The following is a 54702-nucleotide window of genomic DNA, read 5'->3' on the forward strand; positions in this document are numbered from 1 at the left end:
CTGATCCACCCCGAAGGGCTTCACCGTTCGACTTGCATGTGTTAAGCACGCCGCCAGCGTTCGTCCTGAGCCAGGATCAAACTCTCCGTGAATGCATCCGGGATATCCCGGTCCACCACGCAAGAGCGGCACCCGAAGAGGAATAATCCCCAGGTGCACAGCGTCCTCGCTATGTGTGTTTTTCTTCAAAGGAACCTCATCACGCACCCACAAAGGGCACGCGACGGGGTATCAACATATCTGGCGTTGACTTTTGGCACGCTGTTGAGTTCTCAAGGAACGGAAGCTTCCTTCGAGACCGTTTCACCGGCCCCTCCGGGCTTTCCCTTCGTTGTGTTCCCACCGTACCCGATGCCTTCACCGATTCATAATCGGCTGTTCAGCCCCATCGAAATCGATTTTCGGCGCACCAAAAATCGGCCCGATGATCGGGAAGACGTAGGTAGTGGGTGGCCGCTCAGCGAGGGGAGCCGGTGTGAACCAGGCCTCCCGCCGTTTTGGCGACTCGGACTACGTTACGCACGAGCGGCGACCGAGTCAAGCTCGGTCGCCGCTCAAACGCATATTTCCAGCCGTGTCACCGTACCTCGACGGCTCCGAGGTTGCGCTTGCCCCGCCGCAGGACGAGCCAGCGGCCGTGGATCAGGTCGCCGGCGGACGGCGTCGCGTCCTCGCTCGTCACCTTGGCGTTGTTGAGGTAGGCCCCACCCTCCTTGATGGTGCGGCGGGCCGCCGACTTGCTCGGGACCAGGTCGACCAGCGCCAGCAGGTCGGCGACCGGCGCCAGTTCGGTCACCTCGGCACGCGGCAGCTCGCTGAGCGCGGCCGCCAGGGTGGCCTCGTCCAGCTCGGCGAGATCCCCCTGGCCGAAAAGTGCCTTCGACGCGGCGACCACGGCCGCGCACTGGTCGGCGCCGTGCACCAGGGTCGTCAGCTCCTCCGCCAGCGCGCGCTGGGCGGCGCGGGCCTGCGGGCGCTCGGCCGTGGAGCGCTCCAGCTCCTCGATCTCCTCGCGCGACCTGAAGCTGAAGATGCGGACGAAGGTCGAGATGTCCCGGTCGTCGGCATTCAGCCAGAACTGGTAGAAGGCGTACGGCGTGGTCATCTCCGGGTCGAGCCAGATCGCGCCGCCCTCGGTCTTGCCGAACTTGGTGCCGTCCGCCTTGGTGATCAGCGGGGTGGCCAGCGCGTGCACCGAGGCGCCCTCGACCCGGTGGATGAGGTCGATGCCCGCGGTGAGGTTGCCCCACTGGTCGCTGCCGCCGGTCTGCACCGTACAGCCGTGGCGCCGGTACAGCTCCAGGAAGTCCATGCCCTGCAGGATCTGGTAGCTGAACTCCGTGTAGCTGATGCCCTGGTCGGAGTTGAGCCGGCGGGACACCGCCTCCTTGGCGATCATCTTGTTCACCCGGAAGTGCTTGCCGATATCGCGCAGGAACTCGATGGCGGACAGGCCCGAGGTCCAGTCGAGGTTGTTGACCATGAGGGCCGCGTTCGGGCCCTCGAAGGAGAGGAAGGGCTCGATCTGGGCCCGTACCCGGTCCACCCACTCGGCGACGACGGCGGGGTCGTTCAGCGTGCGCTCCGCGGTGGGCTTGGGGTCGCCGATCAGGCCGGTGGCCCCGCCGACCAGGCCGAGCGGGCGGTGGCCCGCCAGCTGGAGCCGGCGGATGGTGAGGATCTGGACCAGGTTGCCGAGGTGCAGGCTGGGCGCGGTGGGGTCGAAGCCGCAATAGACCGTGACGGGGCCGTCCGCGAACGCCTTGCGCAGTGCGTCCTCGTCAGTGGATACGGCGATCAGCCCGCGCCACTGCAGCTCGTCGACGATGTCCGTCACGGTTCCGTGTCTCCTCGTATAAGGGTCCGGCTGGTCCGGGGTGCTCGCACGGCGTGCGTACGGCGGTGACGAGCCTACGCGGTCCCGGCTCCCGGCCGCGCTGCGATTTGTCCGCGCCAGGCGCGACACCGCGCTGCCGGGGTCATCCGCGCCTGCGCGGTGCGTGCGCGCGGTACGGGCTGACCGTGGGGTCGCCGTCGATCCAGTAGCGCCAGGGGTGCGCCGCGCCCTCGCCGCCGACGCCGGTGCGCGGTCCGCTGCGGATCGCGGCGGGGTCGGGCGGGGTGCCAGTGAGGATACGGAAGGGGCCCGCGCCGGCGGAGCAGGCGTCGGCGCCGTCGAGGGTGCGGTCGACGGACAGGGCGGTGGCGAGCCGGGCGGGGCCCTGGGCGAGGTCGGCGGCCTTGCGCGAGGTGGGGCGGTGGAGCCGGGCCAGGTCGGCGCCGGCGGTGATCTCACCGCCGCGCAGCAGCACCCCGCTGGGGGTGCCCTCGGGCCCGCAGACCAGGTTCAGGCAGTGCCACATGCCGTAGGTGAAGTAGACGTAGGCGTGTCCGGGCGGCCCGAACATCACCGCGTTGCGGTCGGTGCGGCCCCGGTAGGCGTGCGAGCCGGGGTCGTTGGGTCCGTCGTAGGCCTCGACCTCGGTGAGCCGCAGCTCGATCGGGCCGTCGTCGGTGGCGCGGACCAGGACCCTGCCGAGCAGGTCGGGGGCGATCTCCAGGACCGGCCGGTCGAAGAAGGCGCGGGCCAGCGGGGTCCGCTCGGGTGCGGTGATCACGGGGTCCGAGCGTACCGGAGGGCGGTGGAACCGGCCGGGCGCGCGCTGCGTACGTAGAGTTCGCCGAGATCGTGCAGACAAGGCGAGGGAGGATGTCCGGAATGGGCTTCAAGAAGCTGATGGCGAGTCTGGGTGCGGGTGGGGCGTCGGTGGAGACCGAGCTGTTCCAGTCGGACGTGACGCCGGGCGGTGTCGTCCAGGGGGAGGTGCGGATTCAGGGCGGTTCTGTCGAGCAGCGCATCCAGGGGCTGTCGGTGGGGTTGCAGGCCAAGGTGGAGGTGGAGCGGAAGGACGCGCAGGGCAACGACGTCGAGTACCACCAGGACATCGAGTTCCACACGCAGCAGATCGGCGGGGAGTTCGAGCTGCGGGCGGGCGCGGTGCACAACGTGCCGTTCGCACTGGAGGTGCCGTGGGAGACGCCGGTGACGATGTTCATGGGGCGGCACCTGACCGGGATGAACGTCGGGGTGACCACGGAGCTGCAGATCGCACGGGCGGTGGACAAGGGCGACCTCGACCCGGTGAACGTGCATCCGCTGCCGGCGCAGGAGGCACTGCTCGACGCGTTCGGGCGGCTCGGCTTCCGCTTCCACGGGGCGGACCTGGAGAAGGGGCACCTGCGCTCGACGCGGCAGCGGCTGCCGTTCTACCAGGAGATCGAGTTCCGCTCGCCGTCGCAGTATCCGGGGCTGAAGGAGGTCGAGCTGACGTTCGTCGCCGACGGCCGGGGAATGGACGTCGTGATGGAGATGGACAAGAAGCCGGGGCTGTTCGGCGGCGGGGACACGTACCGCTCGTTCGAGATGGACCTGCAGTCGTACCAGCAGACCGACTGGGCGGACTACCTCCACCGGTGGCTGGCCGAGGTCGGCGGCAAGCGGAACTGGTTCTAGCCTGCTGGGGACGGCGGCCGCCAGGACATAGGCTCGGTTCGCAGTTCCGGTTACGCGATCGAGAGGTGTCGAGGTGTCCGAGCAAGCGCGGCGACCGCTTCCCCATGACTTCCATCCGCCGGTGCCGGCGTTCACCGTGGTGAGCGACGACGTGACGGTGGGGGCCCCGCTGGGGGACGACCAGGTGTACGCGGCGGGCAACGTGTCGCCGCACCTGCGGTGGGAAGGCTTCCCCGCGGGGACGAAGAGCTTCGCGGTGACGTGCTACGACCCGGACGCGCCGACCGGCAGCGGTTTCTGGCACTGGGTGCTCTTCGACATCCCGGCGTCGGTGACGGAGTTGCCTGCGGGTGCGGGCTCCGGGGACTTCCCCGGGCTGCCGGCCGGTGCGGTGCACGCGCGCAACGACTACGGGAGCCGCGACTTCGGCGGCGCCGCGCCGCCGCCGGGTGACGGCCCGCACCGCTACGTCTTCACGGTCTACGCGGTGGACCAGGAGAAGCTGGACGCGGACGCGGACGCGTCGCCGGCCTTCGTGGGCTTCAACCTGCGGTTCCACACGCTGGGCCGGGCCCAGCTGATCGCCGAGTACGAGGTGCCTGCCGACAGCTGAGCGGGGCCGTCCGCCGGTCCGGCCGCGGCCGTGGTTAATGCGTTGCGCCCCGGCGCGGCCCGCCGCACAGTGGTGCCTGCCCGGCCCGCCGGACGCCTCCGGTCATGCGCCCGGACGGCGCGGCGGACGCCGGGCCGGACGGCACCGCGTTGGCGGGGGCGGCGGGGCGTTGCGCTGGGCGGTACCACGCGCCACCCGCCGCCTGCCGGATCCCGGTCTGGGGACCGGGGGTCCGCGCCGGCCGGCGCGCTCCGGATGCCGGACGTTCATCACGTCCGGCATCCGGGGCGCGAGCCCTCCCGCCACATCCGCGCTCCCGCTCTTCCCGCGCACCGGCTTTTCCGCCGCTCTTTCCCGGTTCCCCCTCCCCCGGTCATCCGCTGTCCGCCCGGGGGAAATTGCGTTGTCCGCGAGTGGACGCGGGGGCACAGTGGAGCCACTTCGCCAGGGGGGCGGAGCGGGCCCGGGAGGTGGGCGGGATGCGTGACACGCTGGTGCTGAATGCGAGCTTCGAGCCGCTGTCGACGGTGTCGCTGCGGCGTGCGGTGGTCCTGGTGATGCAGGACAAGGCCGTCGTGGAGCAGGCGCATCCCGGGCTGCGCATCCGTGCGGCCGAGGTGGACGTGCCGCTTCCGCAGGTGATCAGGCTGTGCCGGTACGTACGGGTGCCGTTCCGACAACGGGCCCCGTGGTCGCGGCGGGGCGTGCTGGTACGTGACCGGCACCGGTGCGCGTACTGCGGGCGCCGGGCCACGACGGTGGACCACGTGCAGCCGCGGTCCCGCGGCGGGGGTGACACCTGGCTGAACACGGTGGCCGCGTGCGCGGAGGACAACCAGCGCAAGGCGGACCGTACGCCGGAGCAGGCGGGTATGCGGCTGCTGGTCAGGCCGTTCGAGCCGACGCCGGCGGACGCGCTGCTGCTGGCGCTGGGTGTACGGGAGCGGGCCGGGCTGCCGGAGTGGCTGGCGCGGCCGGCCTGAGGCGCGGGCCGCGGGTGACGACGTGACGCGGCCGGACCCGGCGACGGGGTCCGGCCGTGGCTCATCTGACGATGAGCTGCACGATGGCGGCGATGCCGACGACGACGATCAGGGCGCGCAGCGCGGCGGGTGGCAGGCGGCGGCCGACGCGGGCGCCGATGAGCCCGCCGATGGTGGCGCCGACCGCGATGAGGGCGACGGCGGCCCAGTCCATGTGGGCGACGACGATGAAGAAGACCGCGGCGATGCCGTTGACCATGGCCGCCAGCACGTTCTTCAGGCCGTTGACGCGTTGCAGGGTCTCGTCGAGCAGCAGGCCCATCAGGGACAGGTAGAGCACGCCCTGGGCGGCGCCGAAGTAGCCGCCGTAGACGCTGGCCAGGAAGATCCCGCCGATAAGCAGCGGTCCGCCGTGGGTGGGAGCGGCGGTGCCGAGGCGTTCGCGGCGGGCCTGGACGGCGCGGGAGAGCCGGGGTTGCAGGACGACCAGCACCAGGGCGGCGGCGATCAGCACGGGCACGATGGCGTGGAAGGCCTGCGAGGGCAGGGTGACCAGGAGTACGGCTCCGGTGGCGCCGCCGAGCAGGCCGACACCGCCGAGCCGGATCAGCCGGTCGCGCTGGCCGGTGAGTTCGCGCCGGTAGCCGATGGCGCCGGTGATCGATCCGGGGACCAGGCCGAGGGCGTTGGAGACGTTGGCGGTGACCGGTGGCAGGCCGACGGCGAGCAGGACCGGGAAGGTCAGCAGGGTGCCCGAGCCGACGATCGTGTTGATGGTGCCTGCGCCGACTCCCGCGGCCAGGACCGCCAGTGCTTCTGCTGGGGACATAACCCTGTGATCATGTCACAGCGGGGCACCGGCGCCCCGGGGGGTCTCAGCCGCGGGCCGGCCCCGTTCGCTCAGTCCTTGTCGAAGGGCGCGGACTCGCGGCGGGGGGCGGGTGCGGTGGCGCCGGAGCCGCCTCCGTTGCCGTTGCCCGGACTGCCCGGCAGGTTGACTATGCCGCCGAGGCCCTTGAGGGCGTCGTTCAGCTCGCTGGGGATGATCCAGAGCTTGTTGGCGTCGCCCGCGGCGATCTTCGGCAGCATCTGCAGGTACTGGTACGCGAGCAGCTTCTGGTCGGGGTCGCCGGCGTGGATGGACTCGAAGACCGTGCGGATCGCCTGCGCCTCGCCCTCGGCGCGCAGCGCGGCGGCCTTCGCGTCGCCTTCCGCGCGCAGGATGGAGGACTGCTTCTCGCCCTCGGCGGTGAGGATCTGGGACTGCCTGATGCCCTCGGCGGTGAGGATCGCGGCGCGCTTGTCGCGGTCGGCGCGCATCTGCTTCTCCATCGAGTCCTGGATGGAGGTGGGCGGTTCGATGGCCTTCAGTTCGACGCGGTTGACGCGGATGCCCCACTTGCCGGTGGCCTCGTCCAGGACGCCGCGCAGGGCCGCGTTGATCTCCTCGCGGGAGGTCAGGGTGCGTTCGAGGTCCATGCCGCCGATGATGTTGCGCAGCGTGGTGACGGTGAGCTGCTCGATGGCCTGGATGTAGCTGGCGACCTCGTAGGTCGCGGCCCGCGCGTCGGTCACCTGGTAATAGATGACGGTGTCGATGTTGACCACCAGGTTGTCCTGGGTGATCACCGGCTGCGGCGGGAAGGGCACCACCTGCTCGCGCAGGTCGATGCGGTTGCGGATGGTGTCGATGAACGGCACCACGATGTTCAGGCCGGCGCTGAGGGTCCGTGTGTAGCGGCCGAAGCGCTCGACGATGGCGGCGCTGGCCTGCGGAATGACCTGGACCGTCTTGATCAGCGCGATGAAGACGAGCACCACCAGGATGATCAGGACGATGATGATGGGCTGCATGTCCACTCCCCGCGCCGGTTTGCCTGCGGAAATACGGTGTACTCCGACATGATCGATCTTGGCAGAGCGGCCGCCTGCCGGGGGCGGGGTTCGGCGAATTCCCGGCCCGGAAGGGGGCGTTCTGCCGTCACATCACGACGGCGGTCGCTCCGTCGATCTCCACGACGTCCACCTGCTGGCCGGGGTCGAAGACCCGGCCCTCCTCCAGCGAGCGCGCGGACCAGACCTCGCCGGCGAGTTTGATCCGGCCGTCGGCCCCGCTGTCGACCCGCTCCAGGACGACGGCCTGCCTGCCCTTGAGGGCGTCGACGCCGCTGCGCTGTCCCGCGTGCTGCCGGTTGCGGTAGGCGAGCGGGCGTACGAAGACCAGCAGCGCGACGGACACCGCCACGAAGGCGATGACCTGGGCGACCACCCCGCCGCCGAGACCCGACACGGCGGCGCCCGCCAGCGCGCCGACGGCGAACATGCCGAACTCTGGCATTGCCGTGATCACCAGCGGGATGCCAAGACCCACTGCGGCTATCAGCCACCACACCCATGCGTCCACAGGCCCAATCGTAGGGCTGTACGCGGCAGTTGCGGCAGTGGGCAGGGATGTAAAGACGGAAAGCGCCGGGCGGCGCCGTCCGCAGGGGGTCAGGACAGCGGCAGTCCGGCCGCCGTGTAGCGGTCGCCGCGGCGCTCGACCACCAGCGGAAGGCCGAAGCACAGGGACAGGTTGCGGGAGGTCAGCTCGCTGTCCAGCGGGCCCGCGGCGACGACCTTGCCCTGGCGGATCATCAGGACGTGGGTGAAGCCTGGGGCGATCTCCTCGACGTGGTGGGTGACCATGATCATGGAGGGCGCGATCGGGTCGCGGGCGAGCCGGCCGAGGCGGCGTACGAGGTCCTCGCGGCCGCCCAGGTCGAGGCCGGCGGCGGGTTCGTCGAGCAGCAGCAGTTCGGGGTCGGACATCATCGCGCGGGCGATCAGGGTGCGCTTGCGCTCGCCCTCGGAGAGGGTGCCGAACTTCCGGTCGAGGAAGTCGTTCATGCCGAGCCGGTCGAGGAAGGCGCGGGCGCGGTCCTCGTCGACCTGCTCGTAGCCCTCGTGCCAGGTGGCGGTCATGCCGTACGCGGCGGTGAGCACCGTCTCCAGGACGGTCTGCCGGCGCGGCATCTTCTCGGCCATCGCGGCGCCTGCCATGCCGATCCGCGGGCGCAGGTCGAAGACGTCGACGCCGCCGAGCTTCTCGCCGAGGACGGAGACGGTGCCGGTGGTGGGGAAGAGGTAGCTGGACGCGACGTTGAGCAGGGTGGTCTTGCCGGCGCCGTTCGGCCCGAGGATGACCCAGCGCTCGCCTTCTGCGACCGACCACGAGACGTGGTCCACCAGAGCCCGTCCGTCGCGGACCACGGATACGTCCACCAGCTCCAGCACATCGCTCATGAGCGCGTTGTCTCCCATTGCAGTCTCGTCGGTCCGGCGGTGCCCGGGGTGGCAGGTCCCCGGAGGGATGCCCTGGGGAAAACTTACGCCACCGCACGACGGGTCCAGTCCATAGGCTGGGGGCATGCTTGATGAACCTCGTTCAGGGCGGCTGACCGCATGGGGAAATGCCCTGCTTGCCGGGCTTGCCGCCCCTGATGACGTCGCGCAGCGGATCGTGGGCCGGGACGCGGTGCACCGGATCACGGCGCTGCCCGGGGAGAACGGGCCGGTCGGACTGACCCTGGGCCTGGGCCGGCTGCGTGCGCTGGGGGTGACCGGGCTGCGGCTGGCGCTGCCGGTCGCCGGGCATCCGCTGGGCCTGAGCGGGCCGCCGGACTTCAACGACCTCGCGCTGGAGGCGGGCGAGGCGGTGCTCACCGTCGGCGCGCTGCCGCTCGGCCTGGTGCCCGAGGTCAGCGAGGCGGGTCCCGCGGGCGATGTGCACGTGGAGGTGGAGTGGCGGTGCCTGCCGGTGCGTGACGCGCCGCCGGCCGACGTGCCGTCGCTGGGCGAGGCGGAGCGCGAGCTGGCCGAGGCGCTGCGGGACGCGACGGCGGCGCTGGCCACGCTGGACGTGGCGGGCGCGGGCGGGCCGACGGCGCACGCGGCGCTCGAGGCGTACCGCGCGCGGGCGGCCAGAGGCCGGGAGGTGCTGGCGCCGGGGTATCCGCCGCGGGCAGTGCGGGTGCTGGAGCTGGCGCAGCGGGTCGCGGCGCTGGTGGAGATCGCGGGCGACGGGCACGGCGCCGCGGTCAGCGCCTCGCAGATCGCGGCCAGGTCGGAACTGCTGCGGCCGGTGGAGCGGACCGCGCGGCGGGCGCAGGTCGCCGCCTACAACGCGTATGTGGAGGAGGCCGAGCGGCGCAGGCCCTAGGGTCTGCCGTTCGGATCTCCGTGGAGGAAGGAGCGGTGCTCGGTGCGTGCAGCTGCAAGGCGGAGGAAGGAGGCGACGCGGTGGGGGCACCTCCCGGCCGCCAGGCCAGGGGGAGTCGTCGACTGACGACAACGCGGCAGATGTGCGTGCCGGGCGCCGCGACGCCGCGGAGATCCACACGACAGGCCCTGGGCCCGCCGCCGTACGGAAGGGGGTTCGGCGGCGGGGCCCAGGGCGCGCGGGCGGCGGGCGGCGGTGGTCAGCCGTTGGCGGCGACGTTGCCGAACACCGGGTTGAGCAGTCCGATCACGTTGACGGAGTTGCCGCTCACGTTGACCGGCACGTGCACCGGGACCTGCACCAGGTTGCCGGAGCCCACGCCGGGGGACTTCACGGCCATGCCGTGCGCGCCGCTGTCGGCGGCGGCGACACCGGTGCCGGCGACGGCCAGGCCGCCCGCCACGAGGGTGAGGGTCGCGGCCTTCTTGAGGTTCTTCACGTCGAACTTCCTCCTTGCAGGAGTGCCGCGACGCCTTCCGCCGCGGCACGCCATGCGCAACGGATCATCGCGCCGCGGGGTGCGCCGTTCGGGCGACATCCACCCGACAGTATGAATCTCAGCCCGGTGTGAGCCCGGGGTGTACCGGGCGGGTGGGCCGGTCAGCCGCCGACGCCGTTGCGCACCGCCCACAGCGCGGCCTGGGTCCGGTCGGCGAGGTCCAGCTTCATCAGGATGTTCGACACATGGGTCTTCACGGTCTTCTCCGACAGCACCAGCGCGCGGGCGATCTCCCGGTTGGAGCGGCCGTCGGCGATCAGGGTGAGCACCTCGCGCTCCCGCTCGGTCAGGGCGTTGCCGCGGCCCTGCCCCGAGCCGCCCGCCTGGTCCTGGGAGAGCAGCGCGCCGGCCACCTCGGGCTGCAGCAGGACGTGCCCGGCGTGCACGGAGCGGATCGCGTCGGCGAGCGCGACCGGGTCGATGTCCTTGTAGACGTATCCGGCGGCGCCGGCCCGCAGCGCGGGGACGACGGTGCGCTGCTCGGTGAAGCTGGTGACGATCAGCACCCGGGCGGCGCTCTGCGCGTCGCGCAGCAGCCGCAGCGCCTCGATGCCGTCGGTGCCGGGCATCTTGACGTCCATCAGGATCACGTCGGGCTTCAGCTCCGCGGCGCGCTCGGCGCCCTCCTGGCCGTCGGCCGCCTCGCCGACCACCTCGATGTCGCCCTGCACCTCCAGGAAGGTGCGCAGCCCGCGGCGTACGACCTGGTGGTCGTCCACCAGCAGCACCCGGATCACCTTGTCAGCCACCCGGCACCTCCAGCTCGATGACGGTGCCCTTGCCGGGCGCCGATTGGACGGTGAGTCGGCCGCCGACGCCGCCGGCCCGGTCCCGCATGGAGACCAGGCCGAGGTGGCGTCCCGCGCGCCGGACGGAACCGGGGTCGAAGCCCCTGCCGTCGTCCGTGACCCGCAGCGTCGCACCCTTGCCGTGGCCGTCGAGGGTGACGGTGACCGCGCCGGCGTGGGCGTGCCGCAGCGCGTTGTGCACCGCCTCCTGGGCGACCCGCAGGACCGCCTCCTCCTGGGCGGCGGGCAGTGCGCGCACCTCGCGGGCACGGAAGGTGACGCCGGCGGAGTGGACCCGGTTGAGGACCGCGGCCTGGGTGCGCAGGGTCGCGACCAGGCCGTCGTCGTCCAGGGCGGCGGGGCGCAGCTCGACCACGACGGCCCGCAGCTCGTCCGCGGCCTCGGCGGCGAGGCCGGCGACCTCGCGCAGCTGGCCCTTGGCGCGGGCCGGGTCGGTGTCGATCAGGGCGGCGGCGGCCTGGGCGGTCAGCCGCAGCGAGAAGAGCTTCTGCGAGACCGCGTCGTGCAGCTCGTGGGCGATCCTGGCCCGCTCCCCCGCCAGCGTCAGCTCGCGGCTGCGCTCGTAGAGCCGGGCGTTGGTCAGCGCGATCGCGGCGTGGTCGGCGAGGATGCGCAGCAGGTCCTCGTCGTCCTGGGTGAAGCCGTGGGAGCCGGCCTCGGGGCGGGTGGGGCACTGCTTGTTGGCCAGGAAGAGGGCGCCGAGGATGTCGTCGCCGTCCATCACCGGCATGCCGATGAAGGCCTTCATCACCGGGTGGCGGCGCGGCCAGCCGGCGAAGCTCGCGAAGTCGCGGACGTCGTCGAGGCGCTGCGGGGTGGCCTCGTGCAGCATCGCGGCGAGGATGCCGTGCTGCCGGGGCAGCGGGCCGATGGCCTTCCACTCCTCGTCGCTGACGCCGTCCACCACGAACTGGGCGAAGCCGCCGTGGTCGTCGGGCACGCCGAGCGCCGCGTATTCGGCGGCCAGCAGCTCGCGGGCGGAGGCGACGATGGTCTGCAGGACCTCGCGCACCTCCAGCCGGCGGTTCATCGCCAGGACCGCGGCGCTGACCGCTTCGATTCCGCCTCTGGGGGGCCTGCTTGGCATGTCTCCACCGTACCGGCGCCGGGTCACCGTCCGTATGCGCCGCTGGTCGGAGCGCCGCTGGGTATCGCGACCTACGCCCTTGTGACCGCGCGGTGTAGGGCGGCCGGCCGAGGCGCCCGGCTCGCCGGCGTTCCTACGGTGGGGCCCATGAGACGGCCGGGCAGTCGGCCCGGCCGGGCCGGGGCGCCTCAGGCGCCCGGGCGTCGGTCACCACGAGGGCGGGATCATGCCGGTAGCGATCATCACAGGGGCGTCGAGAGGGCTGGGCCGGGCGCTCGCCGCGGAGCTGGCGGGGCGCGGCTGGCAGCTGGTGCTCGACGGGCGGGACGCCGAGGCGCTGCGGGCGGCGGCGGCCGGCCTGGAGCGTACGGCGGCGGAGTCCGCCGGCGGCGGTACGGCCGTGGTGCGGGCGGTGCCGGGCGACGTCACGGACCCGGCGCACCGGACGGCGCTGGTGGCGGCGGCCGAGCAGCTGGGCGGGGTGGACCTGCTGGTGAACAATGCCAGCGCGCTGGGCGCCGAGCCGCTCGTACCGCTGGCGGAGCTGCCGCCGGCGGGGCTGCGGGAGGCGCTGGAGGTCAATGTGACGGCGCCGCTGGCGCTGGTGCAGGCGGCGCTCCCCGCGCTGCGGGCCGCGGGCGGGCGGGTGCTGAACGTCAGCTCGGACGCGGCGGTGGAAGCGTATCCGGACTGGGGCGGTTACGGGGCGAGCAAGGCCGCGCTCGACCATCTGTCGGCGGTGCTCGCGGTGGAGGAGCCGGGGCTGCGGGTGTGGTGGGTGGACCCGGGCGACCTGCGGACGGCGCTGTACGCGGCGGCCGTGCCCGACGACCCGGACTTCGCGGAGCGCCCGCTGCCCGAGGAGGTGGCGCCGGCGCTGCTGCGGCTGCTGGACGAGGGCGCTGCGAGCGGCCGCTACACGGCGTCGGCCCTGCGGAGCGGGAAGTGAGCGCGGTGGCCCGAAACGCAGACCCCTATATAAGGGGAACACGAGTCATGACGGACACAAGCCGCACAGCGGACATTCTGTGTGATTTCCGGGTGCCGCCGGAGTCGCTGGCGGCCGCCCCGCCGGCCCGGCGGGACGGGGTGCGGCTGCTGGTCGGCCGGCAGGGCGCCGGCGAGGTCGCGCACCACGCCTTCCGCGAGCTGCCGGGGCTGCTGCGGGCCGGCGACGTGCTGGTCGTGAACACCTCCAGGACGCTGCCCGCGGCGGTGGACGGCAGCCTCGGCGGCGACCCGGTCGTGGTGCACTTCTCGACCCGTCGGGACGACGGGCGCTGGGTGGTCGAAATCCGCGACCCCGACGGGCGGGGCTCCACCGTCCGGCGGCCGGGCGGTCCCGCGGGGGCGGTGGTGCGGCTGGCCGGCGGGGAGCGGCTGGCGCTCGACGAACCGCTGGACCCGTGCGGCGACCGGCTGTGGGTGGCGTCGCCGTCGATGGCGGACCCGCTGCGGCACCTGCACCGGCACGGGCGGCCGATCCGCTACGCCTACACCGAGCGCGACCAGCCGCTCGCGGCCCACCAGACGGTCTTCGCGACGGCGTCGCCGGACGGCGCGGGCTCGGCGGAGATGCCGAGCGCGGGCCGGCCCTTCACCGCGCCGCTGGTCACCGAGCTGGTCAGCCGCGGAGTGCAGATCGCGCCCATCGTGCTGCACACCGGGGTCGCCTCGGCCGAGGCGTACGAGCCGCCGTACGCCGAGCCCTACACGGTGCCGGCGGCGACCGCGTGGCAGGTCAACGCGGCCAGGGCCGCCGGCGGCCGGGTGATCGCGGTGGGCACCACGGCGGTGAGGGCGCTGGAGTCGGCGGCGGACCCGCGCGGGGTGGTGCGCCCGGCGCGGGGCTGGACGGAGCTGGTGATCACCCCGGAGCGCGGGGTACGCGCCGTGGACGGCCTGCTGACCGGCCTGCACGAGCCGGAGGCCTCGCATCTGCTGATGCTCCGGGCGGTGTCCGGCGACGGCCTGCTGGAGCGGGTCTACGCCGAAGCGCTCCAGCACCGCTACCTGTGGCACGAGTTCGGCGACGTGAATCTCCTGCTGCCGTAAAAGGCGCCCCAATAAGCGTCACATAAAGCACCCCCGCCGTCACCGCAAGCGACGGTGGGGGTGCGGCGGTGTGAGGTGACCTATAGGACCTGCGTCACATACTAAGCAGCGTAGTGGAATACCACCCCCGGTAAAGCCGGAGCTATTGCCCGGAAGTGACACGCCGTTCCCGGCCCGGCTACGAATGAGTTTCGTAGCCGGCTTCATTGACCCCCGTTTTGCGAGGCCCTAAGAATTCTCAGGTCCGCAACCGGAAGAGGTCATTCCATGCAGCTCCCCACGATCCCGAAGATCGGCCGACTGTCCAAGAAGCACAAGATCACGGCGGCCGGTGCCGCCGCCGCGGCAGCTGTTGTCCTGGCCGTCACCGGTCTCCAGGCGACCGGTGGGTCGGCTGAGGCCAAGGGCGAACCGACGGGTTTCTCGGTGGAATCCGGCCAGCAGGTCAAGAGCCTTGACGCCCAGGCGGGGCTCGCCTCGCAGAAGGCGATCCAGGAGGACGCGGCCGCGAAGAAGAAGGCCGCCGCCGACACCGCGGCGCAGCAGAAGGCCTCGGCCGACACCGCCGCCCGGCAGAAGGCCGCCGCCGACGCGGCGGCGAAGAAGAAGGCCGCGGACACCGCCGCCGCCAAGAAGAAGGCCGAGCAGGCCGCCGCCAAGAAGCGGGCCGCCGCCCGGGCCGCCGCGCGCGCCAAGGCCGAGCAGGCCGCGACCCGGTCCACCCACCGCACCACGCTCAAGGTCGTGGTTCCGAAGCTCGCGCCGAAGAAGGCCGTCACCGCCGTGCCCGTCGCCGCGGTCGTCTACCCGGACAACCTGGACGGCTGGATCCGCGAGGCGCGCGCCGTGCTGGCCGCGCACAACATCCCGGTGCCGACCTACAACGGCATTTACCGCAACATCATGCGCGAGTCGAGCGGTAACCCGAACGCGATCAACCTGTGGGACATCAATGCCCAGAACGGCATTCCCTCCAAGGGCCTGCTGCAGACGATCGACCCGACCTTCAACGCCTACCACGTGTCCGGCACGTCGTGGAACGTCTACAACCCGGTCGCGAACATCGCCGCCGCCTGCAACTACGCCTGGCACGTCTACGGCGGAATGGACAACGTCAACTCGGCGTACTGATCCGCTGATCGGCTGATCCGCTGAATGATCGACCCCCATGGAGAAGGGGCGGCGGGACCATGAGTCCCACCGCCCCTTCTCCATGTCGCAATTCCCGGGCTACTTCCGCATGACCTCGGGTTCGTGCCGGCGCAGCAGCCGGGCGACGGCGACTCCGCACAGCGCGGCCATGAGCAGCAGCACCAGGACGTCGAGCGTCCAGATGCCCGCGTTGTGCTTCCACAGCGCGTCCACGGCGATCGGCGGCTTGGTGTCCCACGGCAGCAGCGTGTTGAGGTCGGCGGTCGCACCGGTCCCGGCCACCGCCCAGCGGGCCGGCATCAGCCAGGCCACCTGCTCCATACCGGGCTTGCCGTAGATCTGGAACAGCACACCGGTGAAGACGATCTGCACGATCGAGAACATCACCAGCAGCGGCATGGTCTTCTCCGCGGTCTTCACCAGCGCGGAGATGATCAGGCCGACCATCATCGAGGTGAAGCCGAAGGCCATGATGACCAGGGTCATCTCCACGGCCGGCTGGCTGTGCAGGACGACGCCCTCGGCGGGCATCCTGCTGCGCGGCGCGAAGCCGATACCGCAGATGATGGCGCCCTGCAGGGCGGTGATCACGCCGAGCACGATGACCTTGGACATCAGGTACGCCGAGCGCGACAGGCCGACGGCCCGCTCGCGCTCGTAGATGACCCTCTCCTTGATCAGCTCACGCACGGAGTTGGCGGCGCCCGCGAAGCACGCGCCGACCGCGATGATCATCAAGATGGTGCCCGCGTCCCGGTTCTGGCCGTGCGAGCGGGCGGGCCCGTAGCCCAGGCCGCTGCTCGCCGGGATCAGCAGGCTGACGATGCCGAGCACGGTGGGCAGGATGAGCATCAGGCCGATGAAGCCGCGGTCGGAGGCGATCACCGAGGTGTAGCGGCGTACCAGCGTCCACAGTTGCGGGCCCCAGGCCTGCGGCTTGGGCGGCCTGGCCACCTGGTGGGGTATGGAGGGCGCGGTCTGCGGTGCGACGGCGTCCAGGTCGGCGGCATAGGTCTGGTAGTGCTGCGAGCCGCGCCAGCGGCCCATCCAGTCGTAGTCGCGGTAGGTCTCGAACGCCGAGAAGACGTCGGCCCAGTTGTCGTAGCCGAAGAAGTTCAGCGCCTCGTCCGGCGGCCCGAAATAGGCGACGGCGCCGCCGGGCGCCATCACCAGCAGCTTGTCGCACAGTGCCAGTTCGGCCACCGAGTGGGTGACCACCAGCACGGTGCGGCCGTCGTCGGCCAGGCCGCGCAGCAGCTTCATCACGTCGCGGTCCATGCCCGGGTCGAGGCCCGAGGTGGGCTCGTCCAGGAAGATCAGCGACGGCTTGGTGAGCAGTTCCAGGGCCACCGAGACGCGCTTGCGCTGGCCGCCCGACAGCGAGGTGATGCGCTTGTCGGCGTGGATGTCGAGCTTCAGCTCGCGCAGCACCTCGTCGATCCTGGCCTCGCGCTCGGCCGACGCGGTGTCGCCGGGGAAGCGGAGCTTGGCCGCGTACCGCAGGGCGGTCTTGACCTGGAGCTCCTTGTGCAGGATGTCGTCCTGCGGGACCAGCCCGATGCGCTGCCGCAGTTCGGCGAACTGCTTGTACAGGTTCCGGTTGTCGTACAGCACCTCGCCCTGGTCGGCGGGCCGGTAGCCGGTCAGGGCGCGCAGCAGCGTCGACTTGCCGGAGCCCGACGGGCCGATGACGCCGATCAGCGACTTCTCCGGGACCCCGAAGGAGACGTCCCTGAGGATCGTCTTGGTGGTCTTGCCGTGCGGCACGGTCACCGACAGGCGCCGGGCCGAGAAGGACACCGCTCCGGTGTCCACGAATTCCTCGAGCCGGTCGCCGACCAGCCGGAAGGTGGAGTGCCCGACGCCGACGATGTCGTTCGGGCCGAGCAGGTGCCGCTGGATCGGCTGGCCGTTGACATAGGTGCCGTTGTGGCTGCTGAGATTGACGATCTCGTGGCGGCCGTCGGGGTGCGCGCGGAATTCCGCGTGGTAGCGCGAGACCTGGAGGTCGAAGACGACCAGGTCGTTCTCCAGCGCGCGGCCGATGCGCATGACCCGGCCCAGCGCGATCTGGTGGAAGGTCGTCGGGCTGCGGTCGCCGTTCCCGGGCCCGGGGCTCACCGGCTGCTGCTGCGGTATGCCCTGCGGCGCCGGCGGCTGCCCGGGCCAGCCGCCGCCCTGCTGCGGCGGCACCGCTTGCGGTACCGGGGCCACGACCTGCGCCTGCGCCTGTGCCTGTGCCTGGTGATACTGCGGGTAGCTCTGCTGCGGCGGCTGCGCGTAGGCGGTCCCGGCGCTGTGCACGTCGCCGCCGGACGCCGCGACCGGCGTGCCGCCGGTGAAGCTCAGCCGCGGGCCGTTGGCGGCATTGCCGAGGGTGACCGTCGAGCCGGGGCCCACCTCGGTCTGCTGGACCCGCTGCCCGTGGACGAAGGTGCCGTTCGTGCTCCCCTGGTCCTCGATCATCCAACCGCGGTCGCCACGGCGGATGATGGCGTGCCGCCACGAGACCCGAGGGTCGTCGCAGACGAGATCGGCCTGCGGGTCACGCCCGAGGCTGTAGGACCGGGAGGCGTCGAGCGTCCAGGTCCGGCCGTTCAATTCGAGTACGAGTTCAGGCACCCCAAGCCCCATTGGTTGTCCCCCGTGTTGTCCCCCGTGAGGGGAGTCTAGGGATAGCGAACATCGGGAGGAACTATCGCAGGCCCCGGTCTCGTAACAGAACGCGCCCTCCCGATCGCGTTCCGAGTCCCCGGGCAGCACGATTGTCCGGCACGCGGGACGGATGGTCATGCGCCGGTGCCGGGCGGATACCGTGTAAGGACCATGAACGACGCCTCGCTAACCGCGCCTGCCGCCGCCATTCCCGCGGCGGACGTGCCCACCCTCCTGGTCAAGATCTTCGGCAAGGACCGTCCGGGCATCACCGCCGGTCTCTTCGACACGCTCGCCGCCTACGGCGTGGACGTGGTGGACATCGAGCAGGTGGTGACCCGTGGCCGGATGATGCTGTGCGCGCTGGTCACCGCGCCCGCACCGGGCACCGGCACCGAGGGCGACCTGCGGGCCACCGTGCACAGCTGGGCCGAGAGCCTGCAGATGCAGGCCGAGATCATCTCCGGGATCGGCGACAACCGGCCGCGCGGCGAGGGGCGTTCGCACGTCACCGTGCTCGGCCGGCCGCTGACCGCCGAGTCGACGGCGGCCATAGCGGCCGTGATCAGCGGCGCCGGCGGCAACATCGACCGCATCTTCCGGCTCGCGAAGTATCCGGTGACGGCCGTGGAGTTCGCGGTGTCCGGCGCGGAGCCGACGGCGCTGCGCTCGGTGCTCGCCGTCGCGGCGGCGGCCCGCGGGGTGGACGTCGCGGTGGTGCCGTCGGGGCTGGCACGCCGGGCGCAGCGGCTGGTGGTGATGGACGTCGACTCCACCGTCATCCAGGACGAGGTGATCGAGCTGTTCGCCGCGCACGCCGGGTGCGAGGCGCAGGTCGCCGAGGTCACCGCGGCCGCGATGCGCGGCGAGCTGGACTTCGAGCAGTCGCTGCACGCCCGGGTGGCGCTGCTGGCCGGCCTGGACGTGTCGGTGGTGGACAAGGTACGGGCCGAGGTGCGGCTGACCCCGGGCGCGCGGACCCTGATCCGTACGCTCAAGCGGCTCGGCTACCAGGTCGGAGTGGTCTCCGGCGGCTTCACCCAGGTCACCGACGACCTCAGGGAGCGCCTGGGCCTGGACTTCGCCGCCGCGAACACCCTGGAGGTGGCCGACGGGCGCCTGACCGGCCGGGTGGTCGGGCCGATCGTGGACCGGGCGGGCAAGGCCGCGCTGCTGCGCAGCTTCGCCGCGCAGGCCGGGGTGCCGCTGAGCCAGACCGTGGCGATCGGCGACGGCGCCAACGACCTGGACATGCTCAACGCGGCGGGCCTGGGCGTCGCCTTCAACGCCAAGCCGGTGGTGCGCCAGGCGGCCGACGCGGCGGTGAACGTGCCCTTCCTCGACGCCGTGCTGTATCTGCTGGGGATCACCCGCGAGGAGATCGAGGCGGCCGACGAGACCGACGGCGTGATGACCTCCTGACCCGCGTCAGGCCTCGCGTACGGGGCCCGGTGGCGTCAGGCCCTCGTGCGGGGCCCGGAGGTCAGGCCTCGTGCGGGGCCCAGAAGGCGGTGAGGCGGCCGACACCGTGCTCGACGGCCTTCCACGAGCCGGCGAAGGTGACCACCGCGAAGGCCGCGGTGGGGAAGCCGCCGCTCTTCATCCTGGCGAGCGCATCGCCCTCCGCACTGCCCGCGAGGGCTTCGGCGAGCGCGTGCACACCGGGGTTGTGCCCGACGACCAGCAGCGAGCCGACCTCGTCCGAGGTCTCGCTGAGCAGGGCGAGCAGGTCGCCCAGGCTCGCGTCGTAGAGCCGCTCCTCGTAGACCGTACGGGGCCGGTGCGGCAGCTCGTGCGCCGCGAGCTTCCAGGTCTCGCGGGTCCTGACGGCGGTGGAGCACAGCACGAGGTCGGGGGCGATGCCGTCGTCGGCGAGGCGGCGGCCGGCCATCGGGGCGTCCAGCCGGCCGCGGTCGGCCAGTGGCCGCTCGTGGTCGGGGACGGCCGGCCAGTCGGCCTTGGCGTGCCGGAGCAGGACGATGGTGCGGGGCGAATCGACGGTCATGCCTTTCAGCTTTCCAGAAAACCCGCGGTCAGGCGCGGTATGGGCGTGATCACCGTCCCTGCCTGGCCTTTCGCGTGATCCGCCCGCCCGTACGGTCACGCAGCGTGCCCGTACGTGATCACCGCGGGAACCGCGGGATGGTCACAGCACGTGACGCAGGAAACCGGGCAGCCCGGTGAGGACCCTGGACAGCACGTCGCCGGCCGGCATCGCGGTCGAGGCGTCGGCGCTGCCGCCGCTGATCAGCGCGAGCAGCGCCGCGAAGGCGAGCGCGGGCAGGGCCACCGCCCACCAGGGCAGCCGGGTCTGCACAGCGTCCGCCTTGCGTGCTGCGGGCGCCTGGGCGCCGGTCCCGGCCTGCCGGGTGTACAGGTGGGGGGACTGTGTGGTCACGCTGACCGCCTCCGTGGTGAACCGTCGAAGTGCCGTTGTCCGACTGCACTTCGACGCTACGGGTGCGCGGCGGGGCGTCCCATCCGGTCGTCCACCCAGTTGACCCTGACCCTGGCCCCCTAGGGATGGTGGGGTTGTCCCCACCCCCCGGGTCGGGGTCGGTGCGCGGGCGGCTGACGGAGGTTCAGCTCGCGGCGGTACGCCGGGTCACCGGCGTGCGGTCGCGGTCATCCCATGCGGGCGGCGATGGTGGCGACCACCGCGACGATGGCGGGCACCCCCATCATCAGGCCGAACATGATCAGCAGCCGGCGCTGGGGCTGCGGGGGATTCGGTTCGAGTACGGGCATGCGTCCAGTCTGGCACCGGCGCCGCCGGGTACTTCACCGGGGGTCACAATTCGTCCTCGATGTACCGGTTGCGGCCGGCCAGCACCCCGCACACCGCCTGCGGGACGACCAGGGCGATCATCAGGGCGATCGGCAGGCCCCAGCCGCCGGACGACGAGTTGAGCGCGCCGACCAGGATCGGCCCGGGGATCGAGACGAGGTAGCCGGTGCTCTGCGCGAAGGCCGACAGGCGTACGACGCCGGCGCCGGTGCGCGAGCGCATCCCGATCATCGTCAGCACCAGCGGGAAGGCGCAGTTCGCGACGCCCAGCAGCAGCGCCCACGCCCAGGGGGCGGCGGCGGGCGCGGCCCACAGCCCGGCGAAGCCGGCCACCTGGAAGACCGCGAGCACCAGCACGATCGGCCCCTGCGAGCGCATCCGCGCGGCGATCTGCGGCAGCGCGAAGGACAGCGGTACGCCCATCACCATGGTGACCGCGAGCAGCAGCCCGGCTTTGTCGGCGGAGATCCCGGCGTCCCGGAAGATCTGCGGCATCCAGCCCATGGTGACGTAGGCGGAGGTGCCCTGGAGGCCGAAGAAGGCGGCCATCATCCAGGCGGTACGGCTGCGGGTGATCCGCCCGTGCTCGCCGCTCGCGGCGGGTGCGGCCGCCACCGGGGCCGCGGCCGTACGCGACGACCGGTCCCGTACCAGCGGCAGCCAGACCAGCGCGGCCAGCGCGGCGGGCAGCGCCCACACACCCAGGCCCAGCCGCCAGCCGTGGCCCATGGCGTCGGTCAGCGGCACCGACACGGCGGCGGCCAGCGCGGTGCCCAGCGACAGGGCCATCGAGTAGACGCCGGTGACCTGGCCCATCCGGTCGGGGAAGTAGCGCTTGACGATCACCGGCATCAGCACGTTGGAGACCGCGATGCCGGCCAGCGCCAGGGCGCTGGCGGCCAGGAAGGCGGGGGTGCCGCCGGCGAAGGGGCGCAGCAGCAGGCCGGCGGTGATCAGGGCCATGCCGGCACAGACGACGGCGCCGGGGCCGTGGCGGCGGGCCAGCCGGGGCGCGGCGAAGCCGAACAGCGCGAAGCACGCGGCGGGGACCGAGGTGAGCAGGCCCGCCATGGCGCCGCTCATGCCGAGGCCGTCGCGGACCTCCTTCATCAGCGGCCCGAGGCTGGTGACCGCGGGGCGCAGGTTGACGGCGGCGAGGACGAGTCCCGCGACGGCCAGCACCCGGACCCAGTGCGGCAGCGGGGAGGCGGTGGGCGTGGACGCTTTCTGCGGGGTCGTGGACCGGTCGAGGGTGAGGGATTCGTCGTCGCGCATGAACCCATCATAGAATGATGGGATGAATCTCGGACCCGTGCCCCGTCACGCGACCCTCGCCGACCAGGTCATCGCCCGGCTGCGGGCGGAGATCACCTCGGGCACGTGGCCGGTGGGCAGCCGCATACCCACGGAAGCCGAGCTGGTCGAGCGGCTCGGTGTGGCACGGAACACCGTCAGGGAGGCGATCAGGGCGCTCGCCCACAACGGCCTGCTGGACATCAGGCAGGGTTCGGGCACCTACGTGGTGGCCACCAGCGAGCTGGCCGGGGTGATGCAGCGGCGCTTCGCCGGCGCCGAGCAGCTGCACATCGCCGAGCTGCGCGGCGCGCTGGAGACCACCGCCGCCTCGCTCGCCGCCGAGCGGCGCGACGAGGCGGATTTGCGGCAGCTGGACGCGCTGCTGGAGCGGCGCGAGCGGGCCTGGGAGTCGGGCGACGCGGAGGCCTTCGTCGAGGCCGACGCGACCTTGCACCTCGCGGTGGTCGCGACCTCGCACAACGAGGTGCTGACCACCCTCTACGCCGACCTGGGCCAGGTGCTGCGGGACTTCCTGCGCGCGGACGTCGGCACCGAGCTGCGCCCCGAGGACCACCTCGACCACGCCCGGCTGGTCGCCGCGATCCGCGCGGGCGACGGCGCCCGCGCGGCCGAGGAGGCCGGCGCCCACGCCTTCCACTGCCGTTTCCGGGCCACCGCCGGCTGAACACGGCGGCGCCCCCGGAGAACGCCCGCCCCCGCAGAGCGGGAGGGGGCGCCGGGGGCGGTCTCAGCGGCGGGCGTCAGGCGCCGATGGCGTGCAGGCCGCCGTCGACGTGCACGATCTCGCCGGTGGTCATCGGGAACCAGTCGGACAGCAGCGCCACGACACCGCGCCCCGCGGGCTCGGGGTCGGACATGTTCCACTCCAGCGGGGAGCGGTGGTTCCACACGTCGGCCAGCTCCGAGAAGCCCGGGATGGACTTCGCGGCCATCGAGCCGATCGGCCCGGCCGAGATGAGGTTGCAGCGGATGTTCTGCTTGCCCAGGTCGCGGGCCAGGTAGCGGGAGGTCGCCTCCAGCGCGGCCTTGGCCGGGCCCATCCAGTCGTACTGCGGCCAGGCGAACTGCGCGTCGAAGGTGAGGCCGACGACGGAGCCGCCGCCGTCGCCCATCAGCGGCAGGCAGGCCATGGTGAGCGACTTGAGCGAGTACGCCGACACGTGCATCGCGGTGGCGACCGACTCGAACGGGGTGTTGAGGAAGTTGCCGCCGAGCGCGTCCTGCGGGGCGAAGCCGATCGAGTGGACGACGCCGTCCAGGCCGCCCAGCTCCTCGCGTACGACGCTCTCCAGGCGGGCCAGGTGCTCGGCGTTGGTCACGTCCAGCTCGATGACCTTGGTCGGGCGGGGCAGCTTGCGGGCGATCCGCTCGGTCAGGGTGGGCCGGGGGAAGGCGGTCAGGATGATCTCGGCACCCTGCTCCTGGGCCAGCTTGGCGGTGTGGAAGGCGATGGAGGACTCCATCAGCACACCCGTGACCAGGATGCGCTTGCCGTCGAGGATTCCGCTCATGGTGTTCAGTGACCCATGCCCAATCCGCCGTCAACGGGGATGACGGCTCCAGTGATGTACGCGGCGTCGTCGGACGCCAGGAAACGCACCGCGGCGGCGATCTCCTCCGGCTGCGCGTAGCGGGCCAGCGGCACCTGCGCCACGATGCCCTCGCGCTGCTCGTCGGTGAGCGCCCGCGTCATGTCGGTGTCGACGAAGCCGGGTGCCACGACGTTGAAGGTGATGTTGCGCGAGCCCAGTTCGCGGGCCAGCGAGCGGGCGAAGCCGACCAGGCCGGCCTTGGAGGCGGCGTAGTTGGCCTGGCCCGCCTGGCCCAGCAGGCCGACCACGGACGAGATCAGGACGACGCGGCCCTTCCTGGCCCGCAGCATGCCGCGGTTGGCGCGCTTGACCACCCGGAAGGTGCCGGTGAGGTTGGTGTCGAGGACGGTGGTGAAGTCCTCCTCTGACATGCGCATCAGCAGCTGGTCGCGGGTGATGCCGGCGTTGGCGACCAGCACCTCGACGTTGCCGTGCGCCGCCTCGACCTCCTTGTAGGCCTGCTCGACCTGCTCGGCGTCGGTGATGTCGCAGCGCACCGCGAGCACGCCGAGCGCCACGAGGTCGGCCGGCGGCTCACCCGAGCGGTATGTGATGGCGACCTTGTCGCCCGCGTCGGCGAAAGCCCGGGCGATGGCGAGGCCGATGCCCCGGTTTCCTCCGGTGACGAGAACCGAGCGGCTCAACGGATCACTCCTCAGTCGTGAGTATCTCCGTGAAAGCTATCGGTCCCGGCGCCGTTCCGGGGAATCGGCCCCGACAGGCTGCCCCGGCCGACCCTGTGGAATTCCTACAGCGGCCCGCCGTCAGCCCCGGCTGCGTGCACCGGCCCTGCGGCGGCTGTAGACCAGCAGGCCGACCGCACCGCTGGCCAGGATCGCGCTGCCGGACAGCGCGGTCTCCAGGGTGCTGCTGCTGGCGGCCACGTTGCCGGCCGCGAGGTTTCCGGTGGTGGAGGTGACGGGCGCGTCACCGCCGTGGCCGTGGTGGACGACGGTCGACCTGGACTCGCCCGCGGCGATCTGGGCGTCGGTCGGCGCCTTGGCGAGGTCGGCGGTGGCCGCCTCCGCCGCCTGCACGGTCTGTCCGAAGACGACATCCGCGCAGCCGTAGAAGGCCTCCGGGCTGTCGCTGCGTTGCCACACCTGGTAGATCAACTGGCGCCCGGTGCGGGCCGGCAGGGTGGCGGAGAAGGTGTAGTAGCCGGGCGAGGATGCCGCGGTGGTGTAGGTGGCGATCGGGGTGTCGGCCAGGTCGGACCACTTCAGCGGCTTCGTCGGGTCGTAGCCCTGCTTGGTGATGTACAGCGTCATGACGCCGCGGTGCGGTGCGGTGACCCGGAAGCTGACGGTGGTCTGCCCGGCCTGGACCGCGGTGGCCGGCCAGTCGGTGCGCGCCCAGTCCAGCGCGCGGTACTTGTCGCGGTCGGCGGAGCACAGGTGGCCGTCGGGGATGATGGTGCGGCTCTGCCCGTTGGCGTTGGCGATGTTGACCTCGTTCCAGTCGTACAGCGGCTGGGTGCCGCTGTCGGCGACGAGGTCCTTGCACACCTGGGACCTGGGGTTCTCCGGCCCTTCCGCGTAGCAGGCCGAGATCCGGCTGACGGGGGTGCTGAGCGCTCCGTGCGCGCTGGCGGTGCCTGGCGTGAGCCCGGCGACGACCAGGGCGGTGGCGCCGACCGCGCCAAGGGCGGCGGCCTTGCGGCGTACTGACATGTGGGGGGCTCCTTGTCGAGCGTGCGGTGGTGCTTGCGGACAAGAGAGGGCGGCACTCCGAGCATAGAGATTGGTCTGGACCAAGCCAATAGCCATGGGCCTACTGCCGGTTCGCGGCGGCGGGGCGCTGTGCGGACCGCGAGCCGTACGGGGTCGGGGCTGTGCGGTCAGGCGCGGGCGGTTCGGGCGCGGGCGGTTCAGCCGCTGTGCGCGTTCAGGCGCTGTGCGGGGTGCCCGTCGTGGCCGGCAGCGAGGAGGAAGGGGCGGGGGCCGGGGAGGGCGCGGGGGCGGGGGCGGTGTGCTTCGTGGCGTACTGGTCCGCTGTCGCGGTCAGCGACTGCGCGATCTGGCGCAGGTAGGAGATGAGCCGCTCGGTCTCCTCCTGGTCGGCCTCGCCGCCCTGGCCCTCCTGTTCCCTGATCTGCTGCAGGATCGCCTCCGCCTGCGCCCGGGCGGCCCGCAGCATCGTGCGGGCCTGTTCGCGGGCCGCGAAGACGGTCTGCTCGGCCGACTGCTGGGCGCGGGACTGCTGCAGCACCGCGTCCACGGTCGGCACCCCGGTGGGGCTGCCGCTGTCGCCGATGTTGTTGGCCCGGATCCAGTCCCGGTGGCGCTGCATGTCGGTCCGCAGCCGGTCGTTCTCCTCCGCCAGCACGGTCAGCGTGGCCGCGCAGCGGCGCAGCGCGTCGTGCACGGCCTCCTCGCTGTAGCCGCGACGGGTCAGCGGGGCGCGGGGGAAGGTCATCGACCGCAGTGTCTCCGGCGTCACCCGGCGCTCCTCGGGGCGGTGTGCGCGTGTCTCGTTCACGTGTCTCCGATCACCGGGCGTCTTCGTAGTGCAGCAGTTCCTGGGGAATGCCTCCGGTCGCGAGATCGCGCACCGTCGCGGCGACCGTCGCCGGCGAGCCGCAGACGTAGTGGGCGCAATCGCGCCCCACGCCCGCGCGCAGGACGGGGCCGGCCAGGCTGCGGTTGTCGAAGGTGCCGGCGTCCGCGCCGACCAGCGGCGTGACGCGGAGCCACGAGTGCGCCTGGGCCAGTTGCCGCAGCGCGGACATGTCGTACAGGCCCTGGGTGTCGCGGGCGCCGAAGAACAGCTCCACCCGGCGCGGCGGGCCGTGCCAGGCGATCTCCTCGACCAGGGCGCGCAGCGGGGCCAGGCCGGTGCCGCCGGCGATCAGCACCAGGTCGCGGCCGTCGGACCGCCGCAGCGCCAGCCGGTCGCCGACCGGGGCGCCGAGGCGCAGCACGTCGCCCTGCCGCACCCGGTAGACCAGGGCGGGGCTGACCAGGCCGCCGTCGACGGCGCGCACGTGCAGCTCGACCGTACCGTCGGCGCGGACCGCGTTGGCCGGGGTGAAGGGCCGCCAGGTGCTCGGCAGCATCGGTGTCTCCACCATCACGGACTGCCCGGCGGCGTAGGCCATCGGGTGGTCCAGGCGCAGCGTCAGCACAGCGACGTCGAAGCCGCGCGGCTCGTGCCGCACCACCTCGGCGTTCCACCAGGCCGGGTTCACCGCGCTGTCGGCCTCGGACGCCTGGAACATCGTGCGGGCCACCAGGCCGTACGCCTCGGTCCAGCCGTGCTGGAGTTCCGCGGTCCACGCGTCGCCCAGGAAGTAGGCCAGCGTGGCGAGCAGCGCCTGGCCGACCGCCTCGTAGTGCTGCGCCACCACCTGGAACTTCCGGTGGTCGCGGCCCAGTTGCTGCAGGTAGGGGACGAGCCGCGCGGGATCGTCCGCGTCCGCGACGATCCGGCCCAGCGCCCCGACCAGCCGGTCGCGCTGCGTCCCCATGGCGACCGGGAACATCGGCCGGACCTGCGGCGCGATGAGGAAGAGGTAGGAGTAGAAGTACCGCGGCACCTCGTCCCCGGACTTGCCGACCAGGGCGAAGGAATCTCTCAGCGCCTGGGAATCGCTCACGACCGCTCGCCGCCGGCTGACATCAGGGGTGACCTCCGGACAGGGGGGAGCGGCCGGCGGCCCCTGTGCGGGGACCGCGGACGCGGTGCGTCACTTCGCGGCCGCATCGGCGGCCGCGATCATGGTGCTGCTGATCACGCCGTAGACGGCCGTCCAGGACTCCTCGACGGCGGGCGTCCACGCGTCACCGGCGTAGTGCCGCAGGGTGGCTATCAGGCTGGCGCCCACGGCCGGGTAGTGCTCGGGCAGCGCGCCGTAACCCGCGTGCCGGCGGCCGAGGTTCTGCAGCATGTCGGTCAGCGTGTCGGTGTTCTCGAGGTTGGCGACCAGGGCGCCGAGCGCCGCCCACAGGCGGTCGCGCTGCTCGTCGATATGCGGGGCGAACAGCGGGCGTACCCCGGGGTTGTTGGCGAACAGATGGTCGTAGAAATACGCCGTCACCTGCGTGCCGTGCGGCTCAACTACCTTGAAACTACTGCGAATCAGCGAAAGGTCTGCGGTCATGGCGGCCGACTCTAGCCAGCGGCCCTGAATCGAACAAGTTGTGTCCACGGGGCGTGGGAGCGGCCCCCTGACATGTCCGACACCTGCCCGCCGGACATGTCGCCATCCAGGGGGGTGGCCCGCTTCCGCGGCGCGAATCGCCCGCGGGCCAATGCTGTGGCGAAGCCGACGCGGTCAGGCCATGATTCACTGCGGACACGCTGACGCGAAGGGAAGTTCGCCGTGCCTCATGAGGTCGATCAGTCATTCCTCGCGCTGCCCTTGCGGGCGCTCGCCGACGCGGCGCTGGCCAGAGCGCGGGCGCTCGGGGCCGACCACGCCGACTTCCGGCTGGAGCGGGTGCGCAGCGCGGCCTGGCGGCTGCGGGACGCGCGGCCCGCGGGGAGTTCGGACAGCACGGACCTCGGCTACGCGGTCCGGGTGGTGCACGGCGGGTCCTGGGGCTTCGCGTCAGGGGTGGACCTCACGATGGACGCGGCGGCCAAGGTCGCCTCGCAGGCCGTCGCCATGGCCAAGCTCAGCGCCCAGGTGATCACGGCGGCGGGCTCCGACGAGCGTGTCGAACTGGCCGACGAGCCGGTGCACGCCGACCGTACGTGGGTGTCGGCGTACGGGATCGACCCCTTCGAGGTGCCGGACGCCGACAAGACCGGGCTGCTCGCCGAGTGGAGCAGCCGGCTGCTGGCCGCGGACGGCGTCTCGCACGCCGACGCCTCGCTGATCGCGGTGCACGAGAACAAGTTCTACGCCGACACCGCGGGCACCACGACCACCCAGCAGCGGGTGCGGCTGCAGCCGCAGCTCACCGCCGTGAGCGTCGACCCCGACACCGGCGGCTTCGACTCGATGCGCACCCTGGCCCCGCCGGTCGGCCGCGGCTGGGAGTACCTGACGTCCGGCGCGGCCGAGGGCGGCTGGGACTGGGACGGCGAACTCGCCCGCATCCCGGACCTGCTGGCCGAGAAGATGCGCGCGCCGTCCGTCGAGGCGGGCGCGTACGACCTGGTGATCGACCCGTCCAACCTGTGGCTGACCATCCACGAGTCGATCGGTCACGCCACCGAACTGGACCGGGCGCTCGGCTACGAGGCCGCCTACGCCGGCACCTCCTTCGCGACCTTCGACCAGCTCGGCACCCTGAAGTACGGCTCCCCGCTGATGCACGTCACCGGCGACCGCACCGCGGAACACGGCCTGGCCACCGTCGGCTTCGACGACGAGGGCGTGGCGGGCCAGTCCTGGGACCTGGTCAGGGACGGCGTCCTGGTCGGCTACCAGCTCGACCGCAGGATCGCGAAGCTCACCGGCTTCGACCGCTCCAACGGCTGCGCCTACGCCGACTCCCCCGGCCATGTCCCGGTCCAGCGGATGGCGAACGTCTCCCTCCAGCCCGCGGCCGACGGCCCGTCCACCGACGACCTGATCGGCGGCGTCGAGCGCGGCCTCTACGTGGTCGGCGACCGGTCCTGGTCGATCGACATGCAGCGCTACAACTTCCAGTTCACCGGTCAGCGCGCCTTCCGCATCGAGAACGGCCGCCTGGCCGGCCAGGTCAAGGACTTCGCCTACCAGGCCACCACCACCGACTTCTGGGGGTCCATGGAGGCGGTCGGCGGCCCCGAGACCTATGTGCTGGGAGGGGCCTTCAACTGCGGAAAGGCCCAGCCGGGGCAGGTCGCCGCCGTGTCGCACGGCTGCCCTTCCGCGCTCTTCCGGGGCGTCAACATTCTGAACACCACCCAGGAGGCGGGGCGATGAGCATCGCGACGACGAAGCCGCACGAGATTGTCGAGCGGGCTCTGGAGCTGTCGTCGGCGGACGGCTGCGTGGTCATCGCCGACGAGGAGTCCAGCGCCAACCTGCGCTGGGCCGGCAACTCGCTGACCACCAACGGTGTCACCCGGGGGCGGACCCTCACGGTGATCGCGACCGTGGACGGCGGGCAGGGTGCCGCCTCCGGGGTCGTGTCGCGGTCCGCGGTGACCGCGGACGAGTTGGAGCCGCTGGTGCGGGCGGCGGAGGCGGCGGCCCGGGAGGCCGGGCCGGCCGAGGACGCGCAGCCGCTGGTGACCGGGGTGCCGCAGTCCGCGGACTTCACCGACGCGCCGGCCGAGACCGCCTCCGCGGTCTTCGCTGCCTTCGCGCCCGCGCTGGGCGAGGCCTTCGCCACGGCGAAGGCCGGCGGGCGGCAGCTGTACGGCTTCGCCTTCCACTCGGTGACCTCGACGTATCTGGGGACGTCGGCGGGGCTGCGGCTGCGGCACGACCAGCCGACCGGCACCCTTGAGGTCAACGCGAAGTCCCCGGACCGTACGCGGTCCGCGTGGGCGGGCGCGGCCACCAGGGACTTCACCGACGTGGACCCGCTGGCGCTGGACGCCGAGCTGGCGCAGCGCCTCGCCTGGGCCGAGCGGAAGATCGAGCTGCCGGCCGGGCGGTACGAGACGCTGCTTCCGCCGTCGGCGGTCGCGGACCTGATGATCTACCAGCTGTGGTCGGCGGGCGCCCGGGACGCCGCCGAGGGCCGTACGGTCTTCAGCAAGGCGGGCGGCGGCACGCGGGTGGGCGAGCAGCTCTCCACGCTGCCGCTGACGCTGCGCAGCGACCCGGCCGAGCCGGGCCTGGAGGCGGCGCCCTTCGTGGTGGCGCACGCGTCCGGCGACGAGTCCTCGGTCTTCGACAACGGGCTGCCGATCGGCCCGGTGGACTGGATGCGGGACGGCACCCTGCGCCATCTGCCGACCACCCGGCACAGCGCCGCGCTGACCGGGCTGCCGATGGCGCCGGCCGCCGACAACCTGGTCCTGGAGGGCGGCGGCACGCGGTCGCCCGCCGAGATGGTCGCGGGCACCGAGCGGGGGCTGCTGCTGACCTGCCTGTGGTACATCCGCGAGGTCGACCCGGCGACGCTGCTGCTGACCGGCCTGACCAGGGACGGCGTCTACCTGGTCGAGGGCGGCGAGGTCACCGGCGTGGTGAACAACTTCCGCTTCAACGAGTCGCCGGTCGACCTGCTGGGCCGGGCCGTCGAGGCGGGCCGCAGCGAGCGGACGCTGCCGCGCGAGTGGAGCGACTACTTCACGCGGGCCGCGGCGCCGGCGCTGCGGGTGCCGGACTTCAACATGAGTTCGGTCAGCCAGGGCGTCTGAGGCCGCCCGGGGGGAGCAGGGGGATGGACGAGAAGCGGACGGTCAAGGCGTCGAAGTTCCTGTCGCTGGTGCTGCGACACGACCCGGGCCGGATCGGCGTCGCGCTGGACGAGGGCGGCTGGGTGGGCGTGGACGAGCTGCTCGCCGCGTGCGCCGCCCACGGCCGGCGGCTGACCCGGGCGGAGCTCGACCACGTCGTCGCCACCAACAACAAGCGGCGGTTCGCGTTCTCGGACGACGGCCGGCGGATCAGGGCCAGCCAGGGGCACACGGTCGAGGTGGACCTCGGGCTGGCGGCCGCGGTGCCGCCGGACGTGCTCTTCCACGGGACGGCGGCGGCCACCCTGCCGCTGATCCTGCGGGACGGGCTGCTGCCGATGGCGCGGCAGGACGTGCACCTGTCGGAGGACCGCGAGACGGCCGTACGCGTCGGGGCGCGGCACGGCCGTCCGGTGGTGCTCGCGGTGGACGCGGCGGGGCTGGCCGCCGGCGGCGGCCAGGTCTTCCGGGTCAGCGCGAACGGGGTGTGGCTGACCGGTCCGGTGCCGCCGCAGTGGCTGCGGGTGCAGCCGGACTGAGGGACCGGGCGGCGCCGGGGTGCCTACGGGCGTACGCCCCCCGGGGCGGCCGGCCGCCGCTGAGCCGTACGGGTGACGGGCGTGCGGGTGCGCGGGCGGGCGACCCGGGTGCGCGGGCGGGCGTACGGCTCAGACCGTGGTCGTGCTGCGCCGGCGCCTGCGCGCGGCCCACAGCGCGTCGCCGATGGCCACGATCACGACGGCTCCGACGAGCTGGAGCACGTGCCGGGTCCAGTCGAAGCCCTTGGTGTCGTTGACGCCCAGCCAGGTCGACACGGCATTGCCGAGCAGGCTGCCGACCATGCCGCAGATCACGGTGAGCCACAGAGGCAGCGTCTGCTTGCCGGGGATGATCGCCTTGGCGACGAGGCCGAGCACCAGTCCGACGATGACCGCCCACAGCCAACCCATGCCGCTCGCCTCCACGTCGCCGGGCGGCCGGGCGCCCGGTAGTCGTGCCGTCAGTGTCCGCCCGGTCCGGCTACGACGCATGTCGGGGGCGGCGGTGGTGCGTACGGCGCAAGACGCGCCCCTCCCCCACTCTGATGCGCGGGCGCCGCGCGGCGTACCGTTGTCTGCAGCCGGAGCGGTGGCGCTGCAACCCGTGAGCAGTGCGGCCCGGCCTGTCGAGCGGGCGGTGGAATGCGATGCGGAAGCAAGGCGGGCCGGAGGTCTACCGGATCTCCGGGGCGCGCACCGGGCTGACCGAGGACGTACGCGGACGGCAGCGGCGCTACATCATCTCGATGTCGGTCCGCACGCTCTCGGTGATCCTCACCGTGGTGCTGTGGAACGTCGAGCGCCCGCTGGCCTGGGGGACTCTGGTGCTGGGCCTGCTGCTGCCGTACGTCGCAGTGGTCTATGCCAATGCCGGGCGGGAGAACCGCCCGGTGGTGCCCGCCGCGTACGTGCCACCACCGGTCGTACCGGTGCTTGAGGCAACCAAAGTGGAGTCGGGACAGGAGCGGGCGGCCGGGGCGTTCGCCGACCCGGTCGACACTCCCTGACCTGGCGCGGGGGCGTCCGGCGCCGGCTCGGCGGGGCCGGACCACACAAGCGGAACCTCAAGAAAAGCTCAGATCAATGGTGACGTTCCACTCCCGCGTACGCGTCAGTGCATGACATACTTCGTAGGCGCTCCGCATCCCCCGTCGGGGCGACGGACCGACGCCGGGCGGCTCCCCCCGTGGCTGCCCGGCGTCGCCATGTCCGGGCCCTGATCGGGCGCTCCGCGCGGGTCCGCGGGTGGGGTTTACTGGGGCGCGTGAACGACGAGACGCCGATCTGCTCGGCCAAGGGGTGCCGCACGGCGGCGGTGTGGGTGCTGGCGTGGAACAACCCGAAGCTGCACACCCCGGAGCGGCGCAAGACCTGGCTGGCCTGCGACGAACACCGCGAGCACCTGGCGCAGTTCCTCGGCATGCGCGGCTTCCTCAAGGACGTGGTGGCGCTGGCCGACTGGGAGCGGCGGGCGGCCGGCGACGGCCCTGCCGACGGGGGGCGCGCCGCCCGCGGATAAGCGGCGGTCAGCCGCCGATCGCCGACATCGGGCGGTCCGGCTGGAGGAAGGCCGGATCGTCCAGTCCCGAGCCCGCCTTCTTGCCCAGCATCGCCGCCCGCCACAGGCCGGCGATCTCCGCGTCGGACGCGCCGGAGCGCAGCGGGCCGCGCAGGTCGGACTCCTCGCGGGCGAACAGGCAGTTGCGCACCTGGCCGTCGGCGGTCAGCCGGGTGCGGTCGCAGGCCCGGCAGAAGGGCCGGGTGACCGAGCCGATCACGCCGACCCGGGCCGGGCCGCCGTCCACCAGCCAGCGCTCGGCGGGCGCCGAGCCGCGGACGGACTCGCCTTCCGGGGTGAGCGTGAAGCGGGAGCGCAGGCTGCCGATGATCTCGTCGGCGGTGACCATGTCGCCGCGCTGCCAGCCGTGCTGGGCGTCCAGCGGCATCTGCTCGATGAAGCGCAGCTCGTAGCCGTGCTCCAGGGCCCAGCCGAGCAGGTCGGCTGCCTCGTTGTCGTTGACCCCGCGCATCAGCACGGTGTTGACCTTGAGCGGGGCCAGGCCCGCGGCGGACGCCGCGGCGAGGCCCTCGATCACGTCGGAGTGCCGATCCCTGCGGGTCAGGGTGTGGAAGACGTCGGGCCGCAGGGTGTCGAGGGAGACGTTGATCCGGTCCAGGCCCGCCGCGCGCAGGGCCGCCGCGGTCCTGCGCAGCCCGATGCCGTTGGTGGTCAGCGACAGGCGGGGGCGCGGGTCGAGCGCGGCGCACCGCTCGACGATGCCGGCCAGGCCGGGGCGCAGCAGCGGCTCACCACCGGTGAAGCGGACCTCGGTGACGCCGAGGTCGGTGACCGCGATCCGCACCATCCTGACGATCTCGTCGTCGGTGAGCAGATCGGGCTTGGCCAGCCACTGCAGGCCCTCTTCCGGCATGCAGTAGGTGCAGCGCAGATTGCACCGGTCGGTGAGCGAGACGCGCAGATCGGTGGCCACGCGTCCGTAGGTGTCGATGAGCACGGGCTCCGCCTCCCTCCGGGCGCCTGGTCGCGCCGCCGGTCCTACCAGCCTATGTCCCGGTGCCGACAGAGCCGGGCGGCGACGGCCACCGCCGAGCGTACGCGAGGGGCACCTCTTTGCAACAGACTGTTGAAACCGCTGGTGGACGCTCGGCTCGCCGGCGGCCCCGCACCGGCCGGGCGGACAGGCTCGTCACGGTGCGCCGACCGGCCGGCGTCCCCGTCGGGGTGAACGCGGTGGCTCACCGCCCCGGCCGCGAGCGGCACGACGGCGAGCGGCACGACGGCGAGCCGACCGCAGGGCGATAGCGGGCAGTTGGCGTGTGCGCGCACCACACAGGCATCCGGCGGACGTCGTTTCGGATGAGTTCGGACGCGGCCGCGTCAACGGGAGAGCGGCCGGTGGGCGGCCGGGATGATCCACTGTCGGCGCCGCGCCGTATCCTCAGTGACCATGCTGGACAACCGGACCGCGCCGCCGCCCCCTTCGCCATGGCCCGCGGGCTATCCCGAGGGCTATGCGGTGGTCGACGTCGAGACCACCGGGCTGGGCAGGGACGACCGGATCGTGTCCGCGGCCGTCTACCGTCTCGACGCCCGCGGCGAGGTCCAGGACCACTGGTATTCGCCGGTCAATCCGCAGCGCGACCCCGGTCCGGTGTGGATCCACGGGCTGACCGGCGCGATGCTCGCGGACGCCCCGCTCTTTCCGGAGATCGCCGGCGAGCTGGCCGAACGGCTCGCCGGGCGCGTGCTGGTCGCGCACAACGCGGTCTTCGACTGGTCGATGCTGGCCAGGGAGTACGCCAGGGCCCGGTCCGCCGCGCCGGTCGACCACCGGCTGTGCACCATCGTGCTGGCCAAGGAGCTGCGGCTGCCGCTGGCCAACCACAAGCTGGAGTCGCTGGCCGCGCACTACGGGGTGGTCCAGCAGCGCGCCCACCACGCCCTGGACGACGCCCGGGTGCTGGCCGAGACCTTCCGGCCGAGCCTGCACCTGGCGGCGGCGGCCGACCTGCCGCTGCCGCTGCACGCCTGCCGCCCGCTGACCGAGTGGGTGGACACCGCGGTGCCCGCGCCGCGTTACGGGGCGCTGTACGGCTCGGGGCCGCGCTCAGGGTGGCGGCCGGCCCGCAAGCGGCCGCCGTGCCCGTATCCGAACCCGGGGCGGCTCGCGCCGGACGGGCCGCTGGTCCAGGGGATGCGGGTGGCCTTCTCCGGCGACACGGGTATAGACCGCGAGCTGCTGGAGGACCGGGCGACCGACGCCGGGCTGCATGTCGCCTCGTCGGTGAGCCGGCTCACCAGCGTGCTGGTCACCAACGACCCCGACTCCCCCACCGGAAAGGCGGTCAAGGCCCGCGCGTACGGCACGCCGGTGATCGGCGAGCGGCAGTTCACCGAGCTGCTCAAGGCCGTCACCCCGGCCTCCGGCGTCCACGGCTGACCCCAAGGCGGCGCGGGCCCGGGGTCCGTGCGGCCGTCCGGGTGACAGCCGGGCAACACGCCCGCCGCCGGTTTGCCCGGATCGCCCGGCCACCGCAGCCTGTGCCTCATGGCACGATGCGAAGTCTGCGGAAACGATTATGCGATGAGCTTCGAGGTGCACGCCGCGGGCGCGGTGCACGTCTTCGACTGCTTCGAGTGCGCCGTCCACCGGATGGCACCGATCTGCGAGCACTGCCGGGTGCAGATCATCGGACACGGCGTCGAGGTCGACGGCCACTTCTACTGCTGCGGCCACTGCGCCAAGGCGGAGGGCGGCACCGGCATCGTCGACCACACCGACTCCCCCGCGCACGCCTGAACCCCACCCGCCCCGACAACCCACCGACCCCCCACCGCGCGGACACCCCACGGCCGAGTTGTACCGTCGTGGGGTGTACCGCTTCCTGCTGTCCCGCCAATGGGTGATCCTCACCCTCATCGGTCTGCTGCTCATGCCGGTGATGGTCAGACTGGGCTTCTGGCAGTTGCACCGCCATGAGCACCGGGTGGCGAACAACAGGATCATCGCGGCCGGCCTCAAGGCCACCCCGGTCCCGGTCGAGTCGGTGACCTCCCCCGGCTACGACGTACCGCGCAAGGACCTCTACCGCATGGTGACCGCCACCGGCCACTACGACACCTCCCACGAGGTCGTCGCCCGGCACCGCACGGCGGGCAACTCCGGCTCCGACGACACCTCCGGCGGCGGCGAGGAGGTCGGCTACCACGTCATCACCCCGCTCATCCTGGACGACGGCCGGGCGGTCCTGGTCAACCGCGGCTGGATCTCGCCGGGCGACGACCCGACGAAGTTCCCGAAGATCAACCCGCCGCCGTCCGGCGAGGTGACCGTGGTCGGCCGGCTGCGCCCCGACGAGTCGACCTCGTCCACCGGCATCCACGACCGCAAGGGACTGCCGCCGCGCCAGATCATGCTGATCAACGGCTCCGAGGTGAAGTCGGCCGGCGGACTGCCCGAGCAGACGGTCGGCGGCTACCTGGAGCTGGTCTCCCCCAAGCCCGCGCACGGCGGCCCGCAGGTGGTCCCCGAGCCCGACCACAGCAGCATCGGCCCGCACATGGCCTACGCGATCCAGTGGTGGCTGTTCACCACGATGGTGCCGGTGGGCTGGGTGGTGCTGCTACGCCGGGAGCGCGCCGACATACTGGCCGCCCGCAAGAAGCAGTCCGAGACGCCGCGGGAGCCCGACACGCCGCAGGAGCCGGAAGACAGTGTTCGGGTAGCGGTGTAGCCGCGCCACCAGCAGACTCGACTGACACCACCACGAGGCGGCGAGGCGGACCGTGCCAGGACGTATCGAGGACTACGCGCTGATCGGCGACCTCCAGACCGCCGCGCTCGTCGGCCGGGACGGGTCGGTCGACTGGCTGTGCCTGCCGCGCTTCGACTCCGGCGCGTGCTTCGCCGCGCTGCTCGGCGACGAGGACAACGGCCGCTGGAAGATGGCCCCGCTGGACGCCGAGGAGTGCGCGGAGCGCTCCTACCGGGGCGACACGCTGGTGCTCGACACCGTATGGCGGACACCGTCCGGCAGCGTCAAGGTCACCGACTTCATGCCGCAGCGCGACCGCGCGCCCGACCTGATCAGGATCGTCGAGGGCCTCTCCGGCTCGGTCGAGATGCGCAGCGAGCTGGCGCTGCGCTTCGACTACGGCAGCGTGGTGCCCTGGGTGCGCCGCACCGACCACCACCGGGTGGCCGTCGCGGGCCCCGACGCGGTGTGGCTGCGCAGCGAGCCGCCGCTGCCGATGTACGGCAAGGACATGCGGACGTACAGCGACTTCACCGTCGCGGCCGGCGACAAGATCGCCTTCGTCCTGACCTGGCACCCCTCGCACTCCAGGCAGCCGCGCCGGGTGCCGCCCTTCACCGCACTGGAGCAGAGCCTGGCGGACTGGGAGAAGTGGTCGGCCCAGTGCCGCTATGACGGGCCGTGGCGGTCGGCCGTACTGCGCTCCATGATCACCCTCAAGGCGCTGACCTACGCGCCGAGCGGCGGTATCGCCGCCGCCGCGACCACCTCGCTGCCCGAGGAGATCGGCGGGGTCCGCAACTGGGACTACCGCTACTGCTGGCTGCGCGACGCCGCCCTCACCCTGAACGCCCTGGTCTCCGGCGGCTTCCTCACCGAGGCCCAGGCCTGGCGGGACTGGCTGCTGCGGGCGGTGGCCGGCGACCCGGCCGACCTGCAGATCATGTACGGCATCGGGGGCGAGCGGCGGCTCACCGAATACGAGGTGCCCTGGCTGAAGGGCTACGCGAACTCCGCGCCGGTCAGGGTCGGCAACGCCGCCGCCGGCCAGCTCCAGCTGGACGTCTACGGCGAGGTGCTCGACTCGCTGTTCCTGGCCAGGAGCAGCGGCCTGCGCGACGAGCAGCACGCCTGGAGCCTGCAACGGGCGCTGATGGACTTCCTGGAGTCCAAGTGGCACGAGCCGGACGAGGGCCTGTGGGAGGTACGCGGCCCGCGCCGGCACTTCGTGCACTCCAAGGTGATGGCCTGGGTCGCGGCCGACCGCGCGGTGCGCACGGTCGAGGCCAGGCCCGGGCTGCGCGGCGACGTGGACCGCTGGCGCTCCATGCGGGCGCAGGTGCACGCCGAGGTCTGCGAGAAGGGCTACGACGCGCAGCGCAACACCTTCACCCAGTCCTACGGCTCCGCCGAACTGGACGCGGCCACCCTGCTCATCCCGCAGGTCGGCTTCCTGCCGGCCACCGACCGGCGGGTGATCGGCACGGTCGAGGCGGTGCAGCGGGAGCTGGACCACGGCGGATTCGTCCGCCGCTACTCCCCCGACTCCAGCGGCGTCGACGGGCTGCCCGGCACCGAAGGGACCTTCCTGGCCTGCTCGTTCTGGCTCGCCGACGCGCTGCACGCCATCGGGCGTACCGACGAGGCCCGGCAGCTCTTCGAGCGGCTGCTGGCCGTACGCAACGACGTCGGCCTGCTCGCCGAGGAGTGGGACCCGGTCGCCGGGCGCCAACTGGGCAACTACCCGCAGGCGTTCAGCCACGTCGGGCTGGTCAACACCGCGCTCGCGCTGTCGGGCCGGAACGGAAGGAGTGGCTGAGCGATGGATCTCGGACTCAAGGACCGGGTGTACGTGGTCACCGGCGGTGGCCGCGGCCTCGGACTCGCCGCGGCCCGCGAACTCGCCGCCGAGGGGGCCAAGGTGGTGCTCTCCGGGCGCACCGCGGCCACCGTCGACGCTGCCGCGGCGGAACTCGGCGGTCCTGAGCGGGCGTTGGGCGTCGTCGCGGACAACGCCGACCCCGCCACCGCGCAGTTGCTGCTGGCCACCGCCAGGACCCGCTTCGGCGCGGTCGACGGCGTGCTGATCAGCGTCGGCGGGCCGCCGCCGGGCGCGGCCGCCGAGGTCGGCGACGAGCAGTGGCAGGCCGCCTTCGAGTCGGTCTTCCTCGGCGCGGTGCGGCTGGCGCGGGCCGCCGCGGGATGCCTCGGCGACGGCGGGGTCATCGGCTTCGTGCTCTCCGGCTCGGTCCGCGAGCCCATCCCCGGCCTGGCGATCTCCAACGGCCTGCGTCCGGGCCTCGCCGGCTACGCCAAGACCCTCGCCGCCGAGGTCGGCCCCCGCGGCATCCGGGTGGTCGGCCTCCTGCCCTCCCGCATCGACACCGACCGGGTACGCGAGCTGGACGCCCTCGGCGGTGACCCCGAGGCCGTGCGGGCACACCACGCCGCGCGTATCCCGCTGCGCCGCTACGGCTCGCCGTCCGAGTTCGGCCGGGCCGCCGCCTTCCTGCTCTCCCCCGCGGCCTCCTACCTGACCGGCGTCATGCTCCCCGTCGACGGCGGCGCCCAGCAGTTCCTGTGACCTGCCGGGCCGCGGACGCAGCAGGCGGCCCGGGTCAGGAGACCCTGGCCGCGCGGTGGCGCACCGCGCGCAGCCGCGCTTCGGTGGGGAGCCCGGGGAGTCCGGCCGAGGTGCGGGCGCGGTCCAGGACCTCGGTGTCCAGGGCGGTGACGACGTCCTGGGGGGTGGCGTGCGGGGCCAGGCCCAGCACGAGCCGCGCCTCGGGCGCACCCCGGCGGCCGCCCAGCACCGCGCTGGACCACTCGACGCCGTCGTACGCCTCGGCCTCCGAGCGCAGCACGCTCTCCAGCGCCCGCCCGCGCAGCAGCGCGCCCTGCCCGTCGCCGCTGTCGATCCTGATCTGCCGCAGCCGGCTGGTGCGGGACTGGGCCAGCAGCCACCACAGGGCCGCCAGGAAGAGCACGCCGAGCACGGCGAAGACCACCGGCCACCACCAGCCGTCGGAGCGGTAGCGGGTCCTGTCGTGCGCGGTGAGCAGCACGTCCTTGGGGCCGGTGAAGGGCCACCAGCCGGGCACCGTGAAGTCCCAGTGGCGCTGCAGGTCGAGGCTGCCGACCAGCACGGACAGGCCGACCACCAGCAGGACCAGGCCGGTCAGTCCGAGCAGGACCCGGTTGAGCGTGGTGCGCATCGCCCCGTCACCCCTTCTTGTCGGCCCGTTGCAGGTGGATGCTCAGGTGCGGCGACCTGGCCAGGCCCAACTGGCGTACGGCCTCGCCGAGTGCGGCCGTCAGGTCGTCGCGCACCTCTTCGAGTTCGCGGAAGTGCGAGGTGGCGCGGGCCTTGACCTTGCGCCGGCCGACGTCGACCTTGGCCCAGCGCACCCCGGAGACCTCCATCGCCCGGTCGCGCAGCACCAGTTCGGCCGCGTGCCGGTCGAGTCCCGCGCGGACGCCCGCGGTTCCGCTGCGGGCCATCGGCAGCACCTCGCGCTCACCGGGGGTCAGGGCGAGGACGAGCAGCCACAGGCCGAGCGCGGCGGCCACCGAGGCGCCGAGGATGATCCAGACGTCGTCCAGGTGCCGGGTGGCCAGCTGGTGGGCAAGGCTGATGCGCCACTGCATCGCCCTGCGGTCGGCGCGGACGGAGGCGATGTCGTAGAGGAAGAGTCCGGCGAGTCCCAGCAGCACCGCCGCGGTCAGCGCCGCGGGGATGCGGCGGGCGGACCAGAAGCGGCGGGCCTTGGCGCCCTGGCCGCCGCCCGGCAGGCCGGAGGTGACGGCGTACGGCTCGATGTCGGGCCGTTTGGCGATGCTGACACGGGCGTTCTCGGCGTCGGACGTGGTCGGGTCCTGCTCGCGGTAGGCGTGGCTGCCCCCGTCGTCGCTCATTCGACCCTCCCCTCCTCCTTGCGGCGCGCCGCCGCCGAGTGCAGCCGCTCCACCTCGACGGCCACCTCGGGTACATCCATACCCGTCAACGCCTCGACCTTGCCGGTGACATGGCGCCGGACGGTGTGGCACACCGCCCCGATGTCCGCCGGGTAGCCCAGTTCGAGGGCCAGCCGCAGCCGGGCGGTGTCCTTGCGCACCGACACCGAGGCGTGCGGCCGGGCGTCGCTCGGCACCAGGTCGGCGCCCGGCGCGTCGGCCAGCACCTCACCGGCCGCCTGGGCGGCGATCTTGGCGACCACCCGGTCGGCGATCCGCAGCGCGCCGCGGTCGGCGGGAGGAAGTTGCCCGGGCACGGCTGATGCCATCAGCGCCGCCGGTCGCGGTCACGGTCGCGGTCACGCGTGCGGAAGAAGTCCCCGGGTTCGAGGTCGCCGTCGAAGAACTTGCCCGCCACGAAGCCGACCGCGCCGAGCAGTGCCACTACGAGGAAGGCCCCGAAGCCGCCGAAATACCCGGCGAAGCCCAGTGCCATTCCGGCCGCCAGGCCGATCACCGCCATGCTCATCGTCCGCTTCCCGTCCGCTCGGCTGCGCCTGCCCGCAGTGCCGCGGGCCGCGTCTCAGGGCCGGTGTGCCGCCCCGGTCCCACTATTGGACCCGCTGCTCGCGGTCGTCGTCATCGTCCTCGTCGGGCAACTTCACGTCGCCGACCGCGACATTGACCTCGACCACTTCGAGCCCGGTCATCCGCTCGACCGCCGCGATCACGTTCTCCCGCACCGCGCGGGCGACCTCGACGATGGACACGCCGTACTCCACGACGATGTCGAGGTCGAGCGCCGTCTGCACCTCGCCCACCTCGGCCTTGACGCCGCGGGTCACCGAGCGGGTGCTGCCGGGGACCCGGTCCCTGACCGCACCGAACGTGCGGGACAGTCCGGTGCCCATCGCGTGGACGCCCACGACGTCGCGGGCCGCGAGTCCGGCGATCTTCTCGACCACGCCGTCGGCGATCGTGGTGCGGCCGCGGCTCGCGGGATCGCCGAGCGCCTTGCGGCCCGAGCCCGCGGTGCCCTTGTCGAGCGTCCTGCCGCTGTCGGCGGTGATCGACGAGCCCTCGGGCTCCGGCCGGTTGTGCTGCGCGCTGTCCGTCATCGCGAGTCGTCCCTTCGTCTGGGCTGCTCCGTGCACCACACTAAACGGGCATGCCCGGAACCGCTGCGGGGATGCGCCCAGTGGGGACCGCCGCCCCCCCATCCGAGTGGTCGGCACGTCGGAAGGCGATGAAACCTGGTGACCATGGACCGACTGGCCAGGACCGTGCGGGAACAGGTGGCCCTGGGGCGGCTGCTCCCGCTCGGCGCGGCCGCCGACGCCGCCTGGATCACCGAGAGCGCCGCCGTCGGCGCCCTGCGGCGGGCCGCGGACGGCGTCACCGGCGTACGGCTTGGGTCGGTCACCCTGGCGCTGGACGCGGACGCGCCCGAGGCGGAGCAGCGGCACGCCGGGGCGCCGGTGGGCGCGCTGGCGTACCGGCCGCTGCGGATCACCGCGGACTTCGAGGCCGGGCTCGACGACACGCTGCCGCGTACCGCGGAGCGGCTGCGGGCCGCGCTGTGGGCGGCGGCCGAGGACTGGCTCGGGGTGCCCGTCCACTCGGTCGACCTGGAGGTGACCGGGCTGCTCGCCGGCGGGGTGGCAGTGGACGCGGTGCTCGAAGGCGTGGTGGTGGACGACGGCGACACGGCGCGGGAGCTGGCCGACGCCCCGGCCGCCGGCGCCCCGGCGGCCCTGGTGGCGGCCGCCGCGCTGGCCGTGCCCGGGGTGCTGCGGCTGACCCGGCGGCTGGCCGGCCTCGGCAGCGGCGTCCGGGTCCGCGACACCGCGGCGGGCGCGGCCACGGCGGCGGGCCGCAGCGTGCAGCTGCAGTTCGCGGTGGCGGCGGGCCACCGGCCGTACGTGGTGGCCCGGGCGGTGACGGCCGCGATCTCCCCGGTGGCGGCGGCGGGCGCCCCGGGGCCGCTGACGACGGCGGTCGTGGTGACCGACACCCACTGAGCGCGCACCGCGCCCGGGGGTCGGGCTACTCTGCCGCGCCGGCCAGGCTGCGCAGCCTGCGGGTCTGGGCGGCGCGCTCGGCCGCGAACTGCTCGGACTCGGTGTGGGACAGGGCGGTACGCAGCAGCGCCTTGGTCTCGTTGACGGCGTCGCGCGGCGGGGCCAGGAGGGCGGCGGCCAGGTCGGCGACGGCGGCGTCCAGGTCGGCGGCGGGCACGACCAGGTTGGCCAGGCCGGTGCGCTCGGCCTCCTCGGCCTGCACGTAGCGGCCGGTGACGCAGATCTCCAGCGCGCGGCTGTATCCGACCAGCTCGGCCAGCGGCTTGGTGCCGGTCAGGTCGGGGACGAGCCCGAGACCGGTCTCGCGCATGGCGAACTGCACGTCGTCCGCGCACACCCGCAGGTCGCAGGCCAGCGCGAGCTGGAAGCCGGCCCCGATGGCATGCCCCTGGACGGCAGCGACCGTGATCAGGTCGGTGCGCCGCCACCAGGTGAAGGCCTGCTGGTACGTGGCGATGGTCGCGTCGAGGTCGGCCTCGGAACCGCGCCCGAGTTCCAGGAACGACGGACCGCCGTCGAAGCCCTCGGGTGTGAACGCCTGCCGGTCGAGACCGGCGGAGAAGGACGGGCCCTCGGCGCGCAGCACCGCGACCCGTACCTGCCCCGGCAGCAGTCGGCCCGCCTCGATCAGCGCCTCCCACAAGGCGGGCGACTGCACGTTGCGCTTGGCCGGGTTGCACAAGGTGATGGTGGCGACGGTGCCGGTGCCGTCCAGGACGAGCCGGACTCCGTCGCGTTCGAGCAGGATCTTGTCGTCGTGGGGCAGGATCGTGTCATCGGGCATCGGGCACCTCCGAGCGGACCGCGGACTTGGTTACTACCGAAGAGTAACCATCCGTTCGGCCCGCCGGCCCGCTGGGTGCGGGAGATGCCCGCCCGTGGGCATTCGGGCGTCAGGGCCGGCTCAGGCCGTGACCGCCTTCTTGCCCCTGGTCGCCCCGCCGCGTCCGCGCAGGGTCACGCCGGACTCGCTGAGCATCCGGTGCACGAATCCATAGGACCGGCCGGTCTCCTCGGCCAGTGCCCGGATGCTCGCTCCGGAGTCGTACTTCTTCTTCAGGTCCGCCGCGAGCTTCTCGCGCGCGGCGCCGGTCACCCGGCTGCCCTTCTTCAGAGTCTCGGCCACCCGTGCCTCCTCCAGGGAAGTGCGCTATGGACTCTCATGATCACCCCTAAGCGCCTTCCTGGCCACCCATTCGACAAGGTCCGTCACCGGACATTCGCAACATGAATGCCGCGATACGAGGCGAAGAACGGGTCCCGGCGGGAAATCTCCGCCGCCGAATTCCGGACCGGGAACGGAGCCCGCGCGATACCAGCAGGTCAGCGGCCATCGGTAAGGTGTTTGCCGACGTCACACCACTGATCACCAGACACTGCCGCCACGCGGGCGACGCCGACCGGGCGGTACCAGCCCGACTCACACAGATGACGGACCCGCGGTGGGCCGAATGATCGAATCCACATGATCACCCGGCGTCCTTCCAGGTCGGCGGCGCCGTGGCCGGTCAGGCCAGGGCCACCAGGTCCGCGTAGTCCTGGCCCCACAGGTCCTCGACACCGTCGGGCAGCAGGATGATCCGCTCGGGCTGCAGCGCCTCCACCGCGCCCTCGTCGTGGGTGACCAGCACCACCGCGCCGCTGAAGGTGTGCAGGGCGCCCAGGATCTCCTCCCGGCTGGCCGGGTCGAGGTTGTTGGTGGGCTCGTCGAGCAGCAGCACGTTGGCGCTGGAGACGACCAGCGAGGCCAGCGCCAGCCGGGTCTTCTCGCCGCCGGACAGCACACCGGCCGGCTTGTCGACGTCGTCGCCGGAGAAGAGGAAGGAGCCGAGGATCTTGCGGATCTCCACCAGGTCGGTGTCCGGCGCCGAGGAACGCATGTTCTCCAGCACCGTGCGCTCCGGGTCGAGCGTCTCGTGCTCCTGCGCGTAATAGCCGAGCTTCAGCCCGTGCCCCGGCGTCACCTCGCCGGTGTCGGGGGTCTCCACCCCGGCGAGCAGCCGCAGCAGCGTGGTCTTGCCCGCACCGTTCAGCCCCAGGATGACCACCCGCGAGCCGCGGTCGATCGCCAGGTCCACGTCGGTGAAGATCTCCAGCGACCCGTACGACTTGGAAAGGCCGCTGGCCATCAGCGGCGTCTTGCCGCACGGCGCCGGGTCCGGGAAGCGCAGCTTCGCGACCTTGTCCGAGACCCGCACCGCGTCGAGACCGGCGAGCAGCTTGTCGGCCCGCCGCGCCATGTTCTGCGCCGCCACGGTTTTGGTGGCCTTCGCGCGCATCTTGTCGGCCTGCAAATTGAGCGCGGCGGCTTTCTTCTCCGCATTCGCGCGTTCCCGCCTGCGGCGCTTCTCATCGGCTTCGCGCTGCTGCTGGTACAGCTTCCAGCCCATGTTGTAGACGTCGATCTGCGAGCGGTTGGCGTCGAGATAGAAGACCTTGTTGACGACCGTCTCGATCAGGTTCACATCGTGGGAGATGACGATGAATCCGCCGCGATACGTCCTCAGGTAGTCGCGCAGCCAGCTGATCGAGTCCGCGTCCAGGTGGTTCGTCGGCTCGTCGAGCAGCAGGGTGTCCGCGTCCGAGAACAGGATCCTGGCCAGCTCGACTCGGCGCCGCTGGCCGCCGGACAGGGTGTGCAGCTGCTGGCCGAGGATACGGTCGGGCAGGCCGAGCGCCGCGGCGATCGTGGCCGCCTCCGCCTCGGCGGCATAACCGCCCTTGGTGAGGAATTCCGTCTCCAGGCGGGCGTATTTCTTCATCGCGTTGTCGCGGGTGGCGCCCTTTCCGTTCGCCATCCGCTCCTCGTTCTCGCGCATCTTGCGCAGCACGGTGTCGAGGTCGCGGGCGCCCAGGATGCGGTCGCTGGCCAGCATGTCCAGATCGCCGGTGCGCGGGTCCTGCGGCAGGTACCCGACCTCCCCGGAGCGCGTCACGCTGCCCGCGGCGGGCTGGCCCTCCCCGGCCAGCACCTTGGTCAAGGTGGTCTTGCCCGCGCCGTTGCGGCCGACCAGGCCGATGCGGTCGCCCTTGGCGACGCGGAAGGACGCGGATTCGATGAGGACGCGGGCGCCGGCGCGCAGCTCCAGGCCGGTGGCAGTGATCACGGGGTTGGCTCCATGGCGTAACGGATGGCCTCACGGCCGGGTGGGCGTGTCGCGGGCGTTCCGCCAGAGCTAATCGAGGAGCAGAGCAACCATGGGGCCAGTCTACTGGCCCCATCCGACTGCCTCGGCCCCCGCGGGCCCCCGCCCCCACCCGGGGCGGGCGCGCCCCCGTCCCGGCCCCGCGGTCCGCTGTGGCCGGTCGCGCAGTTCCCCGCGGCCCTGAAAAACGCGTGCCCTCCTGCGCAAGGTCGAGCCCCTTGGCAGGGGCCAACGCCGGGCGTAAGTGGACGCAGGCCCAAAAAGGGGCGCGGGGAACTGCGCGCCCCGCCGAGAAGGCGGGAAGGAAAGCAACGCACCGCAAGGGGCAATCACCTGGCCACCCCGCAGGGGTTAGGGCCTGTCCGGCGGATCTTGGCGGGCCTGCGACGCCCGGCACCGCACCTCGCTGCGTTGTCGAATCATCCTTGTACGACCCGGTACGAGGACGATTCTCCGCCTTGCGATGTACGGCACCGGACGCCGCAGGCTGATCCGCCAAGATCCGCCGGACAGACCCTAGGCCTCGCCGGTGTGGACCTGGAAAGCGGCCTTGCGCATGGCCTTGGCCAGGATGGGGTCGGGGTGGGCGGCGGCGAGGGCCACGAGGACCTGGACGGTGCGGGGGTGGCCGATGTCGCGGAGCTCTTCGAGCAGGCCCGGCACGGAGCCCTGGACGGCGGTCTCCAGGTGGCTGACGAGCAGATGGTCCTCGCCGTGGTCCGCGACCGCGGCCGCCGTGTCGACCCACAGCCACGTCGCCTCCTCCCGGGTGAGGAGCCCGGTCGCGGTGTCCGGGTCGTCGCCGTCGAGTTCGGCGAGCCACAGCACCGCGTACGGCCGCAGCACCGGCTCGGTGACCACCTCGCGTACCGCGGGCTCCGCCGGATCGCCGACGACCCGCAGCGCCTCGAAGGCCAGGCCGCGCAGCAGCGCGTCGTCGCCGCGGGCGGTGTCGAGGAGTTCGGCGACGGCGGGGGCGACGGGCCGGGCGGCGAGCCAGGCGCGGTATTCGGCCCGCGCGGGGCCGGGTGAGAGGCGGGCGCAGGCGCGGAGCATGGTGGCGGCGGACTGCTCCATGTGCCCGGCGGGACCCTGCGCGGCAACGCAGATCTGCTCCAGCTTGACCCACACCGCCCAGCTGCCGAGCGCGGTGAGCGCGACCTCGTCGGGCCGCTGCGGGTCGCGGGGTCGGAGCGCTCCCACGCGCGCGGCGGCCTCCAGCGTCCAGTCGAGCAGCGTCGGCAGCGGGTCGCCGGCGCCGTCGGCGGGCGGCTCGTGGCGTTCGGTGCGCAGTTCCGCGACCCGCTGGCGGAGCAGGTCGAGCAGCGTGTCGATCGGCACCGGGCCGTTCGACAGATGCAGGAAGGACAGCAACTGCGGCGCCGCCTCGACGACTTCGGCGACCAGCGCCGGGTCGGGGCCGCTGCGGTCGCCGGGCAGGAAGGGGTGCGCGAGTGACCAGGCGTCGAAGAGCGCGACCCAGCCGCGCAGCACCGCGGTGTCGTCGGTGTCCCAGGCGCGCAGCCGCCAGCCGGGGCGGGCGGTGCCGCCGTGCAGTTCGATCAGGCCCGACAGCCTGGCCCGGTCCCAGGCGGTGCGGATCTGGCCTGGGGTCAGGCCGAGGGCGGCCGCGGCCCGGGTGAGTGCGTCGGCGGGCAGTATGCCGGTGGGCCCCGCCGTGCCGGGGCCGGTGCCCGCCCAGCGGGCGAGCCGTACGGCGGCGGCGAGTTCGGCCCGGGCGAGCCGGGCGAGTTCCGGTAGCGGAGGGGTGCCTTCCGGCGGCCGCGGCGGCCTGGGCCTGCGCGTGGTCGCGGTCCTGCGGGCGGCGGTGAGCGGCCGGCGGGGGACGAGGCGGAGCGGAGTGTCTCGCGGGCTACGGGACGTCACTGGAGCAGTCTCTCCGTTGTGCGCCCAGATTCCCAATCGGCCGTACTTTCCCGCGTTCCGCGCTCACATGAGCGGGGTCAGGAAGCGGCGCAGGGTCTCCTCGTAACCGGCCGGGTCGGCATTCCACATCGCCCCGTGCTGGGCGCCGCGCACGGTGTGCAGGACCACCAGATCCGGGAGGCGGGCGGCGAGTTCGCGGGACCGGTCCCAGGGCGCGAGTGTGTCGTCGGGGCCGTGGAAGACCAGGGTCGGCACGGTGGGCGGCGCCGGGTCGGCCGGGGCGGTGACGGCCCGCCCGCGGGGTTCCGTACGCCCCTCCGCCGCGCGTACGGCCAGCGGTGCCAGGTTGGCGGGCAGCCCGTGCCATTGCGCGGCGGCGGCGACCGTGGCGTGCCAGTCGAGCACCGGAGAGTCCAGGACGAGGCCGCGGACGCGGTCCCCGACCGTGGACAGGCGCTGGGCGTGCAGGGCCATGGTCGCACCGGTGGACCAGCCGTAGAGCACGATGCGCTGGGCGCCGTACTCCACGGCGTAGCGCATCGCCGCGTCCAGGTCGCGCCATTCGGTACGGCCCAGGTGCCCGATGCCGCCGGGCGGCGGCGGGGCCTCGGGGTCGCCGCGGTAGCCCAGGACCAGCTGGGTGAAGCGGTGGTGGTGCAGGGCGGGCAGTACGTTCATCGCGTGCGCGCGGGTCGCGCCCAGGCCGTGCACGCTGATCACCCAGGTGGCGCGGGCGCCCGGCAGATACCAGCCGGGCAGCGGGCCCAGCTCGCCCGGCACGTCCACCTCGGTGTAGTCCAGACCCAGCGCGATCCGCGGATTCCCGTAGTGCACCTGCGGGGTCAGCCGGACCGGGACGCCCGGTTGCAGCGAGCCGTGCGGTACAGCGAGCAGCTTCCTGGTCACGGAGTAGGCGGTGCCGTCGACCACGTCGCCGGCGATCGCGTGCAGTCCGTCGGCCGCCAGGCCGTACGTCCCGCGGCGCGCGGAGGCGGCGGTGCGGGTGAGGACGACCCGGTCCCGCGTGACCGTGTGCACGGTCACCGCGCCCTCCGGCGCCGGGTCCTGGGCGGACGGCCTGAGGGCGAAACGCGAGCCGTACCGGCCGACCGCCACGAAGGCGGCGGTGCCGGCACCCAGGGCGGCGGTGGCTGTCGCCACGGCGGTTCGTAGTCGCATCCCCACCAGTCTCACCGACCTCTTCGCTCCCGGCCACTCCTACGCTCCCGGATACCCCTGCGCCCCGCGGGCATGCCGTGCCGCGCTCCCCGGGGTGCGCGACGCGCGGCCGGGAACGCTGCACACGGGCCGTCAGGAGCGCGGCTGCCCGTAGGTCGTGAAGCGGGCCGACGCCGCGGCGAGGTCGGCGGGGGTGAGCAGGCGCGGGCTGCCGGAGGCGGTGGCGAGGAGCCACACGCGGCTCATCCATTCGAGCTGGGCCGTGCTGTCGTAGGCGGCGTCGAGCGAGGAGCCGTACGCCAGCGTCCCGTGGTTGGCCAGGATGCACGCGGTGCGGTCGGCGAGGGCGGCCAGGGCGGAGGCAGCCAGCTCGGGGGTGCCGTAGAGCGCGTAGGGGGCGACGCGGACCGGCCCGCCGAGGGCGGCGGTGACGTAGTGGACCGGCGGCAGCTCGTCCACCAGGGTGGAGACCGCCGTCGCGTGCGGCGCGTGCGTGTGGACGATCGCCCGCGCTGCGGTCCCGCCGTAGACCGCCAGGTGCAGCGGCAGTTCGCTGGTGGGCCGCAGCTCCCCGCGCACCTGGCGGCCTTCGAGGTCGACGGCGACCAGGTCCCGGGGGCGCAGCCGGTCGTAGGGCACCGCGGTGGGCGTCACGACGACCAGTTCGCCGACCCGCGCCGACACGTTGCCCGACGTGCCGACGACGAGGCCGTCGGCGACGGTGCGGCGGGCCGTGTCGACCACGTCCGACCAGGCTTTCTCGACTGCGTCCGGCACGACGGCCTCCGTTACCGATCAGGCGTTGCCGTGGCCGCCGGGAGCGCAGTAGCGTCCCCGCACATCACCGGGCTCCACAGCGATTGCAGGTGCATTATGGCCACCGTCAACGGCGGAATCTCGTTCTGGTACGCAGGCACGGGCATACCGCTGCCGCGCGAGCCGCTGCCCGGTGACGCGGAGGCCGACGTCGTGATCGTCGGCGGCGGCTACACGGGGCTGTGGACGGCGTACTACCTCAAGCAGGCAGTGCCCTTCCTGCGGATCACCGTGCTGGAGGCGAAATTCTGCGGTTACGGCGCTTCCGGGCGCAACGGCGGCTGGCTCTACAACGGCATCGCGGGCCGCGACCGCTACGCCAAGTTGCACGGCCACGACGCGGCGGTCGCCCTGCAGCAGGCGATGAACGCCACCGTGGACGAGGTGGTGCGGGTCGCCGCGGCCGAGGGCATCGACGCGGACATCCAGCAGGGCGGGGTGCTGGAAGTGGCCTACTCACCGGCGCAGTTGGCGCGGCTGCGGGCGTACCACGAGCGGGAGACGGCCTTCGGCGAGAAGGACCGGGTGCTGCTGGGAGCGGCGGAGTCGGCGCGGCGGATCAGGGCGGCTGGCACCGTCGGGGCGAGCTGGACGCCCCACGGCGCCCGGGTGCACCCGGTGAAGCTGCTCCAGGGGCTGGCCGCGGCGGTCGAGCGGCTCGGGGTCACCGTCCACGAGTCGACGGCGGTGACCGAGATCCGCCCCAAGCACGCGGTCACCCCGTACGGCACCGTGCGCGCGCCGTACGTGCTGCGCTGCACCGAGGGCTTCACCGCGTCGGTGAAGGGGCAGCGCAGGACGTGGCTGCCGATGAACTCCTCGATGATCGTCACCGAGCCGCTGTCGGCGCGGATGTGGGAGACGATCGGCTGGGAGGGCGGCGAGACGCTGGGCGATCTGGCGCACGCGTACATCTACGCGCAGCGCACCGCCGATGGCCGGATCGCGCTGGGCGGACGGGGAGTGCCGTACCGCTTCGGTTCGCGCACCGACAACGACGGGCGGACCTCGGAGCGTACGGTGGCCGCGCTGCGCGAGGTGCTGGTGCGGCTCTTCCCCGCGACCGCCGGGGTCGCGGTCGAGCACGCCTGGTCGGGGGTGCTGGGGGTGCCGCGCGACTGGTGCGCGAGCGTGCAGCTGGACCGTACGACGGGCCTGGGCTGGGCGGGCGGCTACGTCGGCAGCGGGGTGGCGACCTCGAATCTGGCCGCCCGCACGCTGCGGGACCTGGTGCAGCAGGACTCGGGCCAGGGCCATGGCACCGAGCTGACGGCGCTGCCGTGGGTGGGTCACCAGGTGCGCCGCTGGGAGCCGGAGCCGCTGCGCTGGGCGGGGGTGCGCGGGATGTACGCGGCCTACCGGGGCGCCGACCGGCGCGAGCTGGCGGGGCGGAGCGCGGCGACCGACCCGGTGGCGCGGTATGCCGACCGGCTGTCCGGGCGGCACTGAGGCGGCGGCACTGCGGCGGCGGCGCTTCGGGCGGGCGCCGCGGCGCGGGCGGTGTGGCGCGGGCGGTGTGGCGCGGGCGCCGCGACAACCGCACGGATCGGGCCGAACCGCGGCAACTGAGACATACGGCACTTCCGGCCGCCCGGAGCGCCCGGATTCCGGGCCGCAGAAGGGTCGTCGTTGCCGCTGTGTTCACGAGCACGTCACGTTGGCACCGCGAGTCCGCTGCCAGTTCACCTCCCGTTCACCAATGATCCGTACGGTCGGCTCGCCACTACCCGATCGAACGATTGCCTGGGTCCATGGAACACATGACGCTCCTGATCGGAATCGTCATCGCCACCGCACTCGTGTTCGACTTCACGAACGGTTTCCACGACACCGCCAACGCGATGGCCACCACCATCTCCACCGGTGCGCTCAAACCCAAGACGGCGGTGGCCATGGCCGCCGTACTCAACCTCGTCGGCGCCTTCCTGTCCGTGGCGGTCGCCAAGACGATCTCCGGCGGCATCATCGACGAATCAGCCGGCGTCAAACCCGAGATGATCTTCGCCGCGCTGGTCGGCGCGATCGTCTGGAACATGCTGACCTGGCTGGCCGGGCTGCCCTCCAGCTCCTCGCACGCGCTGTTCGGCGGCCTGATCGGCGCCACGCTCGTCGCGGTCGGACGGCACGGGGTGCACGGTGAGGCGGTCGTGATGAAGGTCCTCATCCCGGCGCTCGCCGCGCCGATCGTGGCGGGCCTGGCCTCGACACTGGCCACCCGGCTGAGCTACCGCCTCGGCCGCAACGCCGACCCCGCCGCCACCGCCAAGGGCTACCGGGCCGGGCAGATCGCCTCCGCGGGCCTGGTCTCGCTCGCCCACGGCACCAACGACGCGCAGAAGACGATGGGCGTCATCACCCTCGCCCTGATCACCGGCGGCGTCGTCGCCCCGCACGCCGACCCGCCGCTGTGGGTCATCGTCTCCGCGGGCGCCGCCATCGCGCTGGGTACGTACATCGGCGGCTGGCGGATCATCCGCACCATGGGCAAGGGCCTCACCGACATCCAGCCGCAGCAGGGCTTCGCGGCGCAGACCGGTGCCGCCGCGACCATCCTGGCCTCCTCCCACCTCGGCTTCGCGCTGTCCACCACCCAGGTGTGCTCCGGCTCGGTGATGGGCGCCGGGCTCGGCCGCAAGGGCGCGGTCGTGCGCTGGAGCACCGCGGGGCGGATGGTCGCCGCATGGGGGCTGACGCTGCCCGCCGCGGGCCTGGTCGCCGCCGGTGCCGCGCTGCTGACCGACCAGGGCACCTGGGGCGTGGTCACGGTCGCCGTCGCCGGCCTGGCGATCTGCGCCGCGATCCGCACCGCGGCCCGCCGCAAGCCGATCACCCACACCAACGTCAACGACGAGCCCGCGGCGGCCGACGCCACCGCCACCGAGCCGCAGGGCGCGGTCACCGCGGCCATCGCCGCGGTCATCCCGCCGCCGGTCGGCGTCCCGGGCACGACCCCGGCCCCGACCGCCTGACCTCCCGGAGGAGTCCCGCATGAGCATCGACTGGCACGCCCTCGGCACGGTCCTGGCCGTCACGCTGCTGTCCACCGTCGGCCTGGTCGGCGTCTTCACCCTCGGCGTCGTCGGCCTGGCCCGGCCGGCCGCGGCCGCCGCGCGCGGCGGGGCGTACGTCTGCTTCGCCGCGTGCGCGGCCGCCGTCGCCTGGGGCATCTGGCTGATCGTCGCCAAGTAGCCCGGCCCCGCGGCGGGGTGTGGACCTCACCACACTCCGTCGCCCCTGGTCAAGGGCCGGTTGACGGGCCCACCCGCACGTGGTGGACTGCGGATGCCATACGGCGGCAGGAGAGGAAGTCCGGTGCGAATCCGGCGCGGTCCCGCCACTGTCACCGGGGAGTGCACTCCCAACCCGTACGTCACGGCCGGCCCCGCCGGTTGGAAGACCGGGAGTGCGTAGATCCGGGAGCCAGGAGACTCTCACCGCCGGTCACGTCGAACCAGGGCGCGGACCCTGAGTGAGGACTGCTGCCATGCCCGGCGCCACCGCCCGACCTCCCGGCACGTGTTCCTGTCCACCGTCCCCTCGGAGGGTGACGGCGGTCTGAGCTGATGCGTGCCGATCGCGTATACGCGTACGGCGCCGCGCTCGGCTTTCTCGGCGATCTCGTCGCGGGCGACCCGCGCCGCGGCCATCCGGTCGCGGCCTTCGGGCGCGCGGCGGGGGCGCTGGAGCGCCGGATGTGGCGGGACGACCGGTTCAGCGGCACGGTGTACGCGGCGCTGTGCGCCGGTGCCGCGACGGGTGCCGCGGCCCTCGCCGGGCGGGCGGTACGGCCCCGCGCCGCGCTGTCGGCCGGGCTGACCGCGGCCTGCACCTGGTCGGTGCTCGGCGGCACCTCGCTGGCCAGGGAGGCGCGGGCCGTCGCGGCCGCGCTGGACGCCGGGGACGTCGAGGCGGCCAGGGCGCGGCTGCCGCACCTGTGCGGGCGGGACCCGCAGCACCTGGACGCCGACGCCATCGCCAGGGCCGTCGTGGAGTCGGTCGCCGAGAACACCTCCGACGCGGTGGTCGGCGCCCTCGTGTGGGGCGCGCTGGGCGGGCTGCCTGGGCTCGCGGGCTTCCGCGCGGTCAACACGCTCGACGCGATGGTCGGGCACCGCTCGCCGCGCCACCTGCGCTTCGGGTGGGCCGCGGCCCGGCTCGACGACGTCGCGGGCTGGCCCGGCGCCCGCCTCACCGCGGCGCTCGCGGCGCTGGCCTCCCCCCACCCGCTGGACGGCCTGCGCACCTGGCGCCGCGACGCCCCCGCCCACCCGAGCCCGAACGCGGGACCCGTCGAGGCCGCCTTCGCCGGCGCCCTCCGCCTGCGCCTCGGCGGCACCCTCTCCTACGCGGGCCGCACCGAACACCGCCCCGTCCTGGGCCCTGCCTTCCCCGCCCCGACCCCGGCCGACATCCCGCGCGCGATCGCCCTCTCCCGGCGCGTCTCCGCCCTGGCGCTGGCGCTGACCGTGCTCCCCGGCCTGCTGCCCCTCGGCCCGCTGTTCCGGGTGGTGCCCGGCCGAGCGCGGTCGGCCGGCGCCGCACGGGGGGTGACACCCCCATGCGCGGGCTGATGATCGCCGGCACCGCCTCGGACGCCGGCAAGAGCGTCGTCACCGCCGGGGTGTGCCGGTTCCTGGTGCGCCGTGGCGTGCGGGTCGCCCCGTTCAAGGGGCAGAACATGTCGCTCAACTCCTTCGTCACCCGCGACGGCGCCGAGATCGGCCGGGCGCAGGCCATGCAGGCACAGGCGGCCCGTGTGGAGCCGTCGGCGCTGATGAATCCGGTGCTGCTCAAGCCGGGGAGCGACCGCAGCAGCCAGGTCGTGCTGCTGGGCAAGGCGGTCGGCGAGATGTCGGCCCGCAGCTACCACGGGCACGGCGGCGCGCAGGGCGAGTTGCTGGACGTGGTCGTGGACTGCCTGGAACAGCTGGGGCGTTCGTACGACGCGGTGATCTGCGAGGGCGCCGGAAGCCCCGCCGAGATCAACCTGCGCCGCACGGACATCGTCAACATGGGCCTGGCACGCCGCGCGGGAATCCCCGCCCTCGTCGTCGGCGACATCGACCGCGGCGGCGTCTTCGCCTCCTTCTTCGGCACGACCGCCCTGCTCGCCCCCGAGGACCAGGCGCTGGTCGCGGGCTACGTGGTCAACAAATTCCGCGGCGACGTCACCCTGCTCGAACCCGGCCTCGACATGCTGCTCGGGCT

The 54702-nt window shown here is 73.0% G+C and carries 58 protein-coding genes, 1 rRNA gene and 1 riboswitch (1 of these 60 only partly in view); of the genes, 25 read left to right on the plus strand and 34 right to left on the minus strand.

Annotated features, from left to right (window positions below):
• From BUE44_RS11440 to BUE44_RS11450, 3 genes are all read right to left on the minus strand, one after another.
• A 16S ribosomal RNA gene (locus BUE44_RS11440) occupies positions 1-92 on the minus strand; the annotation flags it as partial.
• Between the two features lie 485 nt (positions 93-577).
• A complete protein-coding gene (gene tyrS / locus BUE44_RS11445) occupies positions 578-1837 on the minus strand; it encodes a tyrosine--tRNA ligase (RefSeq protein ID WP_073496906.1) in 1260 nt (419 codons plus the stop codon).
• Between the two features lie 142 nt (positions 1838-1979).
• Entirely contained in the window at positions 1980-2618 is a 639-nt protein-coding gene (locus BUE44_RS11450) for a DNA-3-methyladenine glycosylase (RefSeq protein ID WP_073496908.1), read from the minus strand.
• A 101-nt stretch (positions 2619-2719) separates the two neighbouring features.
• Here BUE44_RS11450 and BUE44_RS11455 point away from each other — a divergent pair, with 101 nt between their 5' ends.
• From BUE44_RS11455 to BUE44_RS11465, 3 genes are all read left to right on the plus strand, one after another.
• Entirely contained in the window at positions 2720-3514 is a 795-nt protein-coding gene (locus BUE44_RS11455; RefSeq protein ID WP_073496910.1) for a sporulation protein, read from the plus strand.
• Positions 3515-3587: 73 nt separating this feature from the next.
• Positions 3588-4127: a YbhB/YbcL family Raf kinase inhibitor-like protein gene (locus BUE44_RS11460; protein ID WP_073496912.1), complete on the plus strand. Its 540-nt coding sequence runs from the start codon at positions 3588-3590 to the stop codon at positions 4125-4127.
• Between the two features lie 479 nt (positions 4128-4606).
• On the plus strand, positions 4607-5110 hold the full coding sequence (locus tag BUE44_RS11465; RefSeq protein ID WP_073496913.1) for an HNH endonuclease: 504 nt from the start codon (positions 4607-4609) through the stop codon (positions 5108-5110).
• A 61-nt stretch (positions 5111-5171) separates the two neighbouring features.
• On the opposite strand, the gene BUE44_RS11470 is transcribed toward BUE44_RS11465, so the two are convergent.
• The 4 genes from BUE44_RS11470 to BUE44_RS11485 form a co-directional block, all read right to left on the minus strand.
• Positions 5172-5939: a sulfite exporter TauE/SafE family protein gene (locus tag BUE44_RS11470; RefSeq protein ID WP_073496916.1), complete on the minus strand. Its 768-nt coding sequence runs from the start codon at positions 5937-5939 to the stop codon at positions 5172-5174.
• A 71-nt stretch (positions 5940-6010) separates the two neighbouring features.
• Complete coding sequence (locus BUE44_RS11475) at positions 6011-6964, minus strand: SPFH domain-containing protein (RefSeq protein WP_073496918.1); 954 nt, start codon at positions 6962-6964, stop codon at positions 6011-6013.
• 127 nt (positions 6965-7091) lie between these two features.
• Positions 7092-7523, minus strand: coding sequence for an NfeD family protein (locus tag BUE44_RS11480; protein WP_107415685.1), 432 nt, complete (start codon positions 7521-7523; stop codon positions 7092-7094).
• A gap of 80 nt (positions 7524-7603) precedes the next feature.
• Positions 7604-8395 carry an ABC transporter ATP-binding protein gene (locus BUE44_RS11485; RefSeq protein ID WP_073497504.1) on the minus strand — a complete coding sequence of 264 codons (792 nt, stop codon included), beginning with the start codon at positions 8393-8395 and terminating at the stop codon, positions 7604-7606.
• A 124-nt stretch (positions 8396-8519) separates the two neighbouring features.
• Between BUE44_RS11485 and BUE44_RS11490 the strand changes: the two genes are divergently transcribed.
• Positions 8520-9311 (plus strand): hypothetical protein, encoded by a 792-nt coding sequence (locus BUE44_RS11490; protein ID WP_073496921.1) that lies wholly within the window; start codon positions 8520-8522, stop codon positions 9309-9311.
• A gap of 259 nt (positions 9312-9570) precedes the next feature.
• On the opposite strand, the gene BUE44_RS11495 is transcribed toward BUE44_RS11490, so the two are convergent.
• The 3 genes from BUE44_RS11495 to BUE44_RS11505 form a co-directional block, all read right to left on the minus strand.
• Positions 9571-9810 carry a chaplin gene (locus tag BUE44_RS11495; RefSeq protein ID WP_073496924.1) on the minus strand — a complete coding sequence of 80 codons (240 nt, stop codon included), beginning with the start codon at positions 9808-9810 and terminating at the stop codon, positions 9571-9573.
• A 161-nt stretch (positions 9811-9971) separates the two neighbouring features.
• The gene (locus BUE44_RS11500; RefSeq protein WP_073496926.1) at positions 9972-10619 is read right to left on the minus strand and encodes a response regulator; all 648 of its coding nucleotides are present in this window, start codon (positions 10617-10619) and stop codon (positions 9972-9974) included.
• Positions 10612-11766, minus strand: a complete 1155-nt coding sequence (locus tag BUE44_RS11505) for a GAF domain-containing sensor histidine kinase (protein ID WP_073496928.1) — start codon at positions 11764-11766, stop codon at positions 10612-10614. The genes BUE44_RS11500 and BUE44_RS11505 overlap by 8 nt, the downstream gene beginning before the upstream one ends.
• 226 nt (positions 11767-11992) lie before the next feature.
• Between BUE44_RS11505 and BUE44_RS11510 the strand changes: the two genes are divergently transcribed.
• The 3 genes from BUE44_RS11510 to BUE44_RS11520 all read left to right on the plus strand — a co-directional run bounded on the left by BUE44_RS11510 (position 11993) and on the right by BUE44_RS11520 (position 14952).
• Entirely contained in the window at positions 11993-12715 is a 723-nt protein-coding gene (locus BUE44_RS11510; RefSeq protein WP_073496930.1) for an SDR family NAD(P)-dependent oxidoreductase, read from the plus strand.
• Between the two features lie 47 nt (positions 12716-12762).
• Complete coding sequence (locus BUE44_RS11515; RefSeq protein ID WP_073496932.1) at positions 12763-13821, plus strand: S-adenosylmethionine:tRNA ribosyltransferase-isomerase; 1059 nt, start codon at positions 12763-12765, stop codon at positions 13819-13821.
• 267 nt (positions 13822-14088) lie between these two features.
• Positions 14089-14952: a transglycosylase SLT domain-containing protein gene (locus BUE44_RS11520; protein ID WP_073496934.1), complete on the plus strand. Its 864-nt coding sequence runs from the start codon at positions 14089-14091 to the stop codon at positions 14950-14952.
• Positions 14953-15051: 99 nt separating this feature from the next.
• Here BUE44_RS11520 and BUE44_RS11525 read toward each other — a convergent pair whose 3' ends face one another.
• Positions 15052-17607: an FHA domain-containing protein gene (locus BUE44_RS11525; RefSeq protein ID WP_073496936.1), complete on the minus strand. Its 2556-nt coding sequence runs from the start codon at positions 17605-17607 to the stop codon at positions 15052-15054.
• A gap of 192 nt (positions 17608-17799) precedes the next feature.
• Here BUE44_RS11525 and serB point away from each other — a divergent pair, with 192 nt between their 5' ends.
• Positions 17800-19050, plus strand: coding sequence for a phosphoserine phosphatase SerB (gene serB, locus BUE44_RS11530; protein ID WP_073496938.1), 1251 nt, complete (start codon positions 17800-17802; stop codon positions 19048-19050).
• A gap of 61 nt (positions 19051-19111) precedes the next feature.
• Here the strand turns inward: serB and BUE44_RS11535 are convergent, their stop codons facing one another.
• From BUE44_RS11535 to BUE44_RS11545, 4 genes are all read right to left on the minus strand, one after another.
• Positions 19112-19633 (minus strand): SixA phosphatase family protein, encoded by a 522-nt coding sequence (locus tag BUE44_RS11535; protein ID WP_073496940.1) that lies wholly within the window; start codon positions 19631-19633, stop codon positions 19112-19114.
• 141 nt (positions 19634-19774) lie between these two features.
• Positions 19775-20026, minus strand: a complete 252-nt coding sequence (locus tag BUE44_RS11540) for a hypothetical protein (protein ID WP_079189672.1) — start codon at positions 20024-20026, stop codon at positions 19775-19777.
• A 227-nt stretch (positions 20027-20253) separates the two neighbouring features.
• The gene (locus BUE44_RS39245) at positions 20254-20376 is read right to left on the minus strand and encodes an SGM_5486 family transporter-associated protein (protein ID WP_265737156.1); all 123 of its coding nucleotides are present in this window, start codon (positions 20374-20376) and stop codon (positions 20254-20256) included.
• Between the two features lie 43 nt (positions 20377-20419).
• Positions 20420-21691: a CynX/NimT family MFS transporter gene (locus BUE44_RS11545; RefSeq protein WP_073496942.1), complete on the minus strand. Its 1272-nt coding sequence runs from the start codon at positions 21689-21691 to the stop codon at positions 20420-20422.
• A 22-nt stretch (positions 21692-21713) separates the two neighbouring features.
• On the opposite strand from BUE44_RS11545, the gene BUE44_RS11550 reads away from it, so the two are divergent.
• A complete protein-coding gene (locus BUE44_RS11550) occupies positions 21714-22397 on the plus strand; it encodes a FadR/GntR family transcriptional regulator (RefSeq protein WP_073496944.1) in 684 nt (227 codons plus the stop codon).
• Between the two features lie 76 nt (positions 22398-22473).
• On the opposite strand, the gene fabI is transcribed toward BUE44_RS11550, so the two are convergent.
• The 6 genes from fabI to BUE44_RS11580 all read right to left on the minus strand — a co-directional run bounded on the left by fabI (position 22474) and on the right by BUE44_RS11580 (position 27427).
• Positions 22474-23244: an enoyl-ACP reductase FabI gene (gene fabI / locus BUE44_RS11555; protein WP_073496946.1), complete on the minus strand. Its 771-nt coding sequence runs from the start codon at positions 23242-23244 to the stop codon at positions 22474-22476.
• Between the two features lie 5 nt (positions 23245-23249).
• Positions 23250-23969: a 3-oxoacyl-[acyl-carrier-protein] reductase gene (fabG, locus tag BUE44_RS11560; RefSeq protein ID WP_073496948.1), complete on the minus strand. Its 720-nt coding sequence runs from the start codon at positions 23967-23969 to the stop codon at positions 23250-23252.
• A 120-nt stretch (positions 23970-24089) separates the two neighbouring features.
• A complete protein-coding gene (locus BUE44_RS11565; protein ID WP_073496950.1) occupies positions 24090-24998 on the minus strand; it encodes a lytic polysaccharide monooxygenase auxiliary activity family 9 protein in 909 nt (302 codons plus the stop codon).
• 214 nt (positions 24999-25212) lie between these two features.
• A complete protein-coding gene (locus BUE44_RS11570) occupies positions 25213-25806 on the minus strand; it encodes a DivIVA domain-containing protein (RefSeq protein WP_143172500.1) in 594 nt (197 codons plus the stop codon).
• A 10-nt stretch (positions 25807-25816) separates the two neighbouring features.
• Positions 25817-26923, minus strand: a complete 1107-nt coding sequence (locus BUE44_RS11575; protein WP_079189673.1) for a globin domain-containing protein — start codon at positions 26921-26923, stop codon at positions 25817-25819.
• A 90-nt stretch (positions 26924-27013) separates the two neighbouring features.
• Positions 27014-27427, minus strand: a complete 414-nt coding sequence (locus BUE44_RS11580) for a globin family protein (protein WP_073496954.1) — start codon at positions 27425-27427, stop codon at positions 27014-27016.
• 222 nt (positions 27428-27649) lie between these two features.
• Between BUE44_RS11580 and BUE44_RS11585 the strand changes: the two genes are divergently transcribed.
• Genes BUE44_RS11585 through BUE44_RS11595 form a run of 3 tightly spaced genes read left to right on the plus strand, consistent with a single transcriptional unit; the run spans position 27650 to position 31154 of the window.
• On the plus strand, positions 27650-29185 hold the full coding sequence (locus BUE44_RS11585) for a TldD/PmbA family protein (RefSeq protein ID WP_073496956.1): 1536 nt from the start codon (positions 27650-27652) through the stop codon (positions 29183-29185).
• Positions 29182-30576, plus strand: a complete 1395-nt coding sequence (locus BUE44_RS11590) for a metallopeptidase TldD-related protein (RefSeq protein WP_073496958.1) — start codon at positions 29182-29184, stop codon at positions 30574-30576. Before BUE44_RS11585 ends, BUE44_RS11590 begins: the two co-directional genes overlap by 4 nt.
• 23 nt (positions 30577-30599) lie before the next feature.
• Positions 30600-31154, plus strand: coding sequence for an RNA 2'-phosphotransferase (locus tag BUE44_RS11595; RefSeq protein ID WP_073496960.1), 555 nt, complete (start codon positions 30600-30602; stop codon positions 31152-31154).
• 129 nt (positions 31155-31283) lie between these two features.
• Here the strand turns inward: BUE44_RS11595 and BUE44_RS11600 are convergent, their stop codons facing one another.
• Positions 31284-31565 carry a GlsB/YeaQ/YmgE family stress response membrane protein gene (locus tag BUE44_RS11600; RefSeq protein ID WP_073496962.1) on the minus strand — a complete coding sequence of 94 codons (282 nt, stop codon included), beginning with the start codon at positions 31563-31565 and terminating at the stop codon, positions 31284-31286.
• Between the two features lie 236 nt (positions 31566-31801).
• Here BUE44_RS11600 and BUE44_RS11605 point away from each other — a divergent pair, with 236 nt between their 5' ends.
• Positions 31802-32161, plus strand: a complete 360-nt coding sequence (locus tag BUE44_RS11605) for a DUF3099 domain-containing protein (protein WP_079189674.1) — start codon at positions 31802-31804, stop codon at positions 32159-32161.
• A 257-nt stretch (positions 32162-32418) separates the two neighbouring features.
• Positions 32419-32673, plus strand: coding sequence for a hypothetical protein (locus BUE44_RS11610; RefSeq protein WP_073496967.1), 255 nt, complete (start codon positions 32419-32421; stop codon positions 32671-32673).
• Between the two features lie 7 nt (positions 32674-32680).
• Here the strand turns inward: BUE44_RS11610 and moaA are convergent, their stop codons facing one another.
• The gene (gene moaA / locus BUE44_RS11615) at positions 32681-33670 is read right to left on the minus strand and encodes a GTP 3',8-cyclase MoaA (RefSeq protein WP_235002063.1); all 990 of its coding nucleotides are present in this window, start codon (positions 33668-33670) and stop codon (positions 32681-32683) included.
• A gap of 453 nt (positions 33671-34123) precedes the next feature.
• Between moaA and BUE44_RS11620 the strand changes: the two genes are divergently transcribed.
• The 5 genes from BUE44_RS11620 to BUE44_RS11640 all read left to right on the plus strand — a co-directional run bounded on the left by BUE44_RS11620 (position 34124) and on the right by BUE44_RS11640 (position 39015).
• Positions 34124-35116: a DEDDh family exonuclease gene (locus BUE44_RS11620; RefSeq protein WP_073497508.1), complete on the plus strand. Its 993-nt coding sequence runs from the start codon at positions 34124-34126 to the stop codon at positions 35114-35116.
• Between the two features lie 108 nt (positions 35117-35224).
• On the plus strand, positions 35225-35476 hold the full coding sequence (locus BUE44_RS11625) for a hypothetical protein (RefSeq protein ID WP_073496972.1): 252 nt from the start codon (positions 35225-35227) through the stop codon (positions 35474-35476).
• A gap of 73 nt (positions 35477-35549) precedes the next feature.
• Positions 35550-36410 (plus strand): SURF1 family cytochrome oxidase biogenesis protein, encoded by an 861-nt coding sequence (locus BUE44_RS11630; RefSeq protein ID WP_073496974.1) that lies wholly within the window; start codon positions 35550-35552, stop codon positions 36408-36410.
• A gap of 52 nt (positions 36411-36462) precedes the next feature.
• Positions 36463-38250: a glycoside hydrolase family 15 protein gene (locus BUE44_RS11635; RefSeq protein ID WP_073496976.1), complete on the plus strand. Its 1788-nt coding sequence runs from the start codon at positions 36463-36465 to the stop codon at positions 38248-38250.
• A 3-nt stretch (positions 38251-38253) separates the two neighbouring features.
• A complete protein-coding gene (locus BUE44_RS11640; protein WP_073496978.1) occupies positions 38254-39015 on the plus strand; it encodes an SDR family oxidoreductase in 762 nt (253 codons plus the stop codon).
• 34 nt (positions 39016-39049) lie between these two features.
• Here BUE44_RS11640 and amaP read toward each other — a convergent pair whose 3' ends face one another.
• From amaP to BUE44_RS11665, 5 genes are all read right to left on the minus strand, one after another.
• Entirely contained in the window at positions 39050-39646 is a 597-nt protein-coding gene (gene amaP, locus BUE44_RS11645; protein WP_073496981.1) for an alkaline shock response membrane anchor protein AmaP, read from the minus strand.
• A 7-nt stretch (positions 39647-39653) separates the two neighbouring features.
• The gene (locus tag BUE44_RS11650) at positions 39654-40346 is read right to left on the minus strand and encodes a DUF6286 domain-containing protein (protein ID WP_107415683.1); all 693 of its coding nucleotides are present in this window, start codon (positions 40344-40346) and stop codon (positions 39654-39656) included.
• The gene (locus BUE44_RS11655; RefSeq protein ID WP_073496983.1) at positions 40343-40714 is read right to left on the minus strand and encodes an Asp23/Gls24 family envelope stress response protein; all 372 of its coding nucleotides are present in this window, start codon (positions 40712-40714) and stop codon (positions 40343-40345) included. The genes BUE44_RS11650 and BUE44_RS11655 overlap by 4 nt, the downstream gene beginning before the upstream one ends.
• Positions 40714-40914: a hypothetical protein gene (locus BUE44_RS11660; protein WP_031522979.1), complete on the minus strand. Its 201-nt coding sequence runs from the start codon at positions 40912-40914 to the stop codon at positions 40714-40716. Before BUE44_RS11660 ends, BUE44_RS11655 begins: the two co-directional genes overlap by 1 nt.
• 82 nt (positions 40915-40996) lie before the next feature.
• Positions 40997-41503 (minus strand): Asp23/Gls24 family envelope stress response protein, encoded by a 507-nt coding sequence (locus BUE44_RS11665; protein ID WP_073496985.1) that lies wholly within the window; start codon positions 41501-41503, stop codon positions 40997-40999.
• A 138-nt stretch (positions 41504-41641) separates the two neighbouring features.
• Here BUE44_RS11665 and BUE44_RS11670 point away from each other — a divergent pair, with 138 nt between their 5' ends.
• Positions 41642-42406: a nucleopolyhedrovirus P10 family protein gene (locus BUE44_RS11670; protein WP_200804400.1), complete on the plus strand. Its 765-nt coding sequence runs from the start codon at positions 41642-41644 to the stop codon at positions 42404-42406.
• Between the two features lie 25 nt (positions 42407-42431).
• Here BUE44_RS11670 and BUE44_RS11675 read toward each other — a convergent pair whose 3' ends face one another.
• The 6 genes from BUE44_RS11675 to BUE44_RS11700 form a co-directional block, all read right to left on the minus strand.
• Positions 42432-43250 carry an enoyl-CoA hydratase/isomerase family protein gene (locus BUE44_RS11675; protein WP_073496987.1) on the minus strand — a complete coding sequence of 273 codons (819 nt, stop codon included), beginning with the start codon at positions 43248-43250 and terminating at the stop codon, positions 42432-42434.
• 120 nt (positions 43251-43370) lie between these two features.
• Entirely contained in the window at positions 43371-43592 is a 222-nt protein-coding gene (locus tag BUE44_RS11680; RefSeq protein WP_031522969.1) for a helix-turn-helix domain-containing protein, read from the minus strand.
• A gap of 382 nt (positions 43593-43974) precedes the next feature.
• Positions 43975-45573 carry an ABC-F family ATP-binding cassette domain-containing protein gene (locus BUE44_RS11685; protein ID WP_073496991.1) on the minus strand — a complete coding sequence of 533 codons (1599 nt, stop codon included), beginning with the start codon at positions 45571-45573 and terminating at the stop codon, positions 43975-43977.
• A 555-nt stretch (positions 45574-46128) separates the two neighbouring features.
• A complete protein-coding gene (locus BUE44_RS11690) occupies positions 46129-47499 on the minus strand; it encodes a hypothetical protein (RefSeq protein ID WP_073496993.1) in 1371 nt (456 codons plus the stop codon).
• Positions 47500-47562: 63 nt separating this feature from the next.
• On the minus strand, positions 47563-48678 hold the full coding sequence (locus BUE44_RS11695; protein WP_073496995.1) for an alpha/beta hydrolase family protein: 1116 nt from the start codon (positions 48676-48678) through the stop codon (positions 47563-47565).
• Between the two features lie 132 nt (positions 48679-48810).
• Positions 48811-49455: a class II aldolase/adducin family protein gene (locus BUE44_RS11700; protein ID WP_073496997.1), complete on the minus strand. Its 645-nt coding sequence runs from the start codon at positions 49453-49455 to the stop codon at positions 48811-48813.
• A 96-nt stretch (positions 49456-49551) separates the two neighbouring features.
• On the opposite strand from BUE44_RS11700, the gene BUE44_RS11705 reads away from it, so the two are divergent.
• The 5 genes from BUE44_RS11705 to BUE44_RS11725 form a co-directional block, all read left to right on the plus strand.
• Positions 49552-50943 (plus strand): NAD(P)/FAD-dependent oxidoreductase, encoded by a 1392-nt coding sequence (locus BUE44_RS11705; RefSeq protein ID WP_073496999.1) that lies wholly within the window; start codon positions 49552-49554, stop codon positions 50941-50943.
• A gap of 302 nt (positions 50944-51245) precedes the next feature.
• Positions 51246-52463, plus strand: coding sequence for an inorganic phosphate transporter (locus BUE44_RS11710; protein ID WP_073497001.1), 1218 nt, complete (start codon positions 51246-51248; stop codon positions 52461-52463).
• Positions 52464-52482: 19 nt separating this feature from the next.
• Entirely contained in the window at positions 52483-52683 is a 201-nt protein-coding gene (locus BUE44_RS11715; protein WP_073497003.1) for a hypothetical protein, read from the plus strand.
• Between the two features lie 112 nt (positions 52684-52795).
• Positions 52796-52925: riboswitch (cobalamin riboswitch) on the plus strand.
• Between the two features lie 132 nt (positions 52926-53057).
• Positions 53058-54065, plus strand: coding sequence for a cobalamin biosynthesis protein (locus BUE44_RS11720; protein WP_073497005.1), 1008 nt, complete (start codon positions 53058-53060; stop codon positions 54063-54065).
• Positions 54053-54702 carry the start of a cobyric acid synthase gene (locus BUE44_RS11725; protein ID WP_073497007.1) on the plus strand. 844 nt of this gene lie beyond the right edge of the window, so the window shows 650 of its 1494 coding nt (coding positions 1-650); the start codon lies at positions 54053-54055; the stop codon falls past the right edge of the window. Before BUE44_RS11720 ends, BUE44_RS11725 begins: the two co-directional genes overlap by 13 nt.

The sequence above is a fragment of the Actinacidiphila paucisporea genome, assembly GCF_900142575.1.
Lineage (GTDB): Bacteria > Actinomycetota > Actinomycetes > Streptomycetales > Streptomycetaceae > Actinacidiphila > Actinacidiphila paucisporea.

Excerpts from the sequence above, each read along its gene's own strand:
- BUE44_RS11455 (WP_073496910.1), top strand. The coding sequence starts at position 2,720 with ATGGGCTTCAAGAAGCTGATGGCGAGTCTGGGTGCGGGTGGGGCGTCG.
- BUE44_RS11465 (WP_073496913.1), top strand. The coding sequence starts at position 4,607 with ATGCGTGACACGCTGGTGCTGAATGCGAGCTTCGAGCCGCTGTCGACG.
- BUE44_RS11470 (WP_073496916.1), bottom strand. The coding sequence starts at position 5,939 with ATGTCCCCAGCAGAAGCACTGGCGGTCCTGGCCGCGGGAGTCGGCGCA.
- BUE44_RS11475 (WP_073496918.1), bottom strand. The coding sequence starts at position 6,964 with ATGCAGCCCATCATCATCGTCCTGATCATCCTGGTGGTGCTCGTCTTC.
- BUE44_RS11485 (WP_073497504.1), bottom strand. The coding sequence starts at position 8,395 with ATGAGCGATGTGCTGGAGCTGGTGGACGTATCCGTGGTCCGCGACGGA.
- BUE44_RS11490 (WP_073496921.1), top strand. The coding sequence starts at position 8,520 with ATGCTTGATGAACCTCGTTCAGGGCGGCTGACCGCATGGGGAAATGCC.
- BUE44_RS11505 (WP_073496928.1), bottom strand. The coding sequence starts at position 11,766 with ATGCCAAGCAGGCCCCCCAGAGGCGGAATCGAAGCGGTCAGCGCCGCG.
- BUE44_RS11510 (WP_073496930.1), top strand. The coding sequence starts at position 11,993 with ATGCCGGTAGCGATCATCACAGGGGCGTCGAGAGGGCTGGGCCGGGCG.
- BUE44_RS11515 (WP_073496932.1), top strand. The coding sequence starts at position 12,763 with ATGACGGACACAAGCCGCACAGCGGACATTCTGTGTGATTTCCGGGTG.
- BUE44_RS11520 (WP_073496934.1), top strand. The coding sequence starts at position 14,089 with ATGCAGCTCCCCACGATCCCGAAGATCGGCCGACTGTCCAAGAAGCAC.
- BUE44_RS11525 (WP_073496936.1), bottom strand. The coding sequence starts at position 17,607 with ATGGGGCTTGGGGTGCCTGAACTCGTACTCGAATTGAACGGCCGGACC.
- serB (WP_073496938.1), top strand. The coding sequence starts at position 17,800 with ATGAACGACGCCTCGCTAACCGCGCCTGCCGCCGCCATTCCCGCGGCG.
- BUE44_RS11535 (WP_073496940.1), bottom strand. The coding sequence starts at position 19,633 with ATGACCGTCGATTCGCCCCGCACCATCGTCCTGCTCCGGCACGCCAAG.
- BUE44_RS39245 (WP_265737156.1), bottom strand. The coding sequence starts at position 20,376 with ATGCCCGTACTCGAACCGAATCCCCCGCAGCCCCAGCGCCGGCTGCTG.
- BUE44_RS11545 (WP_073496942.1), bottom strand. The coding sequence starts at position 21,691 with ATGCGCGACGACGAATCCCTCACCCTCGACCGGTCCACGACCCCGCAG.
- BUE44_RS11550 (WP_073496944.1), top strand. The coding sequence starts at position 21,714 with ATGAATCTCGGACCCGTGCCCCGTCACGCGACCCTCGCCGACCAGGTC.
- fabI (WP_073496946.1), bottom strand. The coding sequence starts at position 23,244 with ATGAGCGGAATCCTCGACGGCAAGCGCATCCTGGTCACGGGTGTGCTG.
- BUE44_RS11565 (WP_073496950.1), bottom strand. The coding sequence starts at position 24,998 with ATGTCAGTACGCCGCAAGGCCGCCGCCCTTGGCGCGGTCGGCGCCACC.
- BUE44_RS11580 (WP_073496954.1), bottom strand. The coding sequence starts at position 27,427 with ATGACCGCAGACCTTTCGCTGATTCGCAGTAGTTTCAAGGTAGTTGAG.
- BUE44_RS11590 (WP_073496958.1), top strand. The coding sequence starts at position 29,182 with ATGAGCATCGCGACGACGAAGCCGCACGAGATTGTCGAGCGGGCTCTG.
- BUE44_RS11595 (WP_073496960.1), top strand. The coding sequence starts at position 30,600 with ATGGACGAGAAGCGGACGGTCAAGGCGTCGAAGTTCCTGTCGCTGGTG.
- BUE44_RS11600 (WP_073496962.1), bottom strand. The coding sequence starts at position 31,565 with ATGGGTTGGCTGTGGGCGGTCATCGTCGGACTGGTGCTCGGCCTCGTC.
- BUE44_RS11605 (WP_079189674.1), top strand. The coding sequence starts at position 31,802 with ATGCGGAAGCAAGGCGGGCCGGAGGTCTACCGGATCTCCGGGGCGCGC.
- BUE44_RS11620 (WP_073497508.1), top strand. The coding sequence starts at position 34,124 with ATGCTGGACAACCGGACCGCGCCGCCGCCCCCTTCGCCATGGCCCGCG.
- BUE44_RS11625 (WP_073496972.1), top strand. The coding sequence starts at position 35,225 with ATGGCACGATGCGAAGTCTGCGGAAACGATTATGCGATGAGCTTCGAG.
- BUE44_RS11640 (WP_073496978.1), top strand. The coding sequence starts at position 38,254 with ATGGATCTCGGACTCAAGGACCGGGTGTACGTGGTCACCGGCGGTGGC.
- amaP (WP_073496981.1), bottom strand. The coding sequence starts at position 39,646 with ATGCGCACCACGCTCAACCGGGTCCTGCTCGGACTGACCGGCCTGGTC.
- BUE44_RS11650 (WP_107415683.1), bottom strand. The coding sequence starts at position 40,346 with ATGAGCGACGACGGGGGCAGCCACGCCTACCGCGAGCAGGACCCGACC.
- BUE44_RS11655 (WP_073496983.1), bottom strand. The coding sequence starts at position 40,714 with ATGGCATCAGCCGTGCCCGGGCAACTTCCTCCCGCCGACCGCGGCGCG.
- BUE44_RS11660 (WP_031522979.1), bottom strand. The coding sequence starts at position 40,914 with ATGAGCATGGCGGTGATCGGCCTGGCGGCCGGAATGGCACTGGGCTTC.
- BUE44_RS11665 (WP_073496985.1), bottom strand. The coding sequence starts at position 41,503 with ATGACGGACAGCGCGCAGCACAACCGGCCGGAGCCCGAGGGCTCGTCG.
- BUE44_RS11675 (WP_073496987.1), bottom strand. The coding sequence starts at position 43,250 with ATGCCCGATGACACGATCCTGCCCCACGACGACAAGATCCTGCTCGAA.
- BUE44_RS11695 (WP_073496995.1), bottom strand. The coding sequence starts at position 48,678 with ATGCGACTACGAACCGCCGTGGCGACAGCCACCGCCGCCCTGGGTGCC.
- BUE44_RS11705 (WP_073496999.1), top strand. The coding sequence starts at position 49,552 with ATGGCCACCGTCAACGGCGGAATCTCGTTCTGGTACGCAGGCACGGGC.
- BUE44_RS11710 (WP_073497001.1), top strand. The coding sequence starts at position 51,246 with ATGGAACACATGACGCTCCTGATCGGAATCGTCATCGCCACCGCACTC.
- BUE44_RS11715 (WP_073497003.1), top strand. The coding sequence starts at position 52,483 with ATGAGCATCGACTGGCACGCCCTCGGCACGGTCCTGGCCGTCACGCTG.
- BUE44_RS11720 (WP_073497005.1), top strand. The coding sequence starts at position 53,058 with ATGCGTGCCGATCGCGTATACGCGTACGGCGCCGCGCTCGGCTTTCTC.